The 45266-nt window shown below is 72.6% G+C and carries 39 protein-coding genes, 2 rRNA genes and 1 pseudogene (2 of these 42 running past the window's edge); 31 read left to right on the top strand and 11 right to left on the bottom strand.

Annotated elements, in window-relative coordinates:
• Window positions 1–2537 (top strand): 23S ribosomal RNA (locus tag ACZ8ZB_RS07660) (it extends 585 nt beyond the left edge of the window).
• A 104-nt stretch (window positions 2538–2641) separates the two neighbouring features.
• Window positions 2642–2758 (top strand): 5S ribosomal RNA (gene rrf / locus ACZ8ZB_RS07655).
• An 86-nt stretch (window positions 2759–2844) separates the two neighbouring features.
• Here rrf and ACZ8ZB_RS07650 read toward each other — a convergent pair.
• Window positions 2845–3996, bottom strand: coding sequence for a hypothetical protein (locus ACZ8ZB_RS07650; protein WP_470741659.1), 1152 nt, complete (start codon window positions 3994–3996; stop codon window positions 2845–2847).
• A gap of 54 nt (window positions 3997–4050) precedes the next feature.
• Here ACZ8ZB_RS07650 and ACZ8ZB_RS07645 point away from each other — a divergent pair, with 54 nt between their 5' ends.
• Window positions 4051–4773: a tetratricopeptide repeat protein gene (locus ACZ8ZB_RS07645; protein WP_470741441.1), complete on the top strand. Its 723-nt coding sequence runs from the start codon at window positions 4051–4053 to the stop codon at window positions 4771–4773.
• Window positions 4774–4833: 60 nt separating this feature from the next.
• On the opposite strand, the gene ACZ8ZB_RS07640 is transcribed toward ACZ8ZB_RS07645, so the two are convergent.
• The gene (locus ACZ8ZB_RS07640; protein WP_470736936.1) at window positions 4834–6132 is read right to left on the bottom strand and encodes a DUF1015 domain-containing protein; all 1299 of its coding nucleotides are present in this window, start codon (window positions 6130–6132) and stop codon (window positions 4834–4836) included.
• A gap of 72 nt (window positions 6133–6204) precedes the next feature.
• Here ACZ8ZB_RS07640 and ACZ8ZB_RS07635 point away from each other — a divergent pair, with 72 nt between their 5' ends.
• The 4 genes from ACZ8ZB_RS07635 (at window position 6205) to ACZ8ZB_RS07620 (ending at window position 10278) form a co-directional block, all read left to right on the top strand.
• Entirely contained in the window at window positions 6205–7233 is a 1029-nt protein-coding gene (locus ACZ8ZB_RS07635) for an HAD hydrolase-like protein (protein ID WP_470736935.1), read from the top strand.
• 89 nt (window positions 7234–7322) lie between these two features.
• The gene (locus ACZ8ZB_RS07630; RefSeq protein WP_470736934.1) at window positions 7323–8366 is read left to right on the top strand and encodes a FecCD family ABC transporter permease; all 1044 of its coding nucleotides are present in this window, start codon (window positions 7323–7325) and stop codon (window positions 8364–8366) included.
• Window positions 8363–9400 carry a FecCD family ABC transporter permease gene (locus tag ACZ8ZB_RS07625; protein ID WP_470736933.1) on the top strand — a complete coding sequence of 346 codons (1038 nt, stop codon included), beginning with the start codon at window positions 8363–8365 and terminating at the stop codon, window positions 9398–9400. Before ACZ8ZB_RS07630 ends, ACZ8ZB_RS07625 begins: the two co-directional genes overlap by 4 nt.
• Window positions 9397–10278, top strand: a complete 882-nt coding sequence (locus tag ACZ8ZB_RS07620) for an ABC transporter ATP-binding protein (protein ID WP_470736932.1) — start codon at window positions 9397–9399, stop codon at window positions 10276–10278. Before ACZ8ZB_RS07625 ends, ACZ8ZB_RS07620 begins: the two co-directional genes overlap by 4 nt.
• Here ACZ8ZB_RS07620 and ACZ8ZB_RS07615 read toward each other — a convergent pair.
• Complete coding sequence (locus ACZ8ZB_RS07615) at window positions 10262–10609, bottom strand: sterol-binding protein (protein WP_470736931.1); 348 nt, start codon at window positions 10607–10609, stop codon at window positions 10262–10264. The genes ACZ8ZB_RS07620 and ACZ8ZB_RS07615 overlap by 17 nt on opposite strands.
• Window positions 10610–10651: 42 nt before the next feature.
• On the opposite strand from ACZ8ZB_RS07615, the gene ACZ8ZB_RS07610 reads away from it, so the two are divergent.
• The 5 genes from ACZ8ZB_RS07610 (at window position 10652) to ACZ8ZB_RS07590 (ending at window position 15949) form a co-directional block, all read left to right on the top strand.
• Window positions 10652–10963: a hypothetical protein gene (locus ACZ8ZB_RS07610; protein WP_470736930.1), complete on the top strand. Its 312-nt coding sequence runs from the start codon at window positions 10652–10654 to the stop codon at window positions 10961–10963.
• 7 nt (window positions 10964–10970) lie between these two features.
• Window positions 10971–11786, top strand: coding sequence for a TlyA family RNA methyltransferase (locus ACZ8ZB_RS07605; protein WP_470736929.1), 816 nt, complete (start codon window positions 10971–10973; stop codon window positions 11784–11786).
• Window positions 11783–12688: an NAD kinase gene (locus ACZ8ZB_RS07600; RefSeq protein ID WP_470736928.1), complete on the top strand. Its 906-nt coding sequence runs from the start codon at window positions 11783–11785 to the stop codon at window positions 12686–12688. Before ACZ8ZB_RS07605 ends, ACZ8ZB_RS07600 begins: the two co-directional genes overlap by 4 nt.
• Window positions 12689–12886: 198 nt before the next feature.
• Window positions 12887–14629 (top strand): DNA repair protein RecN, encoded by a 1743-nt coding sequence (recN, locus tag ACZ8ZB_RS07595; RefSeq protein ID WP_470736927.1) that lies wholly within the window; start codon window positions 12887–12889, stop codon window positions 14627–14629.
• Window positions 14630–14830: 201 nt separating this feature from the next.
• Window positions 14831–15949 (top strand): glycosyltransferase family 4 protein, encoded by a 1119-nt coding sequence (locus tag ACZ8ZB_RS07590; protein ID WP_470736926.1) that lies wholly within the window; start codon window positions 14831–14833, stop codon window positions 15947–15949.
• Between the two features lie 15 nt (window positions 15950–15964).
• Here ACZ8ZB_RS07590 and ACZ8ZB_RS07585 read toward each other — a convergent pair whose 3' ends face one another.
• On the bottom strand, window positions 15965–17596 hold the full coding sequence (locus tag ACZ8ZB_RS07585) for a PucR family transcriptional regulator (protein ID WP_470736925.1): 1632 nt from the start codon (window positions 17594–17596) through the stop codon (window positions 15965–15967).
• 81 nt (window positions 17597–17677) lie between these two features.
• Between ACZ8ZB_RS07585 and ACZ8ZB_RS07580 the strand changes: the two genes are divergently transcribed.
• Window positions 17678–18634, top strand: coding sequence for an LLM class F420-dependent oxidoreductase (locus tag ACZ8ZB_RS07580; RefSeq protein WP_470736924.1), 957 nt, complete (start codon window positions 17678–17680; stop codon window positions 18632–18634).
• A 6-nt stretch (window positions 18635–18640) separates the two neighbouring features.
• On the opposite strand, the gene ACZ8ZB_RS07575 is transcribed toward ACZ8ZB_RS07580, so the two are convergent.
• Complete coding sequence (locus ACZ8ZB_RS07575; RefSeq protein WP_470741440.1) at window positions 18641–20443, bottom strand: glycoside hydrolase family 15 protein; 1803 nt, start codon at window positions 20441–20443, stop codon at window positions 18641–18643.
• A gap of 462 nt (window positions 20444–20905) precedes the next feature.
• Between ACZ8ZB_RS07575 and ACZ8ZB_RS07570 the strand changes: the two genes are divergently transcribed.
• The 12 genes from ACZ8ZB_RS07570 (at window position 20906) to ACZ8ZB_RS07515 (ending at window position 34667) form a co-directional block, all read left to right on the top strand.
• Window positions 20906–22555, top strand: coding sequence for a CTP synthase (locus ACZ8ZB_RS07570; protein ID WP_470736923.1), 1650 nt, complete (start codon window positions 20906–20908; stop codon window positions 22553–22555).
• A gap of 117 nt (window positions 22556–22672) precedes the next feature.
• Window positions 22673–23299 carry an NUDIX domain-containing protein gene (locus ACZ8ZB_RS07565; RefSeq protein ID WP_470736922.1) on the top strand — a complete coding sequence of 209 codons (627 nt, stop codon included), beginning with the start codon at window positions 22673–22675 and terminating at the stop codon, window positions 23297–23299.
• 160 nt (window positions 23300–23459) lie between these two features.
• Window positions 23460–25520: a tetratricopeptide repeat protein gene (locus ACZ8ZB_RS07560; RefSeq protein ID WP_470736921.1), complete on the top strand. Its 2061-nt coding sequence runs from the start codon at window positions 23460–23462 to the stop codon at window positions 25518–25520.
• A gap of 136 nt (window positions 25521–25656) precedes the next feature.
• Window positions 25657–26781 carry an alanine dehydrogenase gene (gene ald / locus ACZ8ZB_RS07555; protein ID WP_470736920.1) on the top strand — a complete coding sequence of 375 codons (1125 nt, stop codon included), beginning with the start codon at window positions 25657–25659 and terminating at the stop codon, window positions 26779–26781.
• A gap of 547 nt (window positions 26782–27328) precedes the next feature.
• Window positions 27329–28330 carry a ParA family protein gene (locus ACZ8ZB_RS07550; protein ID WP_381229106.1) on the top strand — a complete coding sequence of 334 codons (1002 nt, stop codon included), beginning with the start codon at window positions 27329–27331 and terminating at the stop codon, window positions 28328–28330.
• Window positions 28315–28860 (top strand): hypothetical protein, encoded by a 546-nt coding sequence (locus tag ACZ8ZB_RS07545; RefSeq protein WP_470736919.1) that lies wholly within the window; start codon window positions 28315–28317, stop codon window positions 28858–28860. Before ACZ8ZB_RS07550 ends, ACZ8ZB_RS07545 begins: the two co-directional genes overlap by 16 nt.
• A gap of 594 nt (window positions 28861–29454) precedes the next feature.
• Window positions 29455–30342 carry a segregation and condensation protein A gene (locus ACZ8ZB_RS07540; protein WP_470736918.1) on the top strand — a complete coding sequence of 296 codons (888 nt, stop codon included), beginning with the start codon at window positions 29455–29457 and terminating at the stop codon, window positions 30340–30342.
• Complete coding sequence (gene scpB / locus ACZ8ZB_RS07535) at window positions 30339–30992, top strand: SMC-Scp complex subunit ScpB (protein WP_470736917.1); 654 nt, start codon at window positions 30339–30341, stop codon at window positions 30990–30992. The genes ACZ8ZB_RS07540 and scpB overlap by 4 nt, the downstream gene beginning before the upstream one ends.
• Window positions 30992–32107, top strand: a complete 1116-nt coding sequence (locus ACZ8ZB_RS07530) for a pseudouridine synthase (RefSeq protein WP_470736916.1) — start codon at window positions 30992–30994, stop codon at window positions 32105–32107. Before scpB ends, ACZ8ZB_RS07530 begins: the two co-directional genes overlap by 1 nt.
• Window positions 32108–32172: 65 nt before the next feature.
• On the top strand, window positions 32173–32892 hold the full coding sequence (locus tag ACZ8ZB_RS07525) for an NUDIX hydrolase (RefSeq protein ID WP_470736915.1): 720 nt from the start codon (window positions 32173–32175) through the stop codon (window positions 32890–32892).
• A complete protein-coding gene (locus ACZ8ZB_RS07520; protein ID WP_470736914.1) occupies window positions 32889–33911 on the top strand; it encodes an ADP-ribosylglycohydrolase family protein in 1023 nt (340 codons plus the stop codon). Before ACZ8ZB_RS07525 ends, ACZ8ZB_RS07520 begins: the two co-directional genes overlap by 4 nt.
• Before the next feature lie 3 nt (window positions 33912–33914).
• Entirely contained in the window at window positions 33915–34667 is a 753-nt protein-coding gene (locus ACZ8ZB_RS07515) for a nucleotidyltransferase domain-containing protein (RefSeq protein ID WP_470736913.1), read from the top strand.
• Here the strand turns inward: ACZ8ZB_RS07515 and ACZ8ZB_RS07510 are convergent.
• Window positions 34593–35336, bottom strand: a complete 744-nt coding sequence (locus ACZ8ZB_RS07510) for a nucleotidyltransferase domain-containing protein (RefSeq protein WP_470736912.1) — start codon at window positions 35334–35336, stop codon at window positions 34593–34595. The genes ACZ8ZB_RS07515 and ACZ8ZB_RS07510 overlap by 75 nt on opposite strands.
• A gap of 22 nt (window positions 35337–35358) precedes the next feature.
• Entirely contained in the window at window positions 35359–35790 is a 432-nt protein-coding gene (locus tag ACZ8ZB_RS07505) for a Rieske (2Fe-2S) protein (protein ID WP_470736911.1), read from the bottom strand.
• A gap of 193 nt (window positions 35791–35983) precedes the next feature.
• Here ACZ8ZB_RS07505 and aroH point away from each other — a divergent pair, with 193 nt between their 5' ends.
• The 5 genes from aroH to der all read left to right on the top strand — a co-directional run bounded on the left by aroH (window position 35984) and on the right by der (window position 40483).
• Window positions 35984–36346: a chorismate mutase gene (gene aroH / locus ACZ8ZB_RS07500; RefSeq protein ID WP_470736910.1), complete on the top strand. Its 363-nt coding sequence runs from the start codon at window positions 35984–35986 to the stop codon at window positions 36344–36346.
• Window positions 36343–37428, top strand: a complete 1086-nt coding sequence (locus ACZ8ZB_RS07495; protein ID WP_470736909.1) for a prephenate dehydrogenase — start codon at window positions 36343–36345, stop codon at window positions 37426–37428. The genes aroH and ACZ8ZB_RS07495 overlap by 4 nt, the downstream gene beginning before the upstream one ends.
• A gap of 152 nt (window positions 37429–37580) precedes the next feature.
• Window positions 37581–38267, top strand: coding sequence for a (d)CMP kinase (gene cmk, locus ACZ8ZB_RS07490; RefSeq protein ID WP_470736908.1), 687 nt, complete (start codon window positions 37581–37583; stop codon window positions 38265–38267).
• Window positions 38264–38911: a lysophospholipid acyltransferase family protein gene (locus ACZ8ZB_RS07485; protein WP_470736907.1), complete on the top strand. Its 648-nt coding sequence runs from the start codon at window positions 38264–38266 to the stop codon at window positions 38909–38911. The genes cmk and ACZ8ZB_RS07485 overlap by 4 nt, the downstream gene beginning before the upstream one ends.
• A gap of 81 nt (window positions 38912–38992) precedes the next feature.
• Entirely contained in the window at window positions 38993–40483 is a 1491-nt protein-coding gene (gene der, locus ACZ8ZB_RS07480; protein ID WP_470736906.1) for a ribosome biogenesis GTPase Der, read from the top strand.
• Between the two features lie 63 nt (window positions 40484–40546).
• On the opposite strand, the gene ACZ8ZB_RS07475 is transcribed toward der, so the two are convergent.
• Together ACZ8ZB_RS07475 and ACZ8ZB_RS07470 are read right to left on the bottom strand one after the other, a co-directional pair.
• The gene (locus ACZ8ZB_RS07475; RefSeq protein ID WP_470736905.1) at window positions 40547–40951 is read right to left on the bottom strand and encodes a hypothetical protein; all 405 of its coding nucleotides are present in this window, start codon (window positions 40949–40951) and stop codon (window positions 40547–40549) included.
• 88 nt (window positions 40952–41039) lie between these two features.
• A complete protein-coding gene (locus ACZ8ZB_RS07470; protein WP_470736904.1) occupies window positions 41040–41822 on the bottom strand; it encodes a hypothetical protein in 783 nt (260 codons plus the stop codon).
• Between the two features lie 462 nt (window positions 41823–42284).
• Here ACZ8ZB_RS07470 and ACZ8ZB_RS07465 point away from each other — a divergent pair.
• Window positions 42285–42879: pseudogene (locus tag ACZ8ZB_RS07465) on the top strand (LysM peptidoglycan-binding domain-containing protein).
• A 48-nt stretch (window positions 42880–42927) separates the two neighbouring features.
• On the opposite strand, the gene ACZ8ZB_RS07460 reads toward ACZ8ZB_RS07465, so the two are convergent.
• Complete coding sequence (locus tag ACZ8ZB_RS07460; RefSeq protein WP_470736903.1) at window positions 42928–43590, bottom strand: ATP-binding cassette domain-containing protein; 663 nt, start codon at window positions 43588–43590, stop codon at window positions 42928–42930.
• Window positions 43587–45266: the 3' portion of an ABC transporter permease subunit gene (locus ACZ8ZB_RS07455; RefSeq protein WP_470736902.1), read on the bottom strand. It continues 1431 nt past the right edge of the window; 1680 of the gene's 3111 nt are visible here — the last part of the coding sequence; the start codon falls outside the window, past its right edge; its stop codon occupies window positions 43587–43589. Before ACZ8ZB_RS07455 ends, ACZ8ZB_RS07460 begins: the two co-directional genes overlap by 4 nt.

Genomic DNA, 45266 nt, shown 5'->3' with positions numbered 1-45266 from the left:
GAAATAGTACCTGAAACCGTGTGCCTACAAGCCGTGGGAGCGTCGGAGCAAGGCTTGCCTTGTTCTCGTGACTGCGTGCCTTTTGAAGAATGAGCCTGCGAGTTTGCGGTGTGTTGCGAGGTTAACCCGGGTGGGGAAGCCGTAGCGAAAGCGAGTCCGAACAGGGCGGTTCAGTAGCACGCTCAAGACCCGAAGCGGAGTGATCTAGCCATGGGCAGGTTGAAGCGGAGGTAAGACTTCGTGGAGGACCGAACCCACCAGGGTTGAAAACCTGGGGGATGACCTGTGGTTAGGGGTGAAAGGCCAATCAAACTCCGTGATAGCTGGTTCTCCCCGAAATGCATTTAGGTGCAGCGTCGTGTGTTTCTTGCCGGAGGTAGAGCACTGGATAGGCGATGGGCCCTACCGGGTTACTGACCTTAGCCAAACTCCGAATGCCGGTAAGTGAGAGCGCGGCAGTGAGACTGTGGGGGATAAGCTCCATGGTCGAGAGGGAAACAGCCCAGAGCATCGACTAAGGCCCCTAAGCGTACGCTAAGTGGGAAAGGATGTGGAGTCGCAGAGACAACCAGGAGGTTGGCTTAGAAGCAGCCACCCTTGAAAGAGTGCGTAATAGCTCACTGGTCTAGTGATTCCGCGCCGACAATGTAGCGGGGCTCAAGCGTACCGCCGAAGTCGTGTCATTCACACAACAGGGCCAACGCCTGTGTGGATGGGTAGGGGAGCGTCGTGTGCCGGGTGAAGCAGCGCCGGAAGGCAGTTGTGGACGGTTCACGAGTGAGAATGCAGGCATGAGTAGCGATTCACACGTGAGAAACGTGTGCGCCGATTGACTAAGGGTTCCTGGGTCAAGCTGATCTGCCCAGGGTAAGTCGGGACCTAAGGCGAGGCCGACAGGCGTAGTCGATGGATAACCGGTTGATATTCCGGTACCCGCTGTGAAGCGTCAAACATCGAACCAGGCGATGCTAAGCCCGTGAAGCCGCCCCTGATCTCTTCGGAGTGAGGGGGAGTGGTGGAGCCGGCGAACCAGACTTGCAGTAGGTGAGTGATGGGGTGACGCAGGAAGGTAGTCCATCCCGGGCGGTGGTTGTCCCGGGGTAAGGGTGTAGGACGTCAGGTAGGCAAATCCGCCTGGCAATAGTCTGAGACCTGATGCCGAGCCGATTGTGGTGAAGTGGATGATCCTATGCTGTCGAGAAAAGCCTCTAGCGAGTTTCATGGCGGCCCGTACCCTAAACCGACTCAGGTGGTCAGGTAGAGAATACCGAGGCGTTCGGGTGAACTATGGTTAAGGAACTCGGCAAAATGCCCCCGTAACTTCGGGAGAAGGGGGGCCACAACCGGTGATGAGCTTCGCGCTCTGAGCTGGGGGTGGCCGCAGAGACCAGCGAGAAGCGACTGTTTACTAAAAACACAGGTCCGTGCGAAGCCGTAAGGCGATGTATACGGACTGACGCCTGCCCGGTGCTGGAACGTTAAGGGGACCGGTTAGTCACTCTTCGGGGTGGCGAAGCTGAGAACTTAAGCGCCAGTAAACGGCGGTGGTAACTATAACCATCCTAAGGTAGCGAAATTCCTTGTCGGGTAAGTTCCGACCTGCACGAATGGCGTAACGACTTCTCGACTGTCTCAACCATAGGCCCGGTGAAATTGCACTACGAGTAAAGATGCTCGTTTCGCGCAGCAGGACGGAAAGACCCCGGGACCTTTACTACAGTTTGATATTGGTGTTCGGTTCGGCTTGTGTAGGATAGCTGGGAGACTGTGAAGCTCGGACGCCAGTTCGGGTGGAGTCGTCGTTGAAATACCAGTCTGGTCGTGCTGGATGTCTAACCTGGGTCCGTGATCCGGATCAGGGACAGTGTCTGATGGGTAGTTTAACTGGGGCGGTTGCCTCCTAAAGAGTAACGGAGGCGCCCAAAGGTTCCCTCAGCCTGGTTGGCAATCAGGTGTTGAGTGTAAGTGCACAAGGGAGCTTGACTGTGAGACCGACGGGTCGAGCAGGGACGAAAGTCGGGACTAGTGATCCGGCGGTGGCTTGTGGAAGCGCCGTCGCTCAACGGATAAAAGGTACCCCGGGGATAACAGGCTGATCTTCCCCAAGAGTCCATATCGACGGGATGGTTTGGCACCTCGATGTCGGCTCGTCGCATCCTGGGGCTGGAGTCGGTCCCAAGGGTTGGGCTGTTCGCCCATTAAAGCGGTACGCGAGCTGGGTTTAGAACGTCGTGAGACAGTTCGGTCCCTATCCGCTGTGCGCGTAGGAGTCTTGAGAAGGGCTGTCCCTAGTACGAGAGGACCGGGACGGACGAACCTCTGGTGTGCCAGTTGTCCTGCCAAGGGCATGGCTGGTTGGCTACGTTCGGGAGGGATAACCGCTGAAAGCATCTAAGCGGGAAGCCTGCTTCGAGATGAGGACTCCCACCTCCTGGAGAGGGTAAGGCTCCCAGTAGACGACTGGGTTGATAGGCCGGATATGGAAGCACGGTAACGTGTGGAGTTGACCGGTACTAATAGGCCGAGGGCTTGTCCTCAGTTGCTCGCGTCCACTGTGTTAGTTCTGAGACAACGACCGTTGTCGGCTTTGAGCAGAACAGACAATAGAAGAGTGTGCTTGTTCGCTCGAAACCATTAGGGTTTCGGTGGTCATAGCGTAGGGGAAACGCCCGGTTACATTCCGAACCCGGAAGCTAAGCCTTACAGCGCCGATGGTACTGCAGGGGGGACCCTGTGGGAGAGTAGGACGCCGCCGAACAATTCTTGGAAGGACCCCTGGTCACCAGCGTTCAGCTGGGGCCAGGGGTCCTTTTTTATTTATGCTTGTAGTACCGAAGACAGGAGTCACCGATGTCCACCAACTCTCCCGACGACCGACCGGAGCGCGACCAGCGCCGACGGGACAGTGGTGACCGTTCTGAACGCTCCGACCGTGGTGGCCAGCGCGGCGGCCCGGGACGGGGCAATGACCGCGACCGTGGCTTCCGGCGGGACGACCGTACCGGTGGCCGGCCGGAGCGTGGTGGCTTCCGCGGACGGGACGACGACCGCGGTGGAGAACGCGGTGGTTACCGTGGGCGGGACGACCGAAGGGATGACCGCAGCGACGATCGGCGCGGCGGTGATCGCGAACGTGGTGGCTTCCGGCGGGACGACGACCGGGGCTACGGCCGTCGTGATGACCGGGGTGGCGACCGCGGTGGTTTCCGCCGGGACGACAGCCGTGGCGGCGACCGTGGTGAGCGCGGCGGTTTCCGTCGCGATGACCGGGGTGGCGACCGCGGCGGTTTCCGTCGCGATGACCGGGGTGGCGACCGCGGTGGCTTCCGTCGCGATGACCGGGGTGGCGACCGCGGCGGTTTCCGTCGGGACGACAGCCGTGGCGGCGACCGTGGTGAGCGCGGCGGTTTCCGTCGCGATGACCGGGGTGGCGACCGCGGCGGTTTCCGTCGTGATGACAACCGCGGTGGAGACCGCGGTGGCTTCCGTGGCCGGGACGACCGCGGCGAGCGCGGCGGTTTCCGTCGCGATGACAGCCGGGGTGGCGACCGTGGTGGTTTCCGTCGGGACGACAGCCGTGGCGGCGACCGTGGTGAGCGCGGCGGTTTCCGTCGCGATGACAGCCGTGGCGGCGACCGCGGTGGTTTCCGTCGCGATGACAACCGCGGTGGAGACCGCGGTGGCTTCCGTGGCGATGACAACCGCGGCGAGCGCGGCGGTTTCCGGCGGGACGACGACCGGGGTTACGGCCGTCGTGATGACCGCGGCGAGCGCGGCGGTTTCCGTCGCGATGACAACCGTGGCGATGACCGTGGTGGTTTCCGTCGGGATGACCGCCGCGATGACCGTGGTGGCGACCGTGGTGGTTTCCGTCGGGATGACAGCCGTGGTGGTTTCCGCCGCGACGACACTCGTGGTGGTGAACGCGGTGGTTTCCGTGGCCGCGACGACCGGGGTGGTCGGCCCGGCGGGTTCCGTGGGCGGGACGACCGGCACGGTGGCGGGCGCTTCCGCGAGGACAGGGACCGCGACCGGGAGCCGATCAAGCGGCTGCCGATCCCCGAGGACGTCACGGGCGAGGAGATCGACAAGGACGTACGGCAGGAGCTGCAGAGCCTGCCCAAGACGCTCGCGGAGGACGTCGCAAAGAACCTGGTGATGGTCGCCCGGCTGATCGACGAGGACCCCGAGGGCGCGTACGGCTACTCCAGGGTGGCCCTGCGGCTGGCGTCCCGTGTCGCCGCCGTACGGGAGGCCGCAGGGTTCGCCGCGTACGCGAACCAGAAGTACGCCGAGGCGCTCGCCGAGTTCCGGGCCGCTCGGCGGATGACCGGGACCGTGGAGCTGTGGCCCCTCATGGCCGACTGCGAGCGTGGGCTCGGCCGGCCGGAGAAGGCGCTGGACATGGCCGGGGCGCCCGAGGTGCAGAAGTTGGACAAGGCCGGGCAGGTCGAGATGCGGCTCGTCGCGGCCGGCGCCCGGCGTGACATGGGCCAGCTGGACGCGGCGATCGTGACGCTGCAGAGCTCCGAGCTGGCGTCCAACTCGGTCCAGCCGTGGACCGCGCGGCTGCGCTACGCCTACGCCGACGCGCTGCACGCCGCCGGCCGGAGCGGCGAGGCACGGGAGTGGTTCGCCAAGGCCGTGGAGGCAGACCGGGACGGCAGCACGGACGCCTCCGACCGGCTGGCCGAGCTGGACGGTGTGGAGTTCATGGACGCCCTCGACGAGGACGAGACCGACGACACCGCGAACGCGGACGACAAGGACTGACACGCCCGACGCGCGGGACGGGAACGAAGGGGCGGACCTCCGTGGAGGTCCGCCCCTTCGTCACAGGTCGAGCGCGCGCAGGACCAGGCCCGACGCCGGTTTCGGGCCGAACGACGTCGACTTGCGCGGCATCATGACGCCCTGGCGGGCCAGGTCGCGGACGACGTCCTCGTGGACGGGGTGCATCAGGACGGCCGTCGCGCCGTCGCGTTCCGCCTTCTCGATCGTGGCCGCCGTGTCGTGGATGTACGCGATGCGGGCGGGGGAGTCGGGGATGCGCCAGACGCGGTCCAGGAGCGTGGCGTGCAGGACCGTCGCGTCCAGGGTGCGCCAGGCCACCGGGCGGTCCACCGGGATCGTGCGGGCCAGCAGCTCCGGGTCCGGGCGGTCGACGAGGTGGAAGGCCCCGTCCCCGGCGAGGAGGAAGGCGTTGCCCGTCGAGGCGGCCTCGGCGAGGGCGTTCATCGCCTCGGCCGCCGGTACGTCCAGGCGGCGGACGCGGAACAGGCCGTCGAGCGCGGCGACGGCGTCCGCGACCGGCAGGTCGTGCAGCAAGCGATGGATGGCGCGGACGCGCAGGGGATAGCGGACCGTGTCGACGAGGAGGACCAGGCCATGGTCCCAGGGACCGGGGGAGGGGTGCTCCGCGCGAAGGCGCCGGTAGGTCGCCCAGCGGTGGTGGCCGTCGGCGATGAGAGCCTGGTGACCGGAGAGTTCCCGCTGGACCGCGGCCAGGTCGGCGGGGTCGGTGACGGACCACAGACGGTGCTGGAAACCGTCCTCCGTGGTGGTCGCCAGCAGGGGCCGTTGCTCGGCCGTGCGTTCGACCAGATCGGCCGTGACGGCTGCCGAGCCGCCGTCCCCGTCGCCCCGGTAGGTGAGCAGCAGCGGTTCGAGGTTGGCGGAGGTGGCCCGCATCAGGTCCGCGCGGTCGGCGACGATGTGCGGCATGACGTCCTCGTGCGGCAGCACCAGCCGCTCGTCGGGGTCGGAGACGCGCAGCGCGCCGATGACGCCGCGCTGCACCATGCCGTCGCCGTCGCGCTGTTCGTAGACGTACAGACAGGGCTCCGGGTCGGCGGTCAGGACACCCTCCGCGCGCCAGCGGCGCAGGGTGTCGGCGGCCTGGGCGTTGCGCGCCTCGGGCGTGCCGGCCTCGGGCAGGATCAGCCGGACGATGTTGTACGGGTCGGCGGACTGGAGGTGGTGCAGGCCGTCGGGACGGACGACGACGTCGTACGGCGGGGATGTCACGGCGGCCAGGCTGCCGACCCGGTCCGGGTCGTAACGAAGGCCTCGGAACGGGGTGAGTTCCAGGCCTCGGGGCGCCTTTGCCGTCGAGTGACCTGCAGTGTTCATCCCGGCATCGTACGGGTGCCGGTGGCATGGGGGATGATCGGGGGAAAGCCGTCGAACGAGGAGCGATGCGGAATGAGCCGGAGCGTCAGGACGAGGCCCGAGGGCAGTGGGCAGGCCCTGAGCGAGGCGTACGACACGGCGCTGCTCGACCTCGACGGCGTGGTGTACGCGGGCGGGAGTGCGATCGTCCACGCGGTCGAGTCGCTGGCCACGGCCCGCGAGGGCGGTATGCGTCTCGCCTACGTGACCAACAACGCCCTGCGCACCCCGGACACGGTGGCCGCTCATCTGACCGAGCTGGGGATACCGGCGGAGGCAGGTGACGTCATCACCTCCGCGCAGGCGGTCGCGCGGCTGGTCGGTGAGCAGGTGCCGCGGGGCGCCCGGGTGCTGGTGATCGGCGGCGAGGGGCTGCGGGCGGCGCTGCGGGAGCGCGGGCTGGTGCCGGTGGAGTCGGCGGACGACGACCCGGTGGCGGTCGTCCAGGGGTACGGCGGTCCCGAGCTGCCGTGGGGGAGGTTCGCGGAGGCGTCGTACGCCGTGGCGCGCGGGCTGCCGTGGTTCGCGTCCAACACCGACCTGACGATTCCCAGCGGCCGGGGCATCGCCCCGGGCAACGGCGCGGCGGTGGAGGTCGTACGGATCGCCACGGGTGCCGAGCCACAGGTCGCGGGCAAGCCGCTGCCGCCGATGCACCGGGAGACGATCCTGCGGACGGGCGCCGAGCGGCCGCTGGTGGTGGGGGACCGGCTGGACACGGACATCGAGGGCGCGTTCAACGGCGAGGTGGACTCGCTGCTGGTGCTGACCGGCGTGACGGACGGCGCGCGGCTGCTCGCCGCGCCGCCGCAGCACCGGCCGACGTATGTCGACGCCGATCTGCGCGGGATGCTCACCGGGCAGCCGGAGGTCGCCCGGGCGGGCGACGGGTTCCGGTGCGGTGGCTGGACGGCGACGGCCGGCACCGGGGAGCTGGAGCTGGAGGGCGAGGGCGGCGCGCTGGACGGACTGCGCGCGCTGTGCGCGGCGGCGTGGACGGCGGCAGGGGAAGGCGCGTGCGAGCTGGACGGCGGGAAGGCGCTGGCGCGGCTGGGGCTGTGAGGGCCCCGGCCCCGCCGGGTCCGCCGTGCCGTCCGGGAAGCCGGGCCCGGGAAGCTTGATCGATTGCGAGGGTAGGCTAACCTAACTGCGTGTTGGTCGAGAGTCCCCCCGAACAGCGCGCGGAGACCGCTCCCGCGCCCCCGAACCGCCGGGCGATGCGCGTCCTCGGGCTGCTCGTCTCCGTCGTGATCCTGGTGCTCGTCGCGCTGGCGAGCATCGCGATCGGGGCGAAGGAGCTGTCCCTGGAGCAGGTCTGGCACGGCCTGTTCGAGGACTCGGGCACCTACGGCGACGTCGTCGTGGCCGACAGGCTGTCACGAACCGTCCTCGGGGTGCTCGCAGGGGCCGCGCTCGGCCTGGCGGGATCGGTCCTGCAGGCGCTCACCCGCAACCCGCTGGCCGATCCCGGACTGCTCGGCCTCAACGCGGGCGCGTCCGCCGCCGTCGTCACCGCCATCACCTTCTTCGGCGTCACCTCGCTGTCCGGATACGTGTGGTTCGCCTTCTTCGGCGCGGCTGCCGTCGGCGCGCTGGTGTGGTTCCTCGGCGGCAGCCGGGGCGCGACGCCGGTGCGGCTGGTGCTCGCCGGTACGGCCGTCAGCGCGGCACTGTACGGCTATCTCCAGGCCATCATGATCCTGGACGACGCCGCGCTCGGCAGGATGCGCTTCTGGACGGTGGGTTCGCTGGCCTCGGGGACCGACTCGACCGTCACCCAGGTGCTGCCGTTCCTGCTGGCCGGCTCCCTGCTGGCGCTGGCGCTCGCCCGGCCGCTCAACGCCATGGCCATGGGCGACGACACGGCCGAGGCCCTCGGCGCCAACCTCAACCGCACCCGGGCGCTGTCCATGCTCGCCGCGACCGTGCTGTGCGGGGCCGCGACCGCCGCCTGCGGGCCGATCGTCTTCGTCGGCCTGATGGTGCCGCACATCGTGCGCTCCTTCACCGGACCCGACCTGCGCTGGATCCTGCCGTACGCGGCGGTCCTGTCGCCCGTGCTGCTGCTCGGCGCCGATGTGATCGGCCGGATCGTGGCCCGGCCCGCCGAACTCCAGGTCGGCATCGTCACCGCGATCCTCGGCGGCCCGGTCTTCATCTTTCTCGTACGACGGCGGAGGACGGCCCAGCTGTGAAGACCAACCGCGCGGTGCGGACTCCCGGCGGCCTCTCGGTCCGGCTGGACGTGCGCGCCCTCACCGTCGTCGTCCTGCTCCTCCTCGCGGCGCTCACCGCGAGCGTGGTGCTGATCAGCACCGGCGACTTCCCGATCCCCGCCGGCGACGTCCTGCGGACCCTCGTCGGCGAGGGCGACCCCGGCCAGGAGTTCATCGTCACCGAGCTCAGGCTGCCCCGGGTCCTGGTCGGACTGCTCGTCGGCGCCTCCCTCGGGCTCGGCGGCGCGCTGTTCCAGTCCGTCTCCCGCAACCCGCTGGGCAGCCCGGACGTGCTCGGCCTCGGACAGGGGGCGACGGCCGGCGCCCTCACGGTGATCGTGCTGTTCTCCGGGAGCGCCAACCAGGTCGCCCTCGGCGCGCTCGCCGGCGGACTGGTGACCGGCTTCGCCATCTACGCGCTCGCCTGGAAGCGGGGCGTGCACGGCTACCGTCTGGTCCTGGTCGGCATCGGCGTCTCGGCGATCGTCACGGCGGTCAACGGCTATCTGCTCACCAAGTCCGACATCGTCGACGCCGCCCGCGCGGTCGTGTGGATGACCGGATCCCTCGACGGCCGGGACTGGGACCAGGTCTGGCCGCTGCTCGCCCTGTGCGCCGTCCTCGTTCCGCTGGTCCTGGCCAACTCGCGCGGCCTGCGGATGATGGAGATGGGCGACGACGTGTCGTACGCCCTCGGGGTGCGCGTGGAGCGCGTACGGCTGCTGCTGATGCTGGCGGCCGTGCTGCTCACCGCGTCCGCGACCGCCGCCGCCGGACCGGTCAGCTTCGTCGCGCTCACCGCGCCGCAGCTCGCCCGGCGCCTGACCCGCTCGCCCGGCCCCAACCTGGCCGCGTCGCTGTGCATGGGCGCCGCCCTCCTGGTCACCGCCGACTGGGCGTCGCAGCGGGCGTTCGGGGCCGAGCAGCTGCCCGTGGGCGTGGTCACCGGCGTGCTCGGCGGTGTCTATCTGCTGTGGCTGCTGGTCACCGAGCGCAAAGCGGGCCGGATATGAGCGCCGGCGGCACCGCCGGCAGCGGGACGAACCACCGAAGGAGCACCGTGAACCGACTGTCCGCCGAGAACGTCACCCTGGCCTACGACCAGCGGGTCATCGCCGAACAGCTGTCGGTGGAGATACCGGACAACTCCTTCACCGTGATCGTCGGCCCCAACGCGTGCGGCAAGTCGACGCTGCTGCGGGCGCTGTCGCGGATGCTCAGGCCGAGCGAGGGGCGGGTCCTGCTCGACGGGCAGGTCATCCAGTCGATGCCGGCCAAGAAGGTCGCCCGCACCCTCGGCCTGCTGCCCCAGTCGTCCATCGCGCCCGACGGCATCACCGTCGGCGACCTGGTGGGCCGCGGCCGGTACCCGCACCAGGGCCTGCTGCGCCAGTGGTCCGCCGAGGACGAGCGCGTCGTCCGGGAGTCGATGGCCCGCACCGGCGTCGCCGAGCTGGCGGAGCGCTACGTCGACGAGCTCTCCGGCGGTCAGCGGCAGCGCGTGTGGATCGCGATGGCGCTGGCCCAGCAGACCCCGCTGCTGCTCCTCGACGAGCCGACCACGTTCCTCGACATCCAGCACCAGATCGACGTGCTCGACCTGTGCGCGGACCTGCACGAGGAGCAGGGACGCACCCTCGTCGCCGTGCTGCACGACCTCAACCACGCCGCCCGGTACGCCACCCACCTCATCGCCCTGCGCCAGGGGAAGGTCATCGCCCAGGGCGCCCCGAAGGACATCGTCACCGCCGGTCTGGTCGAGGAGGTCTTCGGACTGCGCTGCCAGGTGATCGACGATCCCGAGACGGGCACCCCGCTGGTGGTGCCGGCCGCCCGCACGGCGCGGGCGAAGGGCGCGAGGGAGAAGGCGGGAGCTACAGAAGCCTTCTGAGGCGGAACAGGTCCCGCAGCCCCGCCTCGAGGCGCACCCGGCCCGACCCCCAGGCCCTGGCGAAGTGCAGTTCGCCGTCGACCAGGGCCACCAGGTCGTCGCCCCTCATCGCGAGCCGTATCTGCGCCCTCTCGCGCGGCGGGCCGGGAAACGTGTCGTGCACCTCGATCCGGCCGCCGGCGAGCCGGCCGGCGAAGGTCACGTCCAGGTCGGTGACGTGGCAGCTGACCGAGCGGTCCATCGCCGCGGCCGCGCGGACGTCCCCCTCGGCGCCCCGCAGGCTGTTCGCAAGCTTGTCGAGTGCGGTACGGCACTCCTCGATCGTGGCCATCGCGGACGACGGTACACCGGGCGTTCGCGGTAGCGTCGGGGCATGAACGACGCAGTGCCGGAGGCGGAGGGCGCGGGCCCGGGCGCCGAGCAGCCGCCTCCCGAGGACGACCCCGCCGCCCCCGCGCCCCTGGGCGTGCCGCGCGCCCCCACCGGCCGCCCCGAGGTCGACGCCCACGTGGAGCGGCTGGCCGACGCCGACCACCTCACCACGGACGGCCACGTCGAGGTGTACGAGGATGTGCACCGGGGGCTGCGCGACGCGCTCACCGCGCTCGACGCCCGCCCGGGTCCCTCCCCTCGACGAGGCCCCTCGGACCACCCGTCCCCTTTGGCACACGAACACAGGAGCTGAACCGAACGTGGCAGGAGTCGCACGCCGCCGTCTCGACGCGGAGCTGGTCCGCCGTAAGCTCGCGCGCTCGCGTGAGCACGCCAGCCAGCTGATCGCCGCCGGGCGGGTCAGCGTCGGCAGGACGGTCGCGACCAAGCCCGCCACGCAGGTGGAGACCGCCGCCGCGATCGTCGTCGCCGAGGACGCCGGCGACCCGGACTACGTCTCGCGCGGCGGCCACAAGCTGGCCGGCGCCCTGGACGCCTTCGTGCCGCGGGGGTTGGTCGTCGAGGGGCGGCGGGCGCTCGACGCCGGCGCCTCCACCGGCGGCTTCACCGACGTCCTGCTGCGGGCCGGGGCCGCGCACGTGGTCGCCGTGGACGTCGGATACGGACAACTCGCCTGGACCCTGCAGAAGGATGAACGCGTCACCGTCAAGGATCGTACGAACGTGCGGGAGTTGACGCTCGAGGTCATCGATGGGGAGCCTGTGGATCTTGTCGTGGGGGATCTGTCCTTCATTCCGCTCGGACTGGTGCTGCCCGCGCTGAAGCGGTGCGTGAAACCGGACGCCGACCTGGTGATGATGGTGAAACCGCAGTTCGAGGTGGGCAAGGAGCGGCTGGGCAGCGGCGGGGTCGTCCGCAGCCCGCAGCTGCGCGCCGAGGCCGTGCGCGGGGTGGCCGACCGGGCTTGGGAGCTGGGGCTCGGAGCGCGGGGCGTGACGGCGAGTCCGCTGCCCGGTCCTTCCGGGAATGTCGAATACTTCCTGTGGCTGCGGGCCGGGGCTCCGGAACTGGACCCGGCCGACGTTGACCGTGCTGTTGCGGAGGGGCCGCGTTGACACAGAACCGAGCTCGTACTGTTTTCCTGCTGGCCCACACCGGGCGGCCCGCGGCCATCCGCAGCGCCGAGCTCGTGGTCAAGGGCCTGTTGCGCTCCGGTCTCGGGGTGCGGGTCCTGGAGGACGAGGCCCGCGACCTGCCGCTGCCGGACGATGTGCAGACCGTCGAGGAAGCCACCCCGCAGTGCCTGGACGACTGCGAGCTGCTGATCGTGCTGGGCGGTGACGGCACGCTGCTGCGCGGCGCCGAGTTCGCCCGCGCCTCCGGGGTCCCCATGCTGGGCGTCAACCTCGGACGGGTCGGGTTCCTCGCCGAGGCGGAGCGGGACGACCTGGACAAGGTCGTCGACCGGGTGGTGAGCCGGGCGTACGAGGTCGAGGAGCGGATGACCGTCGACGTCGTCGTGCACCGCAACGGTGACATCGTGCACACGGACTGGGCGCTGAACGAGGCGGCCGTGCAGAAGGTGTCCGCCGAGCGGATGCTGGAGGTCGTCCTGGAGATCGACGGGCGGCCGGTCACCGGGTTCGGCTGCGATGGCATCGTGTGCGCGACCCCCACCGGGTCCACCGCGTACGCGTTCTCCGCGGGCGGGCCCGTGGTGTGGCCGGAGGTCGAGGCGCTGCTGATGGTGCCGATCTCGGCGCACGCGCTGTTCGCCAAACCGCTGGTGACCTCGCCGGACTCGGTGCTGGCGGTGGAGGTGCTGCCGCACGTCCCGCCGGGGGTGCTGTGGTGCGACGGGCGGCGGACGGTGGAGTTGCCGGCGGGAGCCCGGGTGGAGGTGCGGCGGGGGGCCGTGCCGGTGCGGTTGGCCCGGCTGCACCATGCCTCGTTCACCGACCGGCTGGTCGCGAAGTTCGCGTTGCCCGTGTCCGGGTGGCGGGGGGCGCCGCATTAGACGCGGTCGGGCGCGGCGTTCCGGACCTCCGCGTCCGCGGGGGGCAACGCATCCGGAACCCGTCCGGAACGCATACGACCGGACCATCCCCGCTGCGGCGGGGAACACCCGTTCAACGAGTGGATCCGTCGGCGGGTCACGGCCTGCGATGACGCCGGACGGGCGGGGCGGCGTCGCACACCACGGGCGAAACCTCGTATGGTCGGGGGCGTGCTTGAGGAGATGCGGATACGGTCGCTCGGGGTCATCGACGACGCTGTCGTCGAGTTGTCGCCCGGGTTCACCGCCGTCACCGGTGAGACGGGTGCGGGCAAGACCATGGTGGTCACCAGCCTGGGCCTGCTGCTGGGAGGGCGGGCGGATGCGGCCCTGGTGCGGATCGGCGCGCGGAACGCGGTGGTCGAGGGGCGGATCGCCGTCCCCGAGACCTCCGGGGCCGTCGTACGCGCCGAGGAGGCCGGGGCCGAGCTCGACGACGGGACGCTGCTGGTCAGCCGGACGATTTCCGCCGAAGGGCGGTCACGGGCGCACCTGGGCGGACGGAGCGTGCCCGTGGGGCTGCTCGCCGAGCTCGCCGACGACCTGGTGGCCGTGCACGGGCAGACCGACCAGCAGGGGCTGCTGAAGCTGTCCCGGCAGCGGCAGGCGCTGGACCGGTACGCCGGGTACGCGGTCGCCGTGCCGCTCGGCAAGTACGGCGAGGCGTACAAGCGGCTGCGGGCCGTCACCACGGAGCTGGAGCAGATCACCACGCGCGCGCGTGAGCGGGCCCAGGAAGCCGACCTGCTGCGCTTCGGGCTGGAGGAGATCGCCGCCGTGGAGCCCCGCGCGGGCGAGGACGTGGAGCTGGCGGAGGAGGCCGAGCGGCTCGGGCACGCCGAGGCGCTGGCGTCCGCCGCGGCGGTCGCGCACGCCGCGCTGGCGGGCAATCCGGAGGACCCCGAGGGCGTGGACGCCGGGACGCTCGTCGCGGGCGCCCAGCGGGCCCTGGAGGCCGTACGGGCGCACGATCCGGCGCTGGCCGCGCTGACCGACCGGATCGGGGAGGTCGGCATCCTGCTGCGCGACGTGGCCGGGGAGCTGGCGGGGTACGCCGACGACCTGGACGCCGATCCGCTGCGGCTGGCGGCGGTGGAGGAGCGGCGGGCCGCGCTCACCGGGCTGACCCGGAAGTACGGCGAGGACATCGCGTCGGTGCTGGAGTGGGCCGAGCAGGGTGCCGCGCGACTGACCGAACTGGACGGCGACGACGAGCGGATCGGGGAGCTGACCGCCGAGCGCGACGCGCTCCGCGCGGAGCTGGGCGTCCTGGCGCAGGAGCTGACGGACGCGCGGACGGAGGCGGCACAGCGGTTCGCGTCGGCGGTCACCGCCGAGCTGGCCTCGCTCGCCATGCCGCACGCGCGCGTGTCGTTCGACATCCGGCAGACCGAGGACCCGGAGGGCGTCGAGGTGGGCGGGCGCACGGTGGCCTACGGGCCGTCGGGCGTGGACGAGGTCGAGCTGCTGCTCGCCCCGCATCCCGGAGCGCCGCCCCGGCCCATCGCCAAGGGTGCTTCGGGCGGTGAGCTGTCGCGCGTGATGCTGGCCGTGGAGGTGGTGTTCGCGGGTACGGACCCGGTGCCGACGTACCTCTTCGACGAGGTCGACGCCGGTGTCGGCGGCAAGGCGGCGGTCGAGATCGGCCGGCGGCTCGCGAAGCTGGCGAAGACGGCGCAGGTCGTGGTCGTCACGCACCTGCCCCAGGTGGCCGCGTTCGCCGACCGGCAGCTGCTGGTGGAGAAGACCAACGACGGCTCGGTCACCCGCTCCGGCGTGAAGGTGCTCGAGGGCGAGGACCGCATCCGCGAGCTCTCCCGCATGCTCGCCGGCCAGGAGAACTCCGAGACGGCCCGCGCCCACGCGGAGGAGCTGCTGGCGACGGCACGGGCGGACGCGTAGCCGCGGGGCCGTACCGGAGGAGGACGAGGTTCCGTCACTCGTGCGGGTGACTTGTGGGCCGGTGCGGGCCCGGGCTCGGGTGTCCGGCGTCACCGGAACGGCCGTACGGCCTGGCATCCTTGACGGAGTACGGCGAGGAACGCGCCCGATCCTTCTGTACGTTCTTCGGGACCGCACGAACCGAACCAGGAGCCCGGCCACGTGATCCCCGTGAGCAGCCACTCACCGCTGCGCACCGTGCAGGTGCTGGGCGGTGGCAACGCCGCCAGCAGCGCCCATGTGCGCTCGCTGGCCGCGGGGCTCGTCGCGAGGGGCGTGCGGGTCACGGTGTGCGCCCCCCTGGAGGCGGACCGCGCCTACGACTTCACCGGCGTCGGCGCCGACCACGTGCACGTGCCGCGCAGCAGCGACCCGGGATCGGTGGCCGCGCTCCGGGCCGCCTGCACGGGTGCCGACCTGGTCCACGCGCACGGGCTGCACGCCTCCTTCCGCACCGCGCTGGCGCTGAGCGGACGGCGTACCCCGCTGATCGTGACCTGGCACGACCGGGCGCACGCCGAGGGGCCGCGCGCCCACTTCCTGCGCGTGCTGGAGCGGCGGGTCGTCAAGGCGGCCACCGTGGTGCTCGGGACGACCTCCGCCCTCGTCGACCGGGCGCGCCGCGCGGGCGCGCGGGACGCCCGGCTGGCCGCCGTGTCCCTCCCCGGGCCCCGTGCCTTTCCGGTACCGGACGACCCCGACCGGCTGCGGCCCAAGGTCCGGGCCGAACTCGGCGCCGTCGGCCGCCCGTTGCTCATCGCCGTCGGCTCCCTCGAACGGCACCGGGGCTACGACGTCCTGCTGGACGCCGCGCACGCGTGGCGGCACCTCGATCCCGTGCCGCTGCTGGTGCTCGCCGGGGAGGGGCCGCTGCGGGGCGAACTCCAGCGCAGGATCGAGGACGAGGGGCTGCCGGTCCGGCTCGTCGGACGGCGTGACGACATCACCGATCTGCTGGCCGCCGCCGACGTCGCGCTGCTGCCGAGCCGATGGGAGTCGCGCTCGCCGCTCGCCCAGGAGGCGCTTCGCGCGCGCGTTCCGCTCGTCGCGACCGCCGTCGGCGGCGTCCCCGAACTCGTCGGCGACGCCGCCGAACTCGTCCCCCGCGGCAACGCGCGGGCGTTCGCGGACGCCGTCGTACGGCTGCTGGGCGACCCCGGGCGCCGGGAAGTGCTCAGGGAGCGGGGCGTGCGACAGGCCGCCACCTGGCCGACCGAGGACGAGACGGTCGCCCAGGTGCTGAGCGTGTACGACGAGTTGACCCGGCCCCGGCCGCTCTGAACCGCAGGCCCCCGGTCAGGGCACGTGCCGTCGCGCCCGCAGGGCCAGACCCAGGACCAGGACCGTGTGCGGGTCGTCGAGGTCGGTGGCCAGCAACTCGCCTATGCGGGCGAGCCTGTTGTAGAGCGTCTGCCGGTTCAGGTGGAGTTCGCGGGCCGTCTCCGCCTTGCGTCCGGCGTGCGCCAGATAGCTCTCCAGGGTGGGCAGCAGAGGCGGCTTGGAGCGGTGGTCGTGGTCCAGCACCGGACCGATCGCGCGGTCCACGAAGTCCGCCAGGTCCGGATGGTCGCGCAGCCGCCACAGCAGCAGGTCGATGTCCAGCCGCCGGGCGTCGTGCCAGGGGCGGTCCGGCAGCCCCTGCGCCGCCGTCGCCGTCTCCGCCGCGTGCCGCAGGCCCGTGGACGCCGCCGCCCAGCCGCCGGCCGGCCCGACCACCACCACGGGCGGCAGGCCTCCGGGCCGCAGCATCCCCGCACGCTCCGCGCCCGCCCGCAGCGCCGTCGCCACCCGGTCCGCGACCGCCCGCCGCTCCGTCTCCGCGCGCAGGCCCAGCAGCAGCGGCACCCGCCCCTCCACCGGCCGCACACCCAGCAGGACGGGCACCCCGAGGGCGGCCAGTTCCTCGCCCACCGCGCGGGCCAGCACCGCCCAGCCGCCGCCCTGCGGGGACAGCGCGTCGCCGAGCCGCATCACCACCGGCAGCAGCGGCCCGGAGCCCGGCTTGAAGCCCAGCACGCGTGCCTGCGCGGGCGCGTCCGCCGCGTCGACGCGGCCCTCGGCGAGGTCGGTGAGGAAGTCCCCGCGCCCCCGCGCCGCCAGCTCCTCCTCCTGACGCGCCTGCATCAGCACCACGGCGAGCAGGCCGGCCGCCCGCTCGGCCGCCATGCGGTGCACCGGCTCCGGCGCGCTGCGCACCGGAAGCAGCACCAGACGCGCCCGCACGCCGCCGCTGCCGGGGCCGCCGCCGGGGACGTCCACGAGCGCCGAACCGGCCGGCGGGTCGGCCTGGTGCCGGTCGCGCAGCCCTTCCCACACCTGGAGCGGGTCCGCGCCCTCGGGCCCCTGACCGGCCGCGTACAGCAGCCGGCCGTCGGTCGTCTCCAGGAACACCGGGTTGCCGGTGAACCCGGCGAGGATCTCCAGTACCCGGGGGACCCCGCCGCCGCCCAGCAGCGCCTCGGTGCACCGGCGGTGCACCTCCTCCGCGCGTTGCAGCAGCGCGTAGTGCCCGTTGACGATCTCGGTGTGGATCTCCTCGGTGACCGCCACGAACGGCACCTCGCGGTGCAGCTGGACCAGCGGCAGCCCCGCCGCCCGGGCCGCGTCGACCAGGGCGGCGGGCAGCCGGGCGAAGCGCGGGCCGAGCTCGACGACGAGCGCCGCGATGCCCCGCTCGGCCAGCGTGCGCACGAACGCCCGCTGGTCGGCGGGGCGGGTGCCGAACCCGTACCCGGTGGTCAGCAGCAGCTCGCCGCCCTTGAGCAGCGAGGCGATGTGGGGCACCTCACCGGCGTGCACCCAGCGCACCGTGCGCCCCAGCCGGTCGGCGCCCGCCACGGCCTCGGGCAGCCCACCGCGCAGTCCGGGCAGCTCCAGCGCCCGCCGCACGGTGATCCCGGCGCCCCGGGTGTCGTATCCGCTCTCCATACCCGGACGCTACCTGCGCGGATGCCACCGGTACATCCTCGGGCCGGATTGACGCTGCGGTGGACGGGTAGGGGCGCGGCCATGGAGATCAGCGTGGTCGCCGCGGCGCGTGAGGACGACAGCCCCGTCGAGGAGCCGCTGCGGGTCGCGGCGGTCGCCGACCGGCTCGGATACGGCGAGGTGTGGCTCGGCGAGGGGCCGACCTGGGACGCGTTCGTGCTGGCCACGGCGGTCGGGAGGGCCACCCGCAGGGTCGCCCTGACCGCCGGTCCGGTGGCGGTGTCGGTCCGCGACGCCTACAGCCTCGTCCGGGGCGCCGCCTCGACGGCCGCGGTCACCGGGCGTCCGGTGGGCGTGGCGCTGGGCACCTCCAGCAAGCGGGTCGTCGAGGGTGTGCACGGCCGGCCCCGGGTCCGTCCGGCCGCCGTGCTGGAGGAGACGGCCGCCGCCCTGCGGGCGCTGCTGCCCGGGGAGCCCGGCGAGCCGGTCGTGCCCGGCAGCGGATTCCGGCGCCGGCAGCGACCGCCCGGCGGTCCGCTCACGGTGGCCGCGTTCGGCGACCGGGCGATCGCCACGGCCGCCGCGCACGCCGACCGGATGCTCCTCGACGTCGTCTCCCCCGAACAGGTCCGCGTCCTGCGCGCCAAGCTGCTCGACGCGGCCGAGCGAGCCGGCCGCACCCCGCCGAGACTGGCCGCCTGGGTGCCGGCCGCCGTCGACCCCGACCCCGCCTCGCTCACCCAGGTCCTGCGCAGCGTCGTCGGCTACCTCACGGTGCCCGGTTACCGCGAGATGTTCGCGGCGGCGGGCTTCGGCGAGGCGGTCGAGCTGGCCCGTACGGGGGCCGGCGCCGACACGCTGCTGCGGGCCCTGCCGGTCGAGGCCGCGGCCACGGTCGGCCTGGTCGGATCCCCCGACGCCGTACGGGCCCGCGCGGAGGCCTACGCCGCGGCCGGTCTGGACGAGATCGCCCTGGTCCCGGCCACGGCGGGCGACCCCGGCGGCGAGCGCACCCTGACGGCGCTCGCGCCGGGCTAGCGGGCCTCAGCCGCCGTACGCCCCCGAGGCCGTCAGCCGCAGGGCCGTGTCGATGAGGGGGACGTGGCTGAAGGCCTGCGGGAAGTTGCCGACCTGGCGCTTCAGGCGCGGGTCCCACTCCTCCGCCAGCAGGCCGAGGTCGTTGCGCAGGGAGAGCAGCTTCTCGAAGAGCTTCCGCGCCTCGTCCACCCGGCCGATCATCGCCAGGTCGTCCGCCATCCAGAACGAGCAGGCGAGGAACGCGCCCTCGTCGCCCGGCAGGCCGTCGACGCCCTCGTCCTTGCCCTCCGTCGGGTAGCGCAGGATGAACCCGTCGGACGTGGACAGCTCGCGCTGGATCGCCTCGACGGTGCCGATCACGCGCTTGTCGTCCGGCGGCAGGAAGCCCACCTGCGGGATCAGCAGCAGGGAGGCGTCCAGCTCCTTGGAGCCGTAGGACTGCGTGAAGGTGTTGCGCTCCTTGTCGTAGCCCTTCTCGCACACGTCCCGGTGGATGTCGTCGCGCAGCTGCCTCCACCGCTCCGCCGGACCGTCGGCGTCGCCGGACTCGATCAGCTTGATGGTGCGGTCGACGGCGACCCAGGCCATCACCTTGGAGTGCACGAAGTGGCGGCGCGGGCCGCGCACCTCCCAGATGCCCTCGTCCGGCTCCTGCCAGTGCTTCTCCAGGTAGCGGATCAGCTTCAGCTGGAGCAGCGAGGCGTAGTCGTTGCGGGCCAGACCGGTCATGTGGGCCAGGTGCAGGGCCTCGGTGACCTCGCCGTACACGTCCAGCTGGAGCTGGTGCGCCGCGCCGTTGCCCACCCGGACCGGGGCGGAGTTCTCGTAGCCGGGCAGCCAGTCCAGCTCCGCCTCGCCGAGCTCGCGCTCGCCGGCGATGCCGTACATGATCTGCAGGTTCTCCGGGTCGCCCGCCACCGCGCGCAGCAGCCACTCGCGCCAGGCGCGGGCCTCCTCGCGGTAGCCGGTGCGCAGCAGCGAGGACAGGGTGATCGCCGCGTCCCGCAGCCAGGTGTAGCGGTAGTCCCAGTTGCGGACGCCGCCGATGTCCTCCGGCAGGGAGGTGGTGGGCGCGGCCACGATGCCGCCGGTCGGGGCGTACGTCAGCGCCTTGAGCGTGATCAGGGAGCGGATCACGGCCTCGCGGTAGGGGCCGTGGTACGTACAGTGCTCCACCCACTCGCGCCAGAACTCCTCGGTCGCCTCCAGCGACTGCTCCGGTTCCGGCAGCGGGGGCGGCTGCTTGTGCGAGGGCTCCCAGGAGACGGTGAACGCGATCCGTTCGCCCGGCGCGACGGTGAAGTCCGCGTACGTGGTCAGCGACTTGCCGTAGGTCTGCACGGAGGTGTCGAACCACACGGAGTCGGGGCCCGCGACGGCGACCGTGCGCCCCTCGTGCCGGTGCACCCAGGGGACGATCCTGCCGTAGGAGAACCGCATCCGCAGCGCGGAGCGCATGGGAACCCGGCCGGAGACGCCCTCCACGATCCGGATCAGCTGCGGGGCGCCGTCGCGCGGGGGCATGAAGTCCGTCACCCGGACCGTGCCGCGCGGGGTGTCCCACTCCGACTCCAGGATCAGCGAGTCGCCGCGGTAGCCGCGCCGGGTCGCCGCGGGCGGCTCGGCGTCCTCGGCGTGCGCGGGACCCAGCCGCCAGAAACCGTGTTCCTCGGTGCCCAGCAGGCCGGCGAAGATGGCGTGGGAGTCGAAACGGGGCAGGCACAGCCAGTCCACCGTGCCGTCCCGGCAGACCAGCGCGGCGGTCTGCATGTCTCCGATGAGTGCGTAGTCTTCGATGCGCCCGGCCACGTGCAACTCCAGTCGAACGGCCACGTCACCCCGCGAGGGGGCTGTCGCTAGTGCGGTCAAGGGGTCTTGAAATGGGGCGTTGAGCCGTGAGGCACAACATTCGCTCGGCCGTGGGGGGCAAAGCGTCGATCTCTGCTCAACGAACTGACGAGCTCACGTTGTTCCGGAAGTCACGGGCGAGGGTGGTGCCGTTCGGCCGGCCGGGCTCGGCAGCGAGTGTCCGAGCAGGATACGACGCACGTAGATGATCTGTGTGCCCCTCGGGACAACCCGGGTCCGCCGAACGAGTGACCAAGGCGTGAGGGTCCCGTGTGCGGTAATCGTCCGTGGCGGCGCGTGCGCGGAGCGTGGCCGGGAGCCATCGCCCCGCGGCGCTGTTACGCTGGTAGCCCGTGGACCGGTGGGCCAGAAAGCCCCGGAACCGCACCCACAAGCCGCGACCACGGGAGCCCCCTCTTGGCCATGCCGCCCAAATCTTCGACGACCAAGCACATCTTCGTCACCGGGGGTGTCGCCTCCTCGCTCGGCAAGGGGCTCACCGCCTCCAGCCTGGGCATGCTGCTCAAGGCCCGGGGCCTGCGCGTCGTGATGCAGAAGCTCGACCCGTACCTCAACGTCGACCCCGGCACGATGAACCCCTTCCAGCACGGTGAGGTGTTCGTCACCAACGACGGCGCCGAGACCGACCTGGACATCGGCCACTACGAGCGGTTCCTCGACCGCGACCTCGACGGCTCCGCCAACGTCACCACCGGCCAGGTGTACTCGACGGTGATCGCCAAGGAGCGGCGCGGCGAGTACCTGGGCGACACCGTCCAGGTCATCCCGCACATCACCAACGAGATCAAGCACCGCATCCGCCGCATGGCGACCGACGAGGTCGACGTGGTGATCACGGAGGTCGGCGGCACGGTCGGCGACATCGAGTCGCTGCCGTTCCTGGAGACCGTCCGCCAGGTCCGGCACGAGGTCGGCCGCGACAACGTGTTCGTGGTGCACATCTCGCTCCTGCCGTACATCGGCCCCTCGGGCGAGCTGAAGACGAAGCCGACCCAGCACTCGGTCGCGGCGCTGCGCAACATCGGCATCCAGCCGGACGCGATCGTGCTGCGCTGCGACCGCGAGGTGCCGACCGCGATCAAGCGGAAGATCTCGCTGATGTGCGACGTCGACGAGGCCGCCGTGGTCGCCTGCCCCGACGCCCGCTCGATCTACGACATCCCGAAGGTCGTGCACTCCGAGGGCCTGGACGCCTACGTGGTGCGCAAGCTGGACCTGCCGTTCCGGGACGTGGACTGGACGACCTGGGACGACCTGCTCGACCGCGTCCACAACCCCGACCACGAGATCACCCTCGCCCTGGTCGGCAAGTACATCGACCTGCCCGACGCCTACCTCTCGGTCACCGAGGCGCTGCGCGCGGGCGGCTTCGCCAACAAGGCCCGTGTGAAGATCAAGTGGGTCACCTCCGACGACTGCAAGACCCCGGCCGGCGCCCAGGCGCAGCTCGGTGACGTCGACGGCATCTGCATCCCGGGCGGCTTCGGCGACCGCGGTGTGCTCGGCAAGGTCGGTGCGATCAAGTACGCCCGCGAGAACCGGATCCCGCTGCTGGGTCTGTGCCTGGGCCTGCAGTGCATCGTGATCGAGGCCGCGCGCAGTCTCGCGGACATCTCGGACGCCAACTCCACCGAGTTCGACCCGGGCACCGCCCACCCGGTGATCTCCACCATGGCCGAGCAGCTGGACATCGTCGCCGGCGAGGGCGACATGGGCGGCACCATGCGGCTCGGCATGTACCCGGCGAAGTTGGCCGAGGGCTCGATCGTGCGCGAGGTGTACGGCGGCAAGGAGTACGTGGAGGAGCGCCACCGGCACCGCTACGAGGTGAACAACTCCTACCGCGCGGAGCTGGAGAAGAAGACGGGCATCGTCTTCTCCGGCACCTCCCCGGACGGCAAGCTCGTCGAGTACGTCGAGTACCCGCGCGAGGTCCACCCCTACCTGGTCGCGACCCAGGCGCACCCGGAGCTGCGCTCGCGTCCGACCCGCCCGCACCCGCTCTTCGCGGGTCTGGTGAAGGCCTCGGTCGAGCGGAAGATCTCGAAGTAGCACACCCGGTTGTACGGTGGCCGGGGCGCGAACCCCAGAGGTGCGCGCCCCGGCCACTTTTTCGCACATGTTCACGCACGGCACGCGCACGACCGCCGTGCGTCGGGAAGGACAGCCATGACGATCAAGGACACCCCGGAAGAGTGGGAGATCCGCGGGACCGAGACCCCGTTCACGGGCAACAAGACCTCCGTCCGCACCGACGACGTGGTCATGCCCGACGGGACCGTGGTCCACCGCGACTACCAGGTCCACCCGGGGTCCGTGGCCGTCCTCGCCCTCGACGACGCCGACCGGGTCCCGGTGCTGCGCCAGTACCGTCACCCCGTGCGCCACAAGCTGTGGGAGATCCCGGCCGGCCTGCTCGACGTCCCCGGCGAGAACCCGCTGCACGCCGCCCAGCGCGAGCTGTACGAGGAGGCGCACCTCAAGGCGGAGGACTGGCGGGTGCTGACCGACGTCTACACCACGCCCGGCGGCTGCGACGAGGCCGTACGGATCTTCCTGGCCCGGGGACTGTCCGAGGCCGAGGGCGAACGCTTCGAGGTCGAGCACGAGGAGGCCGACATGGAGCTGGCCCGGGTCCCGGTCGAGGAACTGGTGCGTGGCGTGCTGGCCGGCGACCTGCACAACACCTGCCTGGTGGTGGGCGTCCTCTCGCTGGTCGCCGCGCGGGCCGGTGACGGCCTGGACGCGCTGCGTCCGGCTCAGGCGCCGTGGCCGGCGCGTCCGTTCGAGGTCTGATCCCTCCCGCGCACGGTGGTATGACCATCGGCTGATCCGATCAGGGGATGTGTCCGCCGCGCTCCACCGGGAACGTCGCAGAGCGTGAACTAGGCTCTGGAGAACGCCCGGTCCGGACTCCCGGCGGGCTTGCGCGCGCGGTGGGACGGGAGTGAGGCCCGTGACGGATCAGGCGGTGGACCCAGACGGTGTGCGGCTCCTTCGGGACGCCGCCGACGGGGGTCGATTCCTGGGCCGTACGAGGGAGCTGAAGGAGCTGCGCGCCGACATCGAGCGCGCGGGACTGGACACCCTCTCCGGCCGCAAGGCGCCCCGCGCGCGCGTGCTGCTCATCGCCGGCCGGCCCGGCTCCGGCCGGAGCGCCCTCGCCGGGGAACTCGTGCGCCAGGTCGCCGACCGCTACCCCGACGGCGTGCTGCGCGTCCGGCTGAGCGAGCCCGACGGCACGCGCGTGCCCGTCGGGCGTGCCGCGCGGGAGCTGCTCGACGGGCTGGAGGTGCCCGCCCCGGCCGGGGCCGCCGAGGACGAGCTCGGCGAGGCGCTGCGCACCGCGCTGGCCGACCGCCGGGTGCTGCTCCTGCTGGACGACGCGGCCGACGCCGGGCAGGTCGACGCGCTGCTGCCGGACAACCCGGACTGCCTGGCCGTCGCCGTCTCCGCGGGTCCGCTGACCGGCATCGCGGACGTCCGCCCCTGCACCCTCGGCGGCCTCGACACCAAGTCCGCGGTGGAGGTGCTGTCCCGCTTCACCGGGTCGGTGCGCGTCACGGTCGACCCCCGGGCCGCCGAACGGCTCGCCGAGCAGTGCCAGGGACAGCCGGCCGCCCTGGTGCTGGCCGGGGGCTGGCTCGCCGCCCGGCCCAAGGCCGCCGTCGCCGACCTCGCCGGGCAACTGCACACGGAACCCGGCCAGGACACCGTCGTCGGCCGCGTCCTGAAGCTCGTGCACGCCTCGCTGCCCGCGTCGGCCGCCCGCACACTGCGGCTGCTCAGCCTCGCCCCGGCCGGTCTGGTCGACCCGCACACCGCCGCCGCCCTCGCCGGCTGCTCGGTGGAGTCCGCCTGCGCCACCCTGGACGACTTCGTCGCCCACGGGCTGCTGCACCCGGTGGACGGCTCGTCGCTGCCGCAGTACGAGGTGCCGTGCTGTCTGCACCCCCTGCTGAGCGCCCTCGCCGAGGAGCACGAGCGGCCCGCCGAGCTCCGGCTGGCCCGCGCCCGGATGCTGGAGCGGACGGTACGGCTGCTCCAGTCGTGCCGGGCCATCACCGAGACCGACAGCCTCCGGGCGCGCGAGAAGCTCCTCGAGATGCCGCGCTCCCTGCGCTTTTCCGGCCCGCGGGCCGCCGCCGACTGGCTGCGCGCACGCCGTCCCGCGCTGCTGGCCTCCGCGCGGCTCGCGGTCGCCGACGGGGAGCTGGACACCCTCGCCCGGCGCCTGATGTCCCAGCTGGTGCGGGCCATGGTGGCGCACTTCGGCACCCGGGCCGCCGCGAGCGACCTGTACGACATCCACGACCTGGTCCTCGACGTCGCCGAGCGCCGGAACCTGCCCCGCGAGAGGGCGGCGGCCCTGCTGAACCTGGGTGACCTCGACGCCCGTACCGGCCGCACCGCCGACGCCCTGGGACGCTACCGGGCCGCGCTGGACGCCGGACGCGAGGCGAACGACCCGTACGCGACCGGCCGCGCGATGGAATCCGTGGGCGGCGCCCATCTGGAGCTCGGGGACTACGACCGGGCCGCCGACTGGTTCGGCCGCGCCCTGGCCGAGCGGCTGGCCCGCGGCGAGCGCGAGGACGCCGCCCGGCTCTACGGCCGCATCGGCGCCGCCCACACCTACGCGGGCCGCTACGGCGAGGCGCTGCGCAACTGGCGCGCGGCCGTCGCCGGCCACCGCAGGAACGGCGACGTGGCCGCACAGGCGCGGGCGCTGAGCGAGCTGGCCCGGGTGCAGGAGTACGCGGGGCGGCTCGACGAGTCGCTGCGCACCTGCCAGGAGGCCGTGGAGTGGGCGGGCCGGGCCGAGGACGCCCGCTTGCAGGCGGCGCTGTACCTGCGGCTCGCCGACTCCTTCCAGCACCTCGGCGACCCCGCGTCGGCCGCGCTGCACCGGGGCACCGCCGAGCGCATGCTGGCAGAGGAGGCCCTGGAGGAGGACTCCGAGCCGGAACATGGAGCTAACGCCTGCGAAATCCGTAGCTCATCCACTGAAGAATGAAGCAATGAAAGGCTAGACAGCGGGAACACCTTCATTAAACTGGCTCTGCCGCGCAATCTTCTGCGGTCTCTCCCGGTGTGCCCGCGTGTGCCCGGGTATGTGCAGTGATATCCCCACACCCTCTGAGCCAAGGACCGTGATCGACGTGAAGGTCGGCATCCCCCGCGAGGTCAAGAACAACGAGTTCCGGGTGGCCATCACCCCCGCCGGCGTCCACGAACTGGTGCGCCACGGCCACCAGGTCGTCATCGAGCGCGGCGCCGGCGTCGGTTCCTCGATCCCGGACGGCGAGTACATCGCCGCCGGCGGACAGATCCTGGACACCGCCGACGAGGTCTGGGCCGCGGCCGACCTGCTGCTGAAGGTCAAGGAGCCCGTCGCGGAGGAGTACCACCGCCTGCGCAAGGACCAGACCCTCTTCACCTACCTCCACCTGGCCGCGTCCAGGGAGTGCACGGACGCCCTCCTGGAGTCCGGCACCACCGCGATCGCCTACGAGACCGTCGAGCTGCCCAGCCGCGCGCTGCCGCTGCTCGCCCCGATGTCCGAGGTCGCGGGCCGGCTGTCCACCCAGGTCGGCGCCTACCACCTGATGCGCGCCCACGGCGGCCGCGGTGTGCTGCCCGGAGGCGTCCCCGGTGTGCTGGCCGGCCGGGCCGTCGTCATCGGGGGCGGCGTCTCCGGGTGGAACGCCGCGCAGATCGCCATCGGCATGGGCTTCCACGTGACCCTGCTCGACAAGGACATCAGCAAGCTCAAGGAGGCCGACAAGGTCTTCGGCACGAAGATCCAGACCGTCGTCTCCAACGCCTTCGAGCTGGAGAAGGCCTGCCTGGAGGCCGACCTCGTGATCGGCGCGGTGCTGGTCCCGGGCGCCAAGGCGCCGAAGCTGGTCACCAACGAGCTGGTCTCGCGGATGAAGGCGGGAAGTGTCCTTGTCGACATCGCGATCGACCAGGGCGGCTGCTTCGAGGACTCCCGCCCCACCACGCACGCCGAGCCGACCTTCGAGGTCCACGAGTCGGTGTTCTACTGCGTCGCCAACATGCCCGGCGCGGTGCCCAACACCTCCACCTACGCGCTCACCAACGCCACGCTGCCGTACATAGTCGAACTCGCCGACCGCGGCTGGGCGGAGGCGCTGCGCCGCGACCCCGCGCTCGCCAAGGGCCTCAACACGCATGACGGCAAGGTGGTTTACAAGGAGGTCGCCGAGGCGCACGGTCTGGAGCACGTCGAGCTCGCCTCGCTGCTCGGCTGAGCCGCCGGGACGGTAAGTCGACCAAGTCGTCGACCGTCAAAGGCGATACGTCAACATGTGACGTCAACGTCATGTGCCGAGCCGGACCTTGTCCCACAAGGTCCGGCTCGATGTGTGTATGGTCACTTCCTGATTCCGGGACAACTCGTCTCGAACGTAACCCTTCCACCGATTCGCACACCCGTGAAACCTGCCATTCGACGGCCGTACGCCCTTGACAGAGGGATGTTTCATTGTCGACACATCGGGCCGGGTCCGGCGGATTGTGTTGCTGCGAACGGTCGACACGCCATAGAGTCGCCAATCGTCGGCATGGTGCCACGCTGACCTGTCTAGAAGTTTCCTGGTCACCAAGGAGGTAAGACGACTTGTGAATGAGTCGACATTTACTCCCGGGGGTGGTCAACCAGGAATGCCTGCGCCGGACCAGGGGCCCACGGGATCCGCTGCTGTCGGCTCCGTGGCTGTGCGCACCTTCGCAGCCCACCGGAGTCACCGGACTTCGGTGGTGACTCAACCAGGACACCAGAGCATGGATGGCCATCACGTGAACGCCATGGCCGGCGACGGAAGTGGCGCGCCCCACAACCATTTCGCCGACTACGACGAACTGCCCGAGGGGCATTTCTACGACCCCGACGCCGAGTACGAGCCCGACCCCGAGTACGCGGCCACGCTCGCGCCCGACGCGGCGCGCCAGCGCCGTGAGCGCGTCGGCCCGACCGGTCGCCCGCTGCCGTACTTCCCGATCCCGGGTCCGCTGACCGAACACGGTCCCGCGAAGATCATCGCGATGTGCAACCAGAAGGGCGGCGTCGGCAAGACCACGTCGACCATCAACCTGGGCGCCGCGCTCGCCGAGTACGGGCGCCGGGTGCTGCTCGTCGACTTCGACCCGCAGGGCGCGCTGTCGGTCGGTCTCGGCGTCAACCCGATGGAACTCGACCTCACCGTCTACAACCTGCTCATGGAGCGGGGCATGGCGGCCGACGAGGTGCTGCTGAAGACCGCGGTCCCCAACATGGACCTGCTGCCCAGCAACATCGACCTGTCGGCGGCCGAGGTGCAGCTGGTGAGCGAGGTCGCGCGCGAGTCCACGCTGCAGCGGGCGCTGAAGCCGCTGATGGACGACTACGACTACATCGTGATCGACTGCCAGCCCTCGCTCGGCCTGCTCACGGTCAACGCGCTGACCGCCGCGCACAAGGTGATCGTGCCGCTGGAGTGCGAGTTCTTCGCACTGCGCGGTGTGGCGCTGCTGACCGAGACGATCGAGAAGGTCCAGGAGCGGCTCAACCCCGACCTGGAGCTCGACGGGATCCTCGCCACGATGTACGACTCGCGCACGGTGCACAGCCGTGAGGTGCTCGCGCGGGTGGTCGAGGCGTTCGACGACCACGTCTACCACACGGTCATCGGGCGCACGGTCCGCTTCCCGGAGACCACGGTCGCCGGTGAGCCGATCACCACGTACGCGTCCAACTCCGTCGGTGCCGCCGCCTACCGCCAGCTCGCCAGGGAGGTGCTCGCCCGGTGTCACGCCGAGTGAGTCTGCCGGGGGCCGACGAACTCTTCCGTACGACAGGGGGGATGGCGCTCCAGGCGTCGACCCCCAGGCGCCAGGCCAACGGCGACGCCCGTGTCCCCGCACCCGCGGGGGAGGGCGACGCGGCGGCCGCCGTGGAGGACGCGCCGCAGTCGGTGCCCGCACAGGGCGGCGAGGGCGCGGAGCACGTCGCGGCGGACATGGAGCCGGGCGGGGCCGGGGAGTCCCGCAGCCGCGACGCGGCGGGCCCCGGGCGGCGCCAGACGGCACAGGACGGCGCGGCCCAGCGCAAGCGGGGGCGGGCGGCGGCGCGTCGGCCCAGCGGCCGTGAGCGGCACGACGAGAAGATCACCGTGTACGTGTCCGCCGAGGAGTTGATGGACCTCGAACACGCGCGTCTGGTGCTGCGCGGCGAGCACGGACTGGCGGTGGACCGGGGCCGGATCGTCCGCGAGGCGGTCGCCGTGGTCCTCGCCGACCTGGAGAGCCGCGGGGACGCCAGCATCCTCGTACGACGCCTGCGGGGACGGTAGCGGTAGCCTGCGGAGGCCATGACCTCGAACGACGCACCCGCCCCCGGCGCCCGGCCGTCCCGCCGCCGCGCCCTGGGCCGGGGGCCGGGCACGACACCGGACGGTCCGGCCGCCGGGCGCGGGGCGCCCGGGGAGGGCGCGGGGATTCCCACGTCGCCCTCACCGGCGGCGACACCGCGGGACACGGCCCCGGGGCCGGGCCCGACGACCGGACCGTCGTCCGGGGCGTTCGAGGGAGCGGCGCGTGCCTCCTCGCCGGTCACGCCCGGGGAACCGGGCGACGAGGCGTCCGCGGAAGTCGCTTCGGCCGCCGGGCCGGGGGCGGCGCCGGAGGACGAGGTCGCGGGGCGGACAGGGCCGGGCCCGGCGGGCGCCGCGCCGCTCGTGTCGCCTGCGGGGGCGGACCGTCCGGTGACACCGCCGAAGGCCCCGGGACGTCCCTCGCCGGCCGGGCCGGCGGGTGCGCCGAAGCACGGGGCCACCGGGTGCGGGGAGGCGGGCCCGGGGGCCGGACCGGTGACCGCGGGGCGCGCGGACGCCGGGAGCCACCCAGGAGAGCCCTCACCAGGAGCGCCACCGGCACGGGCGGCGGTCGTGGGGACCGTCGCGGGCGCGCCGGGACCGGCGGCGGGCGTCACCGGGGACCCGGCCGGGGCGGGCGCCGGTGAGGACGACGGGCGGTTCACGGTTCGGCTGGCGAACTTCGAGGGGCCGTTCGATCTGTTGCTCCAGTTGATCTCGAAGCGCAAGCTGGACGTCACCGAGGTCGCGCTGTCCGAGGTGACCGACGAGTTCATGGCGTACATCCGGGCCATGGGACCCGACTGGGACCTGGACGAGACGACCGAGTTCCTGGTCGTGGCGGCCACACTGCTCGACCTCAAGGCGGCCCGGCTGCTGCCCGCCGCCGAGGTGGAGGACGAGGCCGACCTCGCCCTCCTCGAGGCCCGGGACCTGCTGTTCGCGCGGCTGCTGCAGTACCGCGCGTACAAACGGATCGCCGAGATCTTCAGCCGGCGCCTCGACGACGAGGGCCGCCGCCACCCCCGTACCGTCGGACTCGAACCGCACCACGCCGAGCTGCTGCCCGAGGTCGTCATCGGCATCGGCCCCGGAGGGCTCGCCGGGCTCGCCGTCAAGGCGATGCAGCCCAGGCCCGAGCCGCAGGTGTACGTCGACCACGTCCACGCCCCGCTGGTCAGCGTGCAGGAGCAGGCCGGGATCGTCGTCGCCCGGCTCAGGGAACTCGGCGAGGCGGAGTTCCGGGCCCTCGTCGAGGACACGGACGACACCCTGACCGTCGTGGCCCGCTTCCTCGCCCTGCTGGAGCTGTACCGCGAGAGGGCCGTCGCCCTCGACCAGGAGACCGCGCTCGGCGAGCTGACCGTGCGCTGGACCGGCGGGGACGGGGACGCCGTGCCGACGGTCACCGACGAGTTCGACAGGCCGCCGGAACGGCCCGAGGAGGAGAGGACGCCGTGAGCGAGGAGACGACCGGGACCCCCGCCGGGCCGCGCACCGTCGCGGAGCTCGATCTCGGGCCGGCCCTGGAGGCGGTCCTCATGGTCGTGGACGAACCCGCGACCGAGAAGCACCTGGCGAAGATCCTGGAGCGCCCCGAGCGCCAGGTGGCGGACGCGCTGCGCGAGCTGGCCGACGAGTACACCCGCCAGGGCCGCGGCTTCGAACTGCGCCTCGTCGCGGGCGGCTGGCGCTTCTACACCCGCCCCGAGTACGCCGCCGCCGTCGAGCGCTTCGTCCTGGACGGCCAGCAGGCCCGGCTCACCCAGGCCGCCCTGGAGACCCTCGCGGTCGTCGCCTACCGGCAGCCGGTCAGCCGCAGCCGCGTCTCCGCCGTGCGCGGGGTCAACTGCGACGGCGTGATGCGCACCCTCCTGCAGCGCGGTCTGATCGAGGAGGCGGGCACGGAACCCGAAACAGGTGCGATCCTGTACAGGACGACGAACTACTTCCTGGAGCGGATGGGCCTGCGCGGTCTGGACGAGCTCCCGGAGCTCGCGCCCTTCCTCCCGGAGGCGGAGGCGATCGAGGCCGAGACGCTGGAAGCGGTCCCGTCGTTCGATCCGGACGCCCCGGATTCCGAGGACGCAGACGACAAGACGGAACTTTGATGCGAAGCAGCAGCGGCAGGAACAGCAGCGGAAACAACGGCGGGAGCCGTGGTGGCAACAGCGGCGGCCGCGGCGGGAGCGGCGGTGGCCGCGGTGGTCACCGCGGTGCCGGCAACAACCGCGACGACCGGCAGGGCGGTCGTCCGAAGAAGCCGCGCCCGGAGGAGCGGCGCTACGACGTGGGCCCCGGCGCCACCCAGGAGGGCCCCAAGTCGGGCCGTGGGCCCACGGCCCGCGGAGGCGCCAAGGGCGGGCCGAGGAAGCCCCTGCAGCGGGGGCGCTCGGTCCCGGCCACGTCCCGCGAGTACGAGACGCGGGCCGAGGAGCGCAACCGGGAGCGGTACGCGGGCAAGAAGGACATCAAGCTGCCCAAGACCTTCCCCGGCGCCGAGCAGGAGGGCGAGCGGCTGCAGAAGGTGCTCGCCCGCGCGGGCTACGGCTCCCGGCGCGCCTGCGAGGAGCTGATCGAGCAGGCGCGGGTCGAGGTCAACGGCGAGATCGTGCTCGAGCAGGGCAAGCGGGTCGACCCGGAGAAGGACGAGGTGAAGGTCGACGGCCTGACCGTCGCCACGCAGTCGTACCAGTTCTTCTCGCTGAACAAGCCCGCCGGTGTCGTGTCGACCATGGAGGACCCGGAGGGCCGCCAGTGCCTCGGTGACTACGTCACCAACCGCGAGACCCGCCTCTTCCACGTCGGCCGGCTGGACACCGAGACCGAGGGCGTCATCCTGCTCACCAACCACGGCGAGCTGGCGCACCGGCTGACCCACCCCAAGTACGGCGTGAAGAAGACGTACCTGGCGGCCATCGTGGGGCCGATCCCGCGCGACCTGGGCAAGAGGCTCAAGGACGGCATCCAGCTGGAGGACGGCTACGCCCGTGCGGACCACTTCCGGGTCGTGGAGCAGACCGGCAAGAACTACCTCGTCGAGGTGACCCTGCACGAGGGCCGCAAGCACATCGTGCGCCGCATGCTCGCCGAGGCCGGGTTCCCGGTCGACAAGCTGGTGCGCACCGCCTTCGGGCCGATCACCCTGGGCGACCAGAAGTCGGGCTGGCTGCGCCGGCTGTCCAACACCGAGGTCGGGATGCTGATGCAGGAGGTCGACCTCTAGGGGCTTGTGAGCCCGGCCCGCACCCCCTTTAATAGTCACTGCGACCATTAAAGGGGGTGCGTGTCATGGACGGCTACGACAAGTACGCCTTCGAACCGTTCGCCGTCACCGTCGACCTCGCCGTGTTCACCCTCCGCGCGGGCGCGCTGCACGTGCTGCTCGTCGAGCGCGGCCAGGAGCCGTACGCCGGACGGTGGGCGCTGCCCGGCGGTTTCGTCCAGCCGGACGAGTCCGCCGAGAGCGCCGCGCGGCGCGAACTGGGCGAGGAGACCGGGCTGACGGACGTGTCCGGGCTGCATCTGGAGCAGCTGCGGACCTACAGCGAACCCGACCGCGATCCCCGGATGCGGGTCGTGTCGGTCGCTTTCGCCGCACTGCTGCCCGACGCGCCCGAGGCGCACGGCGGCAGCGACGCGGCGCGGGCCCGCTGGACGCCGTACGACTTTGCGCGGGAGCTCGCCTTCGACCACGGCCGGATCCTGGCCGACGCGCGCGAACGCGTCGGCGCCAAGCTCGAGTACACCTGCCTCGCCACCGCCTTCTGCCCGCCCGAGTTCACCCTCGGAGAGCTGCAACAGGTCTACGAGACCGTGTGGGGCACCTCCCTGGACCGGCCCAACTTCCGGCGCAAGGTGCTCGCCACCCCGGGCTTCGTCGAAGCCGTCCCCGGCGCCGCTCGCCTCACCGGCGGCCGGGGCAAACCCGCCGCGCTCTACCGCGCGGGCACCGCCACCGCCCTCCACCCGCCCCTGCTCCGGCCCACTCCGGAAGGACGTCCCGCATGACCACGACCAGCGTCACCAAGCGCGCCGCGACAGGTGCGCTCACCGGACTCGCCCTGGGGGACGCGCTGGGGTTCCCGACCGAGTTCAACGACGTGCCGTCGATCCTCGCCAAGTGCGGCCCTTGGCGGGAGATGGACCTGCCCAGGCCGGCGATCGTCACCGACGACACGCAGATGACGCTCGCGCTCGGGCGGGGGCTGCGCACGGCCATGGACCGCGGGCTGCTCACCCCGAAGCGGCTGGAGCGGCCGGTGCGCGAGGAGTTCGTGGAGTGGTGGCGGTCGCCCGAGAACAACCGCGCGCCGGGCAACACCTGTCTCAAGGCGTGCCACCTGCTGGCCCGCGAGGACCGGCCCTGGCAGGACGCCAGCCAGATCGGTTCCAAGGGCTGCGGCGCCAACATGCGGGTCGCCCCCATAGGCCTGGTCCCCGGCCTGACCGACGAACAGCGCGCGGGAGCCGCCCAGTTGCAGTCGGCCCTCACCCACGGGCACCCCACCGCGCTCGCCGCCTCCGACCTCACCGCGCACGCCGTGCGACTGCTGGCGGAGGGCGCCGAGCCGGCCGGCCTGATCGGACGCCTGCGCTCCTACGCCTACGAGAACCGCACCCGCTACCACGAGTTCTGGCTCGGCGACCTGTGGACCCGTGCCCAGGACCCCACCCCCGAGCACTTCATCGCGCGCGGCTGGGACGAGTGCCTGGAGATCCTGGAACGCCTCCGGGGCGCCGTGCGCACCGTCTCACCGGAGACCGACCCCTGCCTGGCCACGGGCGAGGGCTGGATCGCCGAGGAGGCCCTGGCGACCGGCCTGCTCTGCTTCCTCCTCTTCGTCGACGAACCCCTCACCGCCCTGCGCCGCGCCGCCTGCACCGCGGGCGACTCCGACTCCATCGCCTGCCTGACCGGCGCCTTCGCCGGCGCGTACCTGGGCGCGGACGCCTGGCCCGCGGACTGGGCCGACCGCATCGAGTACCGGGGCGAGCTGCTGGCGCTGGGCACGCTCTGGGACGCTTGAGCGATGACCGACGCCCTGGACCTCGACCTGAGACCGGTGATCGCCGAGCAGCCCGACCCGGTGCTGTTCGCCACCGTCTCCGGCGCGCACCTGTACGGCTTCCCGTCCCGCGACTCCGACGTGGACCTGCGGGGCGTGCACCTGCTGCCGGCCGCCGACCTCGTCGGGCTGCGCGAGCCGGACGAGACCCGGTCCAGGATGTGGGTCCGGGACGGTGTCGAGATGGACCTGGTCACGCACGACCTGCGCAAGTTCGTCCGCCTGATGCTGCGGCGCAACGGCTACGTCCTGGAGCAGTTGCTGTCCCCGCTCGTCGTGCACACCACCGACGCGCACCGGGAACTGGTCGCGCTCGCCCCCGGCGTCCTCACCAGTCACCACGCCCACCACTACCGGGGTTTCGCGCGGACCCAGTGGCGGCTGTTCGAGAGGACCGGGGAACTCAAGCCGCTGCTCTACACCTTCCGGGTGCTGCTCACCGGCATCCACCTGATGCGCTCCGGCGAGGTGCAGCCCCACCTGCCCACCCTCGCCGCGGAGGTCGACGCCGCCCCGGACCCCCTGCCGGAGCTGATCGCTGCCAAAGCGGAGCGCGAGCACGGGGCCGCGCCCGTCGACCACGCACGCGTGCGGGCCGACGTGGAGCGGCTGCACGGCGTGCTGGACGAGGCGCAGGCGGCGTCAGTGCTGCCCGACGCCCCCACCGCGTACGGCGCCCTGCACGACCTCGTCGTACGGATCCGCCTGGCGGGCTGAGGCGCGGCGGGTGCGGACGAGGAAGTCCTCGACCCGGCGCCGGTCCGGCTCCTCGGGCAGCGGGCTGCGCCGGGCGGCCCGCACGCCCTCCTCCGCCAGCCGGGCCATCCAGGACTCCACCTCGGGCCAGGACACCTCGCCCCGCTTCACCGCGAGCAGCGGCTCGCGGTCCTCGCCCACGTCGATCGTGAGGGCGCCCGTGCGGAGCAGGTCGCGGGCGCTGATCAGCAGGCGGAGCAGGTGCATCGCGTGCTTCCAGCGCGGGGCGCCGTGGGCGCGGACGTCCGCCTCCAGCTTGCGGCGCTGGCCGTGGGCGTAGCGGGTGAAGGTCTCGTGGACCCTGCGGGAGAGGAACGCCCCGCGCAGGGACAGCAGCTCGCGGCCGGTGGTGTCGACGTGCTCCACCAGCGGGGAGTGCAGGCACTCCAGGATGTTGGGGTTGGCGCGCAGGGCCAGCTCGCAGAAGCGTTCCAGCTCCCAGCTGAACTGCTCCTCGGCCGGGCCCTCGATGTGCGTGGGCGGCTTCTCGAAACGCCAGAACAGGGGAGTGGGCGCGAGGAAGACGCCCCGGCGGTCGGTGTCGCTGCCCTCGGTGGCCAGACCGAAGGCGCGCGAGCCCATGACACAGGCGTAGATCGTGTGGTCACCGACCAGGGTCTCGGGGCGCATGTCCGGGAGCGTACGCGGTGGATCACGCCCGGCGGATCGAATCGCCCTCCACCGTGATCCGCTCCTCGGGCAGCGGCCGGGGCGCGGGGCCCCGCTCCACCGAGCCGTCGGTGATCCTGAACCGGCTGCCGTGACAGGCGCAGTTGACGGTGCCGTCCGCGACGTCGGCCACGACGCAGTTCTGGTGGGTGCAGATCGCCGAGAACGCCTTGAAGTCGCCCTCCTCGGGCTGGGTGACCACGATCTTCTCGTCCCCGAGGACCGTGCCCCCGCCCACGGGGACGTCGGCGGTCGAGATCAGCTCCTGCCCGGCGGTGTCCGACGAGGGGCCGTTCCCGCCGTTCCCGCCGTTCCCGCCGTTCCCGCCGTCTTCGCCGTCCGAGCCGCAGCCCGCGGCCAGTGCCGCCGCACCTGTCGCGAGAAGAACCGTTCGGCGCGTCGCACGAGGGGTCATGTCATCACTCCCGGAAGTCGCGGTTCCCGCATCCTGACACCGAATGAGCCGGACAAGAAGCACATCACGGAAAAGCCTCACCAAAGGCGTGCATCACCCATCTCAGCGGGCGGGCGTCCGGCGCCGCCCCCGCGCGGGCTGACTACGCTGGACGACCGAACAGCACACACGCACGTCAGCAAGGAGCATCGTCGTGGCGGTACGCGCGGTCCGGGGGGCCGTCCAGTTGGAGCGGGACGAGGCCGGTCACATGGAAGAGCGGGTCGGCGCGCTGCTCACCGCGGTCCTGGAGCGCAACGGCCTGCACACCGACGAGCTGATCAGCCTCTGGTTCACGGCCACGCCCGACCTGCACAGCGACTTCCCGGCCGCCGCCGCCCGCAGGATCGGCCTGGTCGACGTCCCCCTGCTCTGCGCCCAGGAGCTGGACGTCGAGGGCGCCATGCCCCGCGTCGTCCGGGTCCTCGCGCACATCGAGTCCGACAAGCCCCGCGCCGACGTCGCGCACGTCTACCTCGGCGCCGCGGCGGCCCTGCGCAAGGACATCGCCCAGTGAGAACCGCGCTCGTCATCGGCACCGGACTGATCGGCACGTCCGCCGCGCTCGCCCTGTCCGGGCGGGGCGTCGTCGTCCACCTCGCCGACCACGACCCGGAGCAGGCCCGTACGGCCGCCGCGCTGGGCGCCGGCACGGACGAGGCGCCCGACGGGCCGGTCGACCTGGCCATCGTCGCCGCCCCGCCCGCCCATGTGGCCGACGTGCTCGCCGACGCGATGCGGCGCGGTGCGGCACGCGGCTACATCGACGTGGCCAGCGTCAAGGGCGGACCGCGCCGCGAGCTCCAGGAGCGCGGGCTCGACCTGACCCCGTACATCGGCACCCACCCGATGTCCGGCCGCGAGCGGTCCGGCCCGCTGGCCGCCACCGGGGACCTCTTCGAGGGACGCCCCTGGGTGCTGACCCCGACCCGGGACACCGACACCGAGGTGCTGAACCTCGCCCTGGAGCTGGTCTCGCACTGCAGGGCCGTGCCCGTCGTCATGGACGCCGACGCCCACGACCGGGCCGTGGCCCTCGTCTCCCACATGCCCCACCTGGTGTCCAGCATGGTCGCCGCACGCCTGGAGCACGCCGAGGAGGCCGCCGTACGGCTGTGCGGGCAGGGCATCCGGGACGTGACCCGGATCGCCGCCTCCGACCCCCGGATGTGGATCGACATCCTCTCCGCGAACCCGGGGCCGGTCGCCGACCTGCTCACGGACGTCGCCGCCGACCTGGAGGAGACCGTGCGCGCCCTGCGCGCGCTGCAGTCCCCCGACGAGGACGAGCGCCGCAAGGGCAGCACCGGCATCGCGGACGTGCTGCGCCGCGGCAACGCCGGCCAGGTCCGCGTCCCCGGCAAGCACGGCTCCGCGCCGCGCGTCTACGAGACCGTGACGGTGCTCATCGACGACCAGCCCGGCCAGCTGGCCCGTATCTTCGCGGACGCCGAGCGCGCCGGCGTCAACGTCGAGGACGTCCGCATCGAGCACGCCACCGGACAGCAGGCCGGTCTGGTCCAGCTCGTGGTGGAGCCCAAGGCCGCCCCGGTCCTCATCGCGGGGCTGCGGGAGCGGGGCTGGGCGATCCGGCAGTGACGGCCCGGGGCGGGGAAGGACCGGGGGCGCCCCTTCCCCCGAGGGGCCGGATCGTCCGCTTGTCGGAAGGGTTCCGGGGGGCCGGTAACCTGGTGCGGGGCGTGTCCGCGTCCCGCACACACCACTCCACCGCACCAGGAAGGTGTTCCCCCGTGGAAAACGGCGCCGCCCAGCCCGTGATTGTCGCCATCGACGGCCCCTCCGGCACGGGCAAGTCGAGCACGTCGAAAGCCGTGGCGGCGCAGCTCGGCCTGAGCTACCTGGACACCGGCGCCCAGTACCGGGCGATCACCTGGTGGATGGTGACCAACGGCATCGACATAGACGACCCGTCCGCGATCGCCGCCGTCGCCGGGAAGCCCGAGATCGCCTCCGGTACGGACCCCCGGAACCCGACGATCACCGTCGACGGCGTCGACGTGGCCGGACCGATCCGCGGGCAGGACGTCACCGCCAAGGTCAGCGCGGTCTCCGCGGTCCCCGACGTGCGGACCCGGATCACCGAGCTGCAGCGGTCCATCGCGGCCTCCGCCGCCGACGGCATCGTCGTCGAGGGCCGTGACATCGGCACCACCGTGCTGCCCGACGCCGACCTGAAGATCTTCCTCACCGCCAGCGCGGAGGCCCGTGCCGCCCGCCGCAGCGGCGAGCTCAAGGGCGTCGACCTGAACACCACCCGCGAGGCCCTGATCAAGCGGGACGCGGCCGACGCCGGCCGCAAGACCTCCCCGCTGGCCAAGGCCGGCGACGCGGTCGAGGTGGACACCACCGACCTCACGCTCCAGCAGGTCATCGAGTGTGTCGTCACCCTCGTCGAGGAGAAGCGGGCCGGGAAGTGACCGGCGTCCCGTCGGCGCGGAGCGCCGAGGTCGGCCGGCGCATCGGCGTCGGCCTGATGTACGGGCTGTTCAAGCCGCGCGTGCTGGGCGCCTGGCGGGTGCCCGCGGCCGGCCCGGTGATCTTCGCGGTGAACCACTCCCACAACATCGACGGGCCCATGGTGATGGGCGTGGCACCCCGGCCGACGCACTTCCTGATCAAGAAGGAGGCGTTCGTCGGTCCGCTCGACCCGTTCCTGACCGGCATCGGCCAGCTGAAGGTGGACCGGCACAGCACCGACCGCACGGCGATCTCCCGGGCGCTGGGCGTGCTGGAACAGGGCGGAGTCCTCGGCATCTTCCCCGAGGGCACACGGGGCGAGGGCGACTTCGCCGCGCTCCGCGCGGGACTCGCGTACTTCGCCGTGCGCAGCGGCGCGCCGATCGTTCCGGTGGCCGTGCTGGGAAGTTCCGGGCGGTCCGGACGGTTGATGAAGGCGCTGCCCCCGCTGCGTTCCCGCGTCGACGTCGTCTTCGGCAACCCCTTCGACGCGGGCGACGGCAGCGGCAGACGTACGCGCAAGGCGCTGGACGAGGCGACCGAACGCATCCAGAAGCAGCTCACCGCGCACCTGGAAAACGCCAGGCGCCTCACCGGGCGCTAGGCGACACTTGAGTAGTGGATCAGCCTCGCGCATGGGGGGCGTTCCACCGATCACCACGATGAACGCAGAGGTACGGACTTCATGAACGACCACATCCAGCCCGACGGCTCGGACGCGTACGAGGGTGCGTACGAGCACGACCACGGGGCACTGGGCGATGCCGAGTTCGCGGAGTTCATGGAGCTCGCCGCGGAGGAGGGCTTCGACCTCGAGGACGTCGAGGGCGCCATCGAGGCGGCGGGCCACGGCCCGCTGCCCGTGCTCGCCGTCGTCGGCCGTCCCAATGTCGGCAAGTCGACTCTGGTGAACCGCATCATCGGCCGCCGTGAGGCGGTCGTCGAGGACAAGCCGGGCGTCACCCGCGACCGCGTCACCTACGAGGCCGAGTGGGCGGGCCGCCGCTTCAAGGTCGTCGACACCGGCGGCTGGGAGCAGGACGTCCTCGGCATCGACGCCTCCGTGGCCGCCCAGGCCGAGTACGCCATCGAGGCCGCCGACGCGGTGGTCTTCGTCGTGGACGCCAAGGTCGGCGCGACCGACACCGACGAGGCCGTCGTCCGGCTGCTGCGCAAGGCCGGCAAGCCGGTCGTGCTGTGTGCCAACAAGGTGGACGGCCCGAGCGGCGAGGCCGACGCCGCGTACCTGTGGTCCCTGGGCCTGGGGGAGCCGTACCCGGTCTCCGCCCTGCACGGCCGTGGCACCGGCGACATGCTGGACCAGGTCCTGGAGGTGCTGCCGCAGGCCCCGGCGCAGACCTTCGGCACCGCCGTCGGCGGCCCGCGCCGGGTCGCCCTGATCGGCAGGCCCAACGTCGGCAAGTCCTCGCTGCTGAACAAGGTCGCGGGCGAGGACCGGGTCGTCGTCAACGAACTCGCCGGCACCACCCGTGACCCGGTCGACGAGATGATCGAACTCGGCGGCAAGACCTGGAAGTTCGTCGACACGGCGGGCATCCGCAAGCGCGTCCACCTCCAGCAGGGCGCCGACTACTACGCCTCGCTGCGCACCGCCGCCGCCGTCGAGAAGGCGGAGGTGGCCGTCGTCCTCATCGACGCCGCCGACTCCATCTCGGTGCAGGACCAGCGGATCGTCACCATGGCCGTGGAGGCGGGCCGCGCCCTCGTCCTCGCGTTCAACAAGTGGGACACCCTCGACGAGGAGCGCCGCTACTACCTGGAGCGGGAGATCGAGACCGAGCTCGGCCAGGTGGCGTGGGCGCCCCGGGTGAACGTCTCGGCGCGCACCGGCCGGCACATGGAGAAGCTGGTCCCGGCCATCGAGACGGCCCTGGCGGGCTGGGAGACCCGGGTCCCGACGGGCAGGCTGAACGCCTTCCTCGGCGAGCTGGTCGCCGCCCACCCGCACCCCGTGCGGGGCGGCAAGCAGCCGCGCATCCTGTTCGGCACGCAGGCGGGCACCAAGCCGCCGCGGTTCGTGCTGTTCGCCTCCGGCTTCATCGAGGCGGGTTACCGGCGCTTCATCGAGCGGCGGCTGCGCGAGGAGTTCGGCTTCGAGGGGACGCCGATCCACATCTCCGTGCGGGTGCGGGAGAAGCGCGGCAAGAAGAAGTAGCCGACGGCAGGCGCGGCGAAGGGGCGGCCCCCGCCGGGGGCCGCCCCTTCGCCGCGCCTCGGGTCAGGCGCCTCTGCGCGGGGTCGGCGGCAGTCCGGCGGGCACGTGGTGCATCCCGGAGGGGGGCCGGCCGACCGTGCCGACCCGCTGCCACTGCGGCCCGGCGCCCTGGCGGCCGCTGCCCGCCCCCGCGCCGTGGGCGCCGCTCGCGAGGGAGGCGCCGAACGTGCTCGGGCCCTCGTCGCCGTACGGGCCCGTACGGCGCGGGATGTTCCCGAAGGCGGTGAAGCCCAGCTCCTCCTCGCCGCTGCGGTCACCCGGCAGTGAGCGGAAGGACTTGACGTACTCGGTGTAGAGGGCGTCGTAGATCGGCGTGGCCGAGAGGCCGCTCCGGGAGACCTGCGCCGGGCGCACGGGTGCGGGGACCGAGGCGAGGGACTGGCGGCGGGGAACGTCGTATGCGTGCACGTATGTCCAAACGACCTCGTGCCGTCAGGGATGCGGCCCTTTTGCGGCATTCGCCGGAAGCGCTCCGGCCGGGCGCCGACGGGGTCGGTCAGAGGCCGGCGAGGGGCAGCGCGGCGGCGACGAGCTTGCCGTTCGCCGCCGCCTTGTCCAGCGCGTCGCGCAGCAGGTCCTCGCGCGGCTGGCGGCCGATCGAGCCGACCGGGGCCGCGAACATCAGCACCCGCTGGTGCTTGTTGGCGGCCGACCGCCAGCCGTCGGTGACCTGGAGCGGCTGGTGCGCCTGCCACCAGGCCACCGGACGGCCGCCGGCCGGGTCCGGCTGGAGTACGGCGTGCAGCTGGCCCGCGGCGAGCAGCACCGACCAGCCGTGCAGCGCCGGCGGCAGGGCCGACAACTCGGCCAGGGGCATGAAGCCCTGTTCGATGAGGAGCGGCAGGAAGTCGTCGCCGGGCCCGGACGAACCGGGCCGCGCGACCGGCGCGGTCGGTTCCACGACCAGCGCCGGGTGCAACTCCCCGGAGATCAGGACCAGTCCGCTGGTCACTCCGAGCACGGCCTGTGCGGGGGCGGCCTGCGCGGACGCCGGTTCCCCGGTGTCGCCGCCGATGGCCCGCACGGCCCCCTGGAGCTGTTCCTCGGTGACCTGGACGACCTGCGAGGGCAGGCAGCCGGCGTGGGCGAAGGCGAGGACTGCGGTCTCGTCCCCGACGAACAGGACGGTGCTGGTGCGCTCCTGCTCGGGGTCGCCCGGGGTGCGGCAGGAGGTGCAGTCGTAACTGCCCGGGGCGGACTCTCCGGCGAGCAGGCGGGCTGCTTCTTCGTCGCCGATCTCGGCGCGTACCTCGTCGCTGACGTCGAGCATGCGCGGCACGGGTGGCTCCCTCGGGATGCGGTGCGTGGCGAGGCCGGGTGGCTCCCGGCCCGTGGTCCGGGCGGGTCCCCGGCTCATGAAGAAGACAACGGGCGATCTGTGGCGGTAGTCACGCCCCGGGGCGAACGGAATCGAACCATCCAGCGCGCACGGTCACACCCGGCGCGAAATCGGCCACTCTCCGCCAACTGCCCCTTGATGTGCTGCCGTTGGGGAGGTGAGGTGACTCGCAGGGCACCCTGTCCCATGGTCGACAAATCAGGAAATCAGGGAATGAAGTGGGTGTCCTGAAATCGCCGCTACCCGAGGTAAGCGGTAACTGGCCTGGCACGACTGGGCGTTGGTTGATCCAGGCACCGGGGGCTCCTTGCATTCCTTCGCCGTGTGCAGCGAGCACCGCTCGGGTACGTCCGCCGGCCGCACCACGGACAGCACCACCGCACGACCCGTACGACGGCCCTCCTGGCCGGCGCGGCACTGCTCGCGCCCCTCGGACTGCTCGCCGCGACCGGGAACGCCACGGTGGCGGACGACGGTGTGCGGGACCGCATCGCACAGTGCGAGAGCGGCGGCGACCGGCACGTCGACACCGGCAACGGCTCCTACGGCGGACTCCAGTCTCCGCCGCGACCTGGCGCGCCTACGGCGGCACGGCCTGCGCGCCGACGGCCGACCGGGCCGCCGTGTCCCAGCAGGTCGCGGTCGCCACGAAGGTGCAGCGCGCCCAGAGCTGGGGCGCCTGGCCGACCTGCTCGGCACGCGCGGGGGCGTCCGGGAGCGCGCCCGCCGCGGACCCGGTGACCACGCGGCGAACCCCGTCGAAGCGGTCGGGACCCTCGAAGCGGTCGGAACCGTCGGAGCCGGCCAGGACCCCGACACCCTCCGGGCACACGGACCGGAGCGCCTCCCGCGGCGGTCACGCCGTCCGCGCGGGCGACACGCTGAGCGGGATCGCCGCGGGTGCGGCACGAGCCGGCAGCGCCTGTACGAGGCCAACAGGTCCGCCATCGGCGGGGACCCCGACGTGGTCGTGCCCGGACAGCGCCTCGACGTCTGAGCCGCCCCCCTCGCCCGGGACGCGGCGCCCCGTCCGGCCGGCTGGGGCCTATGACCACCGCGCGGAGGCGGACCGGCCGAGTTCGCCGGCCTCCCCGGCGAACACCACCGCGCCCCGGCGCAGTACGTACACGAAGGCGGGCCGGCCGCGCAGGGCGGGCGGCAGCCGCTGCTCGGCGACGACCACGCACGCGTCGAGCGCGGCCAGCAGCGCGTAGGTGCGGGCCGCGACCGCGGGCGACATGCCCTGGGCGGGCTCGTCGGCGAGCACCACGCGCACGCCTGCCCGAAAGGCCCGGCAGAGGGCCAGCATCCGCTGCTCGCCCCCGGAGAGCGTGCCGGCCCGGCGCTCCAGCAGCGGACGCAGCCGCGGGTAGGCGTCGAGGGCGCGAGCGGAGCCGGGGGCGGTGAGGGCGAGGTTCTCCCGCACCGTGAGGGAACCGAACACGGCCCGCCGCTCCGGCACCAGGCACAGCCCGCGCCGGGCCCGCTCGTACGCCGGCACGCCGGTCACGTCCAGCCCGTCCCACACCACGGCCCCGCCGGACAGCGGCACGTCGCCGGCCAGCGCGCGCAGGGCGGTCGTCCGGCCGGAGCCGTTGCGGCCCAGCAGCACGGTGAGACCCGGGCCGGGCGCGACGAGGGTGACGCCGTGCAGGGCCTCGAGGGGGCCGTGCCGCACACGCGCGTGGCGCAGGGCGATGGTGGTCACGGTCCTGTCGCCTCCCCGAGGGCGCCCAGGACGCTCCAGGGAGGTCCGGAGGCGACGATCCGGCCCGCCGTCATCACGTGCACGACGTCGGCGAGGCCGGCGACCAGGTCGAGATCGTGCTCCACGACCAGGAGCGCCGTGCCGTCGGCGGCCAGCGCCCCCAGGATCCGGGCCAGCGCGGTGACCTCGGCGCCGTCGAGACCGGCGGCGGGTTCGTCGAGCAGCAGCACGCGCGGGGCGGTGGCGAGGGCCCGCGCGAGCTCCACCCGGCGCAGCGTCCCGGTGGGCAGCCCGGCGGCGGGCCGCGCCCTCATCGGCCCGTCGAGCCCGAGGAGCCGCAGCGTCCGCTCCACCGTGCCGGGACCGGGCAGCCGGCCCTGCTCGGCGCCGACGCGCACGTTCTCGGCGACGGTCAGCGTCGGGAAGACCGCCGGTTGCTGGAACGTCCGCGCGATCCCGAGCCGGGTGCGGGTGTGCGCGGGCAGCCGCGTGATGTCCCGCCCGTCGAGCGAGACCGACCCCCGCGCGGGACGCAGGGTCCCCGCCAGACAGTGGAACAGCGTGCTCTTCCCGGCCCCGTTGGGCCCGACCACAGCGGCCACCCGCCCGGCGGGGACATCCAGGTCCACCCCGTCCAGCGCGGTGAACCCGCCGTAACGGACCCGCAGACCGCGGGCGGCGAGCACCGGGGGGACCGGGACCGGCGCGGAGACCCCCGTGTACCGAGGCCCCGCCGGGCGGCGCGCCGGGGCGGCCGGCTCCCGGACCCGCCCGGGGGACGGTCCCCCCGGCATCGCGGGGCAGCCGGCCCGCCCCCGCGCCCCACGGCCGGCCGGCCCGTCACCCGACGATCCCCCGGCCGCCGGTCCGCCCCCGGGCGGGCGCCCCGGCGGCCGCCCGGGGGCGCGCTCGTCCTCGGCGGCTGCCCGGTCCGTGCGGTCCTGGCGCTGCGGGGGTCCGTGGTCCGGCGAGTCCTCGGCCGTGGGTTCCTCCTCGTGGGGGCGGCCCGGCGGCTGTCCGGTGCCTCCCCGGTCCGCGGCGGGTCGGCGCGGTGGCGCCGTCCGTGGGCCGTCGGTGGCTTCGGGGCGGTCGGCGGCCGCCGGGCCCGGCCTGCCGGTCCGGATGCCGGAGGCGGCACGTCGCGGCGCCCCGCTCCGGGAACCGCCGCCGTGTCCGCCCGGTCCACCGGCCCGGGTGTCCGGTCGTGGCCCGGTGCTCGTCGACGTCGCGCCCGCCGGGGCCCCGGGCGGCCCCGGCGGGCCCAGGCGGGCGCGGAGGCGTGCGGCCGAGGGCGTCGGCGCCGGGCGGGGCCGGGCGCGGAGTCGGTCCGCCGCGTCGCGCAGGGCCTCGCGGGGGCCGTCCGGGAAGCGGCCGGACAGGACCGCCAGGACGCCGATCACCGCCGCTGCCACACCCCCGCGCGTGCCCGCGTCCAGGCCGACCAGGAGGGCCGCGGCGAGCAGGGCGCCCAGGGCGCTGTCGGCGCCCAGGACCACCACCGCGGCGAACCACAGCAGACCCCGTACGGGGTCGTACGCGGCCGGGTCGAAGGCGCGCAGCCCCATGCCGAGCATGCCCCCGCCGAGCGCGGCCAGCGCGGCGCCGGAGACGAACGCGAGGAGTTTCAGCGACGGCACGCGCACGCCCGCCGCCCGCGCCCCCGCCTCGTGGTCCCC

The organism is Streptomyces sp. 12E (genome assembly GCF_055633275.1).
The sequence above is the reverse complement of the archived record's forward strand: the minus strand, read 5'-3'. Positions and strand labels throughout refer to the sequence as shown.

What these genes read in the sequence shown, in the direction of transcription:
- ACZ8ZB_RS07580 (WP_470736924.1), top strand. Translation starts at nt 17,678, where the DNA reads ATGGAGATCAGCGTGGTCGCCGCGGCGCGTGAGGACGACAGCCCCGTC.
- ACZ8ZB_RS07525 (WP_470736915.1), top strand. Translation starts at nt 32,173, where the DNA reads ATGGACGGCTACGACAAGTACGCCTTCGAACCGTTCGCCGTCACCGTC.
- der (WP_470736906.1), top strand. Translation starts at nt 38,993, where the DNA reads ATGAACGACCACATCCAGCCCGACGGCTCGGACGCGTACGAGGGTGCG.
- ACZ8ZB_RS07615 (WP_470736931.1), bottom strand. Translation starts at nt 10,609, where the DNA reads ATGGCCACGATCGAGGAGTGCCGTACCGCACTCGACAAGCTTGCGAAC.
- ACZ8ZB_RS07520 (WP_470736914.1), top strand. Translation starts at nt 32,889, where the DNA reads ATGACCACGACCAGCGTCACCAAGCGCGCCGCGACAGGTGCGCTCACC.
- ACZ8ZB_RS07640 (WP_470736936.1), bottom strand. Translation starts at nt 6,132, where the DNA reads ATGAACACTGCAGGTCACTCGACGGCAAAGGCGCCCCGAGGCCTGGAA.
- recN (WP_470736927.1), top strand. Translation starts at nt 12,887, where the DNA reads ATGGTCGGGGGCGTGCTTGAGGAGATGCGGATACGGTCGCTCGGGGTC.
- ACZ8ZB_RS07585 (WP_470736925.1), bottom strand. Translation starts at nt 17,596, where the DNA reads ATGGAGAGCGGATACGACACCCGGGGCGCCGGGATCACCGTGCGGCGG.
- ACZ8ZB_RS07530 (WP_470736916.1), top strand. Translation starts at nt 30,992, where the DNA reads ATGCGAAGCAGCAGCGGCAGGAACAGCAGCGGAAACAACGGCGGGAGC.
- ACZ8ZB_RS07510 (WP_470736912.1), bottom strand. Translation starts at nt 35,336, where the DNA reads ATGCGCCCCGAGACCCTGGTCGGTGACCACACGATCTACGCCTGTGTC.
- ACZ8ZB_RS07570 (WP_470736923.1), top strand. Translation starts at nt 20,906, where the DNA reads ATGCCGCCCAAATCTTCGACGACCAAGCACATCTTCGTCACCGGGGGT.
- ACZ8ZB_RS07515 (WP_470736913.1), top strand. Translation starts at nt 33,915, where the DNA reads ATGACCGACGCCCTGGACCTCGACCTGAGACCGGTGATCGCCGAGCAG.
- ACZ8ZB_RS07565 (WP_470736922.1), top strand. Translation starts at nt 22,673, where the DNA reads ATGACGATCAAGGACACCCCGGAAGAGTGGGAGATCCGCGGGACCGAG.
- ACZ8ZB_RS07635 (WP_470736935.1), top strand. Translation starts at nt 6,205, where the DNA reads ATGAGCCGGAGCGTCAGGACGAGGCCCGAGGGCAGTGGGCAGGCCCTG.
- ACZ8ZB_RS07620 (WP_470736932.1), top strand. Translation starts at nt 9,397, where the DNA reads ATGAGCGCCGGCGGCACCGCCGGCAGCGGGACGAACCACCGAAGGAGC.
- ACZ8ZB_RS07505 (WP_470736911.1), bottom strand. Translation starts at nt 35,790, where the DNA reads ATGACCCCTCGTGCGACGCGCCGAACGGTTCTTCTCGCGACAGGTGCG.
- ACZ8ZB_RS07610 (WP_470736930.1), top strand. Translation starts at nt 10,652, where the DNA reads ATGAACGACGCAGTGCCGGAGGCGGAGGGCGCGGGCCCGGGCGCCGAG.